Annotated in this window: 55 protein-coding genes, 1 tRNA gene and 1 pseudogene (1 of these 57 only partly in view); 30 read left to right on the forward strand and 27 right to left on the reverse strand. The window is 73.8% G+C overall.

Annotated features, from left to right (window positions below):
* The 4 genes and pseudogenes from E0W78_RS13315 to E0W78_RS13330 form a co-directional block, all read left to right on the forward strand.
* Positions 1-554, forward strand: a pseudogene (locus tag E0W78_RS13315) (DNA polymerase III subunit gamma/tau); the annotation flags it as partial.
* Positions 551-3,217 carry an aminodeoxychorismate synthase component I gene (locus E0W78_RS13320; protein WP_207392765.1) on the forward strand — a complete coding sequence of 889 codons (2,667 nt, stop codon included), beginning with the start codon at positions 551-553 and terminating at the stop codon, positions 3,215-3,217. The pseudogene E0W78_RS13315 and the gene E0W78_RS13320, both read left to right, overlap by 4 nt.
* A 2-nt stretch (positions 3,218-3,219) precedes the next feature.
* Positions 3,220-3,459, forward strand: coding sequence for a hypothetical protein (locus E0W78_RS13325; protein WP_131404441.1), 240 nt, complete (start codon positions 3,220-3,222; stop codon positions 3,457-3,459).
* A 62-nt stretch (positions 3,460-3,521) separates the two neighbouring features.
* Complete coding sequence (locus E0W78_RS13330; protein WP_131404442.1) at positions 3,522-5,321, forward strand: amidohydrolase family protein; 1,800 nt, start codon at positions 3,522-3,524, stop codon at positions 5,319-5,321.
* A gap of 16 nt (positions 5,322-5,337) precedes the next feature.
* On the opposite strand, the gene E0W78_RS13335 is transcribed toward E0W78_RS13330, so the two are convergent.
* A complete protein-coding gene (locus E0W78_RS13335) occupies positions 5,338-6,624 on the reverse strand; it encodes an esterase-like activity of phytase family protein (RefSeq protein ID WP_131404443.1) in 1,287 nt (428 codons plus the stop codon).
* Between the two features lie 159 nt (positions 6,625-6,783).
* Here E0W78_RS13335 and recR point away from each other — a divergent pair, with 159 nt between their 5' ends.
* The 3 genes from recR (at position 6,784) to E0W78_RS13350 (ending at position 9,822) form a co-directional block, all read left to right on the forward strand.
* Positions 6,784-7,404, forward strand: a complete 621-nt coding sequence (gene recR, locus E0W78_RS13340) for a recombination mediator RecR (RefSeq protein WP_131404444.1) — start codon at positions 6,784-6,786, stop codon at positions 7,402-7,404.
* A 106-nt stretch (positions 7,405-7,510) separates the two neighbouring features.
* Positions 7,511-8,782 carry an aspartate kinase gene (locus tag E0W78_RS13345; RefSeq protein ID WP_131404445.1) on the forward strand — a complete coding sequence of 424 codons (1,272 nt, stop codon included), beginning with the start codon at positions 7,511-7,513 and terminating at the stop codon, positions 8,780-8,782.
* Entirely contained in the window at positions 8,779-9,822 is a 1,044-nt protein-coding gene (locus E0W78_RS13350) for an aspartate-semialdehyde dehydrogenase (RefSeq protein ID WP_131404446.1), read from the forward strand. Before E0W78_RS13345 ends, E0W78_RS13350 begins: the two co-directional genes overlap by 4 nt.
* A gap of 1 nt (position 9,823) precedes the next feature.
* Here the strand turns inward: E0W78_RS13350 and E0W78_RS13355 are convergent, their stop codons facing one another.
* From E0W78_RS13355 to E0W78_RS13370, 4 genes are all read right to left on the reverse strand, one after another.
* Complete coding sequence (locus E0W78_RS13355) at positions 9,824-11,788, reverse strand: acetoacetate--CoA ligase (protein WP_131404447.1); 1,965 nt, start codon at positions 11,786-11,788, stop codon at positions 9,824-9,826.
* The gene (locus E0W78_RS13360; protein ID WP_131404448.1) at positions 11,785-12,456 is read right to left on the reverse strand and encodes a hypothetical protein; all 672 of its coding nucleotides are present in this window, start codon (positions 12,454-12,456) and stop codon (positions 11,785-11,787) included. The genes E0W78_RS13355 and E0W78_RS13360 overlap by 4 nt, the downstream gene beginning before the upstream one ends.
* Before the next feature lie 93 nt (positions 12,457-12,549).
* Positions 12,550-12,623, reverse strand: a tRNA-Pro gene (locus E0W78_RS13365).
* Between the two features lie 24 nt (positions 12,624-12,647).
* Positions 12,648-13,550 carry a metallophosphoesterase gene (locus E0W78_RS13370; protein ID WP_131404449.1) on the reverse strand — a complete coding sequence of 301 codons (903 nt, stop codon included), beginning with the start codon at positions 13,548-13,550 and terminating at the stop codon, positions 12,648-12,650.
* Positions 13,551-13,614: 64 nt separating this feature from the next.
* Here E0W78_RS13370 and E0W78_RS13375 point away from each other — a divergent pair, with 64 nt between their 5' ends.
* Positions 13,615-14,076, forward strand: a complete 462-nt coding sequence (locus tag E0W78_RS13375; RefSeq protein ID WP_131404450.1) for a GatB/YqeY domain-containing protein — start codon at positions 13,615-13,617, stop codon at positions 14,074-14,076.
* A 62-nt stretch (positions 14,077-14,138) separates the two neighbouring features.
* Here E0W78_RS13375 and E0W78_RS13380 read toward each other — a convergent pair whose 3' ends face one another.
* Positions 14,139-16,322 (reverse strand): transglycosylase domain-containing protein, encoded by a 2,184-nt coding sequence (locus tag E0W78_RS13380; RefSeq protein ID WP_131404451.1) that lies wholly within the window; start codon positions 16,320-16,322, stop codon positions 14,139-14,141.
* Between the two features lie 214 nt (positions 16,323-16,536).
* Here E0W78_RS13380 and E0W78_RS13385 point away from each other — a divergent pair, with 214 nt between their 5' ends.
* Positions 16,537-16,809, forward strand: coding sequence for a WhiB family transcriptional regulator (locus tag E0W78_RS13385; protein ID WP_131404452.1), 273 nt, complete (start codon positions 16,537-16,539; stop codon positions 16,807-16,809).
* 63 nt (positions 16,810-16,872) lie between these two features.
* On the opposite strand, the gene E0W78_RS13390 is transcribed toward E0W78_RS13385, so the two are convergent.
* Positions 16,873-18,072 carry an ArsA-related P-loop ATPase gene (locus tag E0W78_RS13390; protein WP_131404453.1) on the reverse strand — a complete coding sequence of 400 codons (1,200 nt, stop codon included), beginning with the start codon at positions 18,070-18,072 and terminating at the stop codon, positions 16,873-16,875.
* Positions 18,072-19,034: an ArsA-related P-loop ATPase gene (locus E0W78_RS13395; RefSeq protein ID WP_131404454.1), complete on the reverse strand. Its 963-nt coding sequence runs from the start codon at positions 19,032-19,034 to the stop codon at positions 18,072-18,074. Before E0W78_RS13395 ends, E0W78_RS13390 begins: the two co-directional genes overlap by 1 nt.
* A 78-nt stretch (positions 19,035-19,112) precedes the next feature.
* On the opposite strand from E0W78_RS13395, the gene E0W78_RS13400 reads away from it, so the two are divergent.
* The 4 genes from E0W78_RS13400 to E0W78_RS13415 are packed head-to-tail and all read left to right on the forward strand — an operon-like array spanning position 19,113 to position 21,300.
* The gene (locus tag E0W78_RS13400) at positions 19,113-19,268 is read left to right on the forward strand and encodes a DUF4177 domain-containing protein (protein WP_019144424.1); all 156 of its coding nucleotides are present in this window, start codon (positions 19,113-19,115) and stop codon (positions 19,266-19,268) included.
* Positions 19,268-19,729, forward strand: coding sequence for a RidA family protein (locus E0W78_RS13405; RefSeq protein ID WP_131404455.1), 462 nt, complete (start codon positions 19,268-19,270; stop codon positions 19,727-19,729). Before E0W78_RS13400 ends, E0W78_RS13405 begins: the two co-directional genes overlap by 1 nt.
* Positions 19,730-19,738: 9 nt before the next feature.
* Positions 19,739-20,545, forward strand: a complete 807-nt coding sequence (locus tag E0W78_RS13410; protein ID WP_207392766.1) for an NUDIX hydrolase — start codon at positions 19,739-19,741, stop codon at positions 20,543-20,545.
* Positions 20,542-21,300, forward strand: coding sequence for an MBL fold metallo-hydrolase (locus tag E0W78_RS13415; protein WP_242686352.1), 759 nt, complete (start codon positions 20,542-20,544; stop codon positions 21,298-21,300). Before E0W78_RS13410 ends, E0W78_RS13415 begins: the two co-directional genes overlap by 4 nt.
* Before the next feature lie 57 nt (positions 21,301-21,357).
* Here the strand turns inward: E0W78_RS13415 and E0W78_RS13420 are convergent, their stop codons facing one another.
* A complete protein-coding gene (locus E0W78_RS13420; protein WP_131404456.1) occupies positions 21,358-22,035 on the reverse strand; it encodes a Crp/Fnr family transcriptional regulator in 678 nt (225 codons plus the stop codon).
* A gap of 94 nt (positions 22,036-22,129) precedes the next feature.
* Here E0W78_RS13420 and nth point away from each other — a divergent pair, with 94 nt between their 5' ends.
* The 5 genes from nth to E0W78_RS13445 are packed head-to-tail and all read left to right on the forward strand — an operon-like array spanning position 22,130 to position 26,130.
* Positions 22,130-22,873, forward strand: coding sequence for an endonuclease III (nth, locus tag E0W78_RS13425; RefSeq protein ID WP_131404457.1), 744 nt, complete (start codon positions 22,130-22,132; stop codon positions 22,871-22,873).
* Positions 22,870-23,499, forward strand: a complete 630-nt coding sequence (locus E0W78_RS13430; protein ID WP_131404458.1) for a TlpA disulfide reductase family protein — start codon at positions 22,870-22,872, stop codon at positions 23,497-23,499. Before nth ends, E0W78_RS13430 begins: the two co-directional genes overlap by 4 nt.
* A complete protein-coding gene (locus E0W78_RS13435; RefSeq protein ID WP_131404459.1) occupies positions 23,496-24,131 on the forward strand; it encodes a CoA pyrophosphatase in 636 nt (211 codons plus the stop codon). Before E0W78_RS13430 ends, E0W78_RS13435 begins: the two co-directional genes overlap by 4 nt.
* A complete protein-coding gene (locus E0W78_RS13440) occupies positions 24,128-25,300 on the forward strand; it encodes a MarP family serine protease (protein WP_131404460.1) in 1,173 nt (390 codons plus the stop codon). Before E0W78_RS13435 ends, E0W78_RS13440 begins: the two co-directional genes overlap by 4 nt.
* Positions 25,300-26,130 (forward strand): hypothetical protein, encoded by an 831-nt coding sequence (locus tag E0W78_RS13445; protein WP_131404461.1) that lies wholly within the window; start codon positions 25,300-25,302, stop codon positions 26,128-26,130. The genes E0W78_RS13440 and E0W78_RS13445 overlap by 1 nt, the downstream gene beginning before the upstream one ends.
* A 7-nt stretch (positions 26,131-26,137) precedes the next feature.
* On the opposite strand, the gene E0W78_RS13450 is transcribed toward E0W78_RS13445, so the two are convergent.
* From E0W78_RS13450 to E0W78_RS13480, 7 genes are all read right to left on the reverse strand, one after another.
* Positions 26,138-26,557 (reverse strand): phage holin family protein, encoded by a 420-nt coding sequence (locus tag E0W78_RS13450; RefSeq protein WP_131404462.1) that lies wholly within the window; start codon positions 26,555-26,557, stop codon positions 26,138-26,140.
* A gap of 122 nt (positions 26,558-26,679) precedes the next feature.
* Positions 26,680-28,650, reverse strand: a complete 1,971-nt coding sequence (gene acs / locus E0W78_RS13455) for an acetate--CoA ligase (protein WP_131404463.1) — start codon at positions 28,648-28,650, stop codon at positions 26,680-26,682.
* A gap of 72 nt (positions 28,651-28,722) precedes the next feature.
* Entirely contained in the window at positions 28,723-30,378 is a 1,656-nt protein-coding gene (locus E0W78_RS13460) for a cation acetate symporter (protein WP_131404464.1), read from the reverse strand.
* Positions 30,375-30,713, reverse strand: coding sequence for a DUF485 domain-containing protein (locus tag E0W78_RS13465; RefSeq protein ID WP_131404465.1), 339 nt, complete (start codon positions 30,711-30,713; stop codon positions 30,375-30,377). Before E0W78_RS13465 ends, E0W78_RS13460 begins: the two co-directional genes overlap by 4 nt.
* 160 nt (positions 30,714-30,873) lie before the next feature.
* Positions 30,874-32,355 (reverse strand): cation acetate symporter, encoded by a 1,482-nt coding sequence (locus E0W78_RS13470; RefSeq protein ID WP_131404466.1) that lies wholly within the window; start codon positions 32,353-32,355, stop codon positions 30,874-30,876.
* Positions 32,352-32,726: a hypothetical protein gene (locus E0W78_RS13475; protein ID WP_131404467.1), complete on the reverse strand. Its 375-nt coding sequence runs from the start codon at positions 32,724-32,726 to the stop codon at positions 32,352-32,354. Before E0W78_RS13475 ends, E0W78_RS13470 begins: the two co-directional genes overlap by 4 nt.
* The gene (locus E0W78_RS13480; protein ID WP_131404468.1) at positions 32,723-33,454 is read right to left on the reverse strand and encodes a LytTR family DNA-binding domain-containing protein; all 732 of its coding nucleotides are present in this window, start codon (positions 33,452-33,454) and stop codon (positions 32,723-32,725) included. The genes E0W78_RS13475 and E0W78_RS13480 overlap by 4 nt, the downstream gene beginning before the upstream one ends.
* A gap of 144 nt (positions 33,455-33,598) precedes the next feature.
* On the opposite strand from E0W78_RS13480, the gene E0W78_RS13485 reads away from it, so the two are divergent.
* A complete protein-coding gene (locus tag E0W78_RS13485; RefSeq protein ID WP_131404469.1) occupies positions 33,599-35,818 on the forward strand; it encodes an NADP-dependent isocitrate dehydrogenase in 2,220 nt (739 codons plus the stop codon).
* A 172-nt stretch (positions 35,819-35,990) separates the two neighbouring features.
* On the opposite strand, the gene E0W78_RS13490 is transcribed toward E0W78_RS13485, so the two are convergent.
* The 3 genes from E0W78_RS13490 to E0W78_RS13500 are packed head-to-tail and all read right to left on the reverse strand — an operon-like array spanning position 35,991 to position 37,896.
* Positions 35,991-36,599: an energy-coupling factor transporter transmembrane component T gene (locus E0W78_RS13490; protein WP_131404470.1), complete on the reverse strand. Its 609-nt coding sequence runs from the start codon at positions 36,597-36,599 to the stop codon at positions 35,991-35,993.
* Between the two features lie 9 nt (positions 36,600-36,608).
* Positions 36,609-37,301 (reverse strand): ABC transporter ATP-binding protein, encoded by a 693-nt coding sequence (locus E0W78_RS13495; RefSeq protein ID WP_131404471.1) that lies wholly within the window; start codon positions 37,299-37,301, stop codon positions 36,609-36,611.
* Positions 37,302-37,317: 16 nt separating this feature from the next.
* Positions 37,318-37,896: a biotin transporter BioY gene (locus E0W78_RS13500; protein WP_131404472.1), complete on the reverse strand. Its 579-nt coding sequence runs from the start codon at positions 37,894-37,896 to the stop codon at positions 37,318-37,320.
* A 95-nt stretch (positions 37,897-37,991) separates the two neighbouring features.
* Here E0W78_RS13500 and E0W78_RS13505 point away from each other — a divergent pair, with 95 nt between their 5' ends.
* A complete protein-coding gene (locus E0W78_RS13505; RefSeq protein WP_131404473.1) occupies positions 37,992-38,564 on the forward strand; it encodes a TetR/AcrR family transcriptional regulator C-terminal domain-containing protein in 573 nt (190 codons plus the stop codon).
* Between the two features lie 129 nt (positions 38,565-38,693).
* On the opposite strand, the gene E0W78_RS16640 is transcribed toward E0W78_RS13505, so the two are convergent.
* Genes E0W78_RS16640 through E0W78_RS13520 form a run of 4 tightly spaced genes read right to left on the reverse strand, consistent with a single transcriptional unit; the run spans position 38,694 to position 42,223 of the window.
* On the reverse strand, positions 38,694-38,852 hold the full coding sequence (locus E0W78_RS16640; RefSeq protein ID WP_165570512.1) for a hypothetical protein: 159 nt from the start codon (positions 38,850-38,852) through the stop codon (positions 38,694-38,696).
* Positions 38,853-38,907: 55 nt separating this feature from the next.
* Positions 38,908-40,365 (reverse strand): GuaB1 family IMP dehydrogenase-related protein, encoded by a 1,458-nt coding sequence (locus E0W78_RS13510; RefSeq protein WP_131404474.1) that lies wholly within the window; start codon positions 40,363-40,365, stop codon positions 38,908-38,910.
* Positions 40,366-40,404: 39 nt separating this feature from the next.
* The gene (locus E0W78_RS13515; RefSeq protein ID WP_131404475.1) at positions 40,405-41,541 is read right to left on the reverse strand and encodes a histidine kinase; all 1,137 of its coding nucleotides are present in this window, start codon (positions 41,539-41,541) and stop codon (positions 40,405-40,407) included.
* Positions 41,542-41,545: 4 nt separating this feature from the next.
* Positions 41,546-42,223, reverse strand: a complete 678-nt coding sequence (locus E0W78_RS13520) for a methyltransferase domain-containing protein (RefSeq protein WP_131404476.1) — start codon at positions 42,221-42,223, stop codon at positions 41,546-41,548.
* A gap of 48 nt (positions 42,224-42,271) precedes the next feature.
* Here E0W78_RS13520 and E0W78_RS13525 point away from each other — a divergent pair, with 48 nt between their 5' ends.
* Entirely contained in the window at positions 42,272-43,024 is a 753-nt protein-coding gene (locus tag E0W78_RS13525) for an oxidoreductase (protein ID WP_242686353.1), read from the forward strand.
* Positions 43,025-43,285: 261 nt separating this feature from the next.
* Here E0W78_RS13525 and E0W78_RS13530 read toward each other — a convergent pair whose 3' ends face one another.
* A complete protein-coding gene (locus tag E0W78_RS13530) occupies positions 43,286-44,071 on the reverse strand; it encodes an HAD family hydrolase (RefSeq protein WP_131404477.1) in 786 nt (261 codons plus the stop codon).
* A 124-nt stretch (positions 44,072-44,195) separates the two neighbouring features.
* Here E0W78_RS13530 and ssd point away from each other — a divergent pair, with 124 nt between their 5' ends.
* The 8 genes from ssd to E0W78_RS13570 all read left to right on the forward strand — a co-directional run bounded on the left by ssd (position 44,196) and on the right by E0W78_RS13570 (position 49,190).
* Complete coding sequence (gene ssd / locus E0W78_RS13535) at positions 44,196-45,242, forward strand: septum site-determining protein Ssd (protein ID WP_165570513.1); 1,047 nt, start codon at positions 44,196-44,198, stop codon at positions 45,240-45,242.
* Positions 45,239-46,399, forward strand: coding sequence for a TadA family conjugal transfer-associated ATPase (locus tag E0W78_RS13540; protein WP_131404479.1), 1,161 nt, complete (start codon positions 45,239-45,241; stop codon positions 46,397-46,399). Before ssd ends, E0W78_RS13540 begins: the two co-directional genes overlap by 4 nt.
* Entirely contained in the window at positions 46,390-47,190 is an 801-nt protein-coding gene (locus E0W78_RS13545; RefSeq protein ID WP_131404480.1) for a type II secretion system F family protein, read from the forward strand. Before E0W78_RS13540 ends, E0W78_RS13545 begins: the two co-directional genes overlap by 10 nt.
* Complete coding sequence (locus E0W78_RS13550; RefSeq protein WP_131404481.1) at positions 47,187-47,891, forward strand: type II secretion system F family protein; 705 nt, start codon at positions 47,187-47,189, stop codon at positions 47,889-47,891. Before E0W78_RS13545 ends, E0W78_RS13550 begins: the two co-directional genes overlap by 4 nt.
* Before the next feature lie 116 nt (positions 47,892-48,007).
* Positions 48,008-48,196: a DUF4244 domain-containing protein gene (locus E0W78_RS13555; RefSeq protein WP_019144460.1), complete on the forward strand. Its 189-nt coding sequence runs from the start codon at positions 48,008-48,010 to the stop codon at positions 48,194-48,196.
* Between the two features lie 57 nt (positions 48,197-48,253).
* Positions 48,254-48,475 carry a DUF4244 domain-containing protein gene (locus tag E0W78_RS13560; RefSeq protein ID WP_131404483.1) on the forward strand — a complete coding sequence of 74 codons (222 nt, stop codon included), beginning with the start codon at positions 48,254-48,256 and terminating at the stop codon, positions 48,473-48,475.
* Positions 48,469-48,822 (forward strand): TadE family type IV pilus minor pilin, encoded by a 354-nt coding sequence (locus tag E0W78_RS13565; protein WP_131404484.1) that lies wholly within the window; start codon positions 48,469-48,471, stop codon positions 48,820-48,822. Before E0W78_RS13560 ends, E0W78_RS13565 begins: the two co-directional genes overlap by 7 nt.
* Positions 48,819-49,190 carry an Rv3654c family TadE-like protein gene (locus E0W78_RS13570; RefSeq protein ID WP_131404485.1) on the forward strand — a complete coding sequence of 124 codons (372 nt, stop codon included), beginning with the start codon at positions 48,819-48,821 and terminating at the stop codon, positions 49,188-49,190. Before E0W78_RS13565 ends, E0W78_RS13570 begins: the two co-directional genes overlap by 4 nt.
* Before the next feature lie 4 nt (positions 49,191-49,194).
* Here E0W78_RS13570 and E0W78_RS13575 read toward each other — a convergent pair whose 3' ends face one another.
* From E0W78_RS13575 to E0W78_RS13585, 3 genes are all read right to left on the reverse strand, one after another.
* The gene (locus tag E0W78_RS13575; protein WP_131404486.1) at positions 49,195-50,763 is read right to left on the reverse strand and encodes a glycosyl hydrolase family 18; all 1,569 of its coding nucleotides are present in this window, start codon (positions 50,761-50,763) and stop codon (positions 49,195-49,197) included.
* A complete protein-coding gene (locus E0W78_RS13580) occupies positions 50,760-53,093 on the reverse strand; it encodes a glycosyltransferase family 2 protein (protein ID WP_242686354.1) in 2,334 nt (777 codons plus the stop codon). Before E0W78_RS13580 ends, E0W78_RS13575 begins: the two co-directional genes overlap by 4 nt.
* A gap of 152 nt (positions 53,094-53,245) precedes the next feature.
* Positions 53,246-55,543, reverse strand: a complete 2,298-nt coding sequence (locus E0W78_RS13585) for a DEAD/DEAH box helicase (protein ID WP_207392768.1) — start codon at positions 55,541-55,543, stop codon at positions 53,246-53,248.
* Positions 55,544-55,634: 91 nt separating this feature from the next.
* Here E0W78_RS13585 and E0W78_RS13590 point away from each other — a divergent pair, with 91 nt between their 5' ends.
* On the forward strand, positions 55,635-55,866 hold the 5' portion of the coding sequence (locus E0W78_RS13590) for an STAS domain-containing protein (protein ID WP_019144467.1). The gene runs 113 nt beyond the window's last position; the window shows 232 of its 345 coding nt (coding positions 1-232); its start codon is at positions 55,635-55,637; the stop codon falls past the right edge of the window.

Below are 55,866 nucleotides of genomic sequence, written 5' to 3' on the forward strand. Positions count from 1 at the left end.
CGCCTCCGCCGTCGGCCCCGCCCGCGTCGGGCGCCCCGGCGCTGTCGGACGTGAGGCGCCTGTGGCCCGACGTGCTGGCCAAGGTCGAGCAGCTGCGCCGCTTCACCTGGATCATGCTGAGCCAGAACGCCCAGGTGGTCGGCGTCGACGACGGCACGGTGACGATCGGCCTGGTCAACTCCGGAGCCCGTGACTCCTTCCTCAACAGCAAGTCCGACGAGGTGCTGCAGCGCGCGCTCTCCGACGTCCTGGGCGTCCAGTGGCGCGTCGACGCGGTGATCGACCCGGGCGCCACGCCCGGTGCCGGCGTGCCCGAGCCGGCCGCCGCGGCCCCCGCCGCGCCTCCGGTCGAGCGTCCGCGCGGCGTCACGGCCCCGCCCGAGGTGCACCAGGCGCTGCAGCAGGCGCCGGCCGAGGCCCCGACGGCCGCCGACATCGACGCCTCGGCCTCGCTCAACGACCCCGAGCTGGAGACCGAGAACCTCGATCCCGAGGCCCTGCTCTCGCGCGAGCTGGGAGCCGAGGTCATCGAGGAGATCCCCTCCGACCAGTGAGCGCCGTCCCCGCGGTCCGGGTCGTCCGCCGACGGCTCGACCTGACCGGCGACCCGGTCGACGTCCTGCGCCGCCTGCGCGGCCAGTCGCGGGTCGTCGCGCTGACCGGGGCGTGGGCCGCCGGCGACGTCCTGTCGTTCGACCCGCTGCGCGTGCTCGGGGCCGACGACGACCCGTTCGACCTCTGGTCCCCGGCGCTCGTCGGCGACGGCGGCGGCGACGGCGGCGGCTTCGGCGGGGGCTGGATCGGCCTGTGGGGCTACCAGCTCGGCCGCCGGCTGGAGCGCCTCGGCACGCAGCCACCGCGGCCCGTCCCGCAGCCGGACCACCGGCTCGGGTTCTACGACCGGGTGCTGCGCCACCGCGACGGACGGTGGTGGTTCGAGCAGCTCGCCGGGCTGGTCGGCGACGACGAGCAGGCCCGGCGCGAGACCGCGTTCCTCGGCGTCCTGGCCCGGCCGGCCGAGTCCCGCCCGGTGCACGTCGGGGCGATGACGATGACGCCGTCGCCGGCCGAGCACCGCGCGGGCGTGCAGCGCGTCCGCGACCACGTGGCCGCGGGCGACGTCTTCCAGGTCAACCTCACCGCGCGGCTCGAGGCGCCGTTCGAGGGCGACCCGCTCGACCTGTTCGCCCGCGGCGTCGAGGCCCTCCGGCCGGCCTACGCGGCGTTCGTCGACGCCCCGGAGGGTGCGGCGGTCAGCCTGTCGCCCGAGCTGTTCCTGCGCCGCACCGGCGACCGCGTGCTCACCAGCCCGATCAAGGGCACGGCGCCGCTCTCGGCCGACCCCGACGCGCTCGTCGCCTCGGCCAAGGACCGGGCCGAGAACGTCATGATCGTCGACCTCATGCGCAACGACCTCGGACGTGTCGCGGTGCCCGGCACCGTGCGGGTGCCGTCGCTCGTCCGGGCCGAGCGGCACGCGGTCTGGCACCTGGTCTCCGACGTCGTCGCGACCCTGCCGCGGGGCACGACGGACGGCGACCTGCTGCGCGCCACGTTCCCGCCGGGCTCCGTCACCGGCGCGCCCAAGGTGCGGGCCATGCAGCTGGTCGACGAGCTCGAGCCCACGGCCCGCGAGGCGTACACCGGCGCGATCGGGCACGCCAGCCCGGTCGCCGGGCTCGAGCTCAACGTCGCGATCCGGACGTTCGAGGTCGCCGACGGACGTGTGTGGCTCGGCGTCGGCGGCGGCATCGTGCACGACTCCGACCCGCAGGCCGAGTACGCCGAGTGCCTGGTCAAGGCCCGGCCGCTGGTCGAGGCGGTGGGCGGCACGCTGCCGCTGGACGCGCCCGCCCCCACGGGGCCGGCGCCGGTGCGGGTGGAGCCGCCGCGGCCGTGGCAGCCCGACCTCGGCCGTGGCGTCTTCGAGACGATGCTGGTGGTCGACGGCCGGGTCGCCCACCTCGAGCAGCACCTGGCCCGGCTCGCCGCGAGCGTCCGCGAGGTGCTGGGGTCGCCGGTCGGGTCCGAGGTCGAGGTCGCCGTCCGCACCCGAGCGGACGGCCTGACCGGCCGGCACCGGCTGCGCGTCGACGCCCGGCCGTCCGGCGCCGGGGTCGCCTTCACCGTGTCGTCGCAGCCGCTCGACGAGACGGCACCGGCATGGGTGCTGTCGCCGCGCGTGGTGCCTGGCGGTCTCGGGGCGCACAAGTGGGGCGACCGGTCCGCGCTGTTCGCCCACGGGTCGCCCGAGCGTGACGACCTCGTGCTCGACGCGGACGGCAGCGTCCTGGAGGCCGGGCGTGCCGCGATCGTGCTGGTGATGGACGACGGCGTCCACGTCCCGCCCCTCGACGGACGCCTGCTGCCCAGCACCACCCGGGCCCGGCTGCTCGACCGTCTCCGGCGGACGGGCGTGCCGGTCCACGAGCGGCGCCTGACGCTCGCCGACGTCGCCACCGCCCGCGAGGTGCTGGTGGCCAACGCCCTGCGTGGCGTCGTGCCGGTCGTCCAGGTCGACGGCGTCGGGCGCTGGACGCCCGGACCCCTGGCGGCCGAGCTCGCCCGGCCGGAGCAGGAGCGCCGGCTGGCCGAGGTCGAGGATCCGATCGCCGCCGGGGCGAAGGTGCTCGTCGTCGACAACTACGACTCGTTCGTCTACAACCTCGTGCAGCACGTGCGCGAGCTCGGCGCGGCCACGACCGTCGTCCGGCACGACGCCGAGCGGCTCGACGACCTGGTCGCCGACTGTCTCGCCGGCAGCTACACGCACCTGCTCGTCTCGCCCGGACCCGGTGGCCCAGCCGACGCGGGGGTGAGCGTCGAGCTCGTCCGCCGCGTCGGTCCCCACCTGCCCACCCTCGGGGTGTGCCTGGGGCACCAGGCCGTCGCCGAGGCCTACGGCGCCCGGGTGGTCCGCGCCCCCGACGTCGTGCACGGCAAGGCGTCGCTGGTGCACCACGACGGCCGCGGGGTCCACGCCGGTCTGGCCAGCCCGCTGCTCGTCGGCCGCTACCACTCGCTGGTCGTGGACGAGGCGAGCCTGCCGGCCGAGCTGGAGGTCACCAGCCGCACCGCGTCCGGGGTGGTCATGGGCCTGCGCCACCGCACGCACCCGGTCGAGGGCGTGCAGTGGCACCCGGAGTCGGTGCTGAGCCCGACCGGACGGCACGTGCTCGCCCGCTTCCTGACCGGCGACGCGGCCGGGCGGGCCTAGCGGTGGACCCCGGACGCCGCGCCGTCGAGACCCGCGAGGCCGGGTACGTCCGCGTGGGGGAGCGCCTGGTCGGTGCCGAGGGCGTCCAGCACGTGGTGCTCGAGGTCGTCCGGCACGGCTCCGACGGCGTCACGCTGCTGCTCGGCCGGCTCCACGGCGACGAGGTCCGGGAGCTCCTCCGGCGCGAGCTGGGCCCGGACGAGCCGGTCCGCGTGCGGGTGGACGTCGGTCCCACGACGTAGCCGAGCCGCCCTCCGCGGCCCCGCCCGCGTGCTAGGTTCCGCGGAACTGTGAGGAGCGTCACATGGACCTGGACCTGATCGTCAGCGGCGGCACCGTCTTCGACGGCACCGGGGCACCCGGACGTCGTGCGGACGTCGGCATCAAGGACGGTCGCGTCGTCACCGTCAGCGCCGTCCCGCTCGAGCCGGGCACCGGCACCCGGGTGGTCGACGCCACCGGACGCTGGGTCACCCCCGGCTTCGTCGACGCCCACACCCACTACGACGCCGAGCTCGTCGTCGCGCCCGGTCTGCACGAGTCGGTGCGCCACGGCGTGACCAGCGTGCTCATCGGCAACTGCTCGATCTCCGCGGTCTACTCCAGCCCGGTCGACGTCGCCGACCTGTTCAGCCGGGTCGAGGCGCTGCCGCGTCCGGCGGTGCTCGCCGCGCTCGAGGAGCGCAAGACCTGGTCGACGCCCGCGCAGTGGCGCGCGGCCCTCGAGGCGTCCCCGATGGGACCGCACGTCGCGTCGTTCCTCGGGCACTCCGACGTCCGGGGCAGCGTCATGGGCCTGGGCCGCGCGACCGACCCCGACCAGAAGGCGACCGCGGCCGACATGCGCGAGGTCGAGCGCCGGCTCGAGGAGGCGCTCGACGAGGGCTTCCTCGGCATCTCGACGATGACGAACCCGTGGGACAAGCTCGACGGCGACCGCTACCGCTCCCGGTCGCTGCCCTCGACGTACGCGTCGTGGAAGGAGTTCCGCCGCATCAGCCGCATCCTGCGCCGGCGCGGACGCGTGCTCCAGGGCGTCCCCAACCTGAACAAGAAGTACGACGTCGCGTTCTACCTGGCCACGAGCACCGGCCTCGGCCGCGAGCCGCTCAAGGTCTCGCTGCTGTCGGCCGCCGACACCAAGGCCGAGCCGTGGGTGCGCCGCATCTTCGGCCCGCTCGCGTTCCTGGCCAACCGGGTCGGCCGCGGCCGCTTCGTCTGGCAGCACCTGCCCACGACGTTCAAGGTCTGGGCCGACGGCATCGACCTGGTCGTCTTCGAGGAGTTCGGCTCGGGCCGGGAGGCGCTGCACCTGCGCGACGAGATGCGCAGCGAGCTGCTGCAGGACGAGGCGTACCGGCGCTGGTTCCGCCAGGACTTCGACAAGCGCTTCTCGCCCCGGGTCTGGCACCGCGACTTCGACGACGCCGAGATCACCGAGTGCCCGGACGCGTCCCTGGTCGGCCGCACGATCGGCGACGTCGCGCGCGAGCGGGGCGTCCACGCCGTCGACTGCTACCTGGACCTCGTGGTGGCGTACGGCACCGACCTGCGCTGGACGACCCCGATCGCCAACACCCGCGCGAAGGTGCAGGAGAAGCTGCTCACCACTCCCGGCGTCACGATCGGCTTCTCCGACGCGGGGGCGCACCTGCGCAACATGGCGTTCTACAACTTCGGCATCTGCCTGCTGCGCAAGGTCCACGAGGCCCAGCGCACGCGCAAGCCGTTCCTGAGCGTCGAGCAGGCCGTGCACAAGCTCACCGGCGAGCTCGCCGACTTCTACGGCATCGACGCGGGTCGCCTGGTCGAGGGGGCCCGGGCCGACCTGGTGGTCGTCGACCCGCGCGGCCTGGACGCGTCCGTCGACGGCTACCACGAGGCCGTCTTCGAGGAGCTGGGCGGACTCAGCCGCATGGTCAACCGCAACGACGCCGCCGTCCACGCCACGGTCGTGTCCGGCACGGTCGTGTGGGAGGCCGGCGAGTTCGCCGAGGGCTACGGCCGCGACTTCGCGACGGGCCGCTTCCTGCCCGCCGGCGAGCCCGCCCCGATGCGCAAGCGGCCGGTGGCGTCGCCCGCGCGGGTCGCGGCCGGGGCCTGACCCGCGCGGGCGTCGCTCAGCGGCGTCCGCGCGGGAGCCGGCCGGGCAGCAGTCGCCGGTCGACGTCGAGCGGCTTCGCCAGGTCGATCGTGATGAGCTCGTTGACGTCCGCGACGTCGGCCCCACGACCGCCGGTGGCCGGGAAGTTGTTGTCGTTGAGCACGGCGATCGTGTCGCGGTCGAGCAGCTCGACGTCCTCGATCGTCACGTAGGGCAGCGCGAACGTGCGGCCGTACCCGCCGACGCCGTGCGGGTCGGGCAGGTCGAGCAGGTCGACCAGCTCGCGCTTGTCCACGTAGCCGTCACGGTCGCGGTCGCGCAGGTCGACCAGGAACACCTTCTTGAACCGAGCCGCCGCCCCCGCCAGGTTGTCGCGCTCGACGACGAGCAGCTGGTGCGCGTTCACCGCGATCGCGTCGCCGATGGCGTGCTCGGGCGCCTCGAGCCGGTAGCGGTCGAAGTCCCCGGTGAAGCGGGCCCCGTGACGGCCGAGCCGGACGTCGTAGATGCGCAGGTCGGACGCGCGTCCGGCTGCCTTGTCCTCGGCGGTGCTGCCCTCGAGCATCGGCAGGAGACGTTTGCCGTCGGGCGTGATCGCCATGCCCTCGAAGCCCTTGGAGTCGGGCAGGTTCGGCGTCGCGCCGGCCAGCAGCGGGCTCGACGGGGACGTGACGCCGGGCGTCGCGACGGGCGCCTCGAGCAGGCGTCCACGCGCGTCGGTGTGCAGCAGGAACGGGCCCAGCTCGTCGCCGAACCAGAACGTCCCGTCGCCCGCGACCTGCATGGACTCGACGTCGAAGTCCCAGCCGGTCAGCACGCGGTCGGGCTCGGGGCAGGAGTAGCCGTCCGGCAGGTCGGTGGCCGCGGTGCAGCCGCCGCCGCGCCACAGCGTCCACGGCACGTGCCCGCGCGGGTCCGACAGCGTGAACCCGCCGGGCAGGACGCGCGTGCGGCCGTCGCGGCCGGGCTTCACGCGGTGCACGCGCAGCTGGAAGTCGCGGCTGTTGGCCTTGGTGCCGAAGCCGTTGTCGCTCATGGTCAGGTAGCTGCCGTCGGCCAGCGCGTGCACGCCCGAGAAGCCCTGCACGGGCTGGCCCGGGAACGGTGCGGCGGTGTTGCCGGTGAAGAAGCCGGACGGCTCGCTGCCCGGCACGAAGGTCTCGGCGGCCAGCACGGAGCGGCTGGCCAGGTGCGTGCCCCGGTCGTGGTCGTGGTGACGATCGCCCCCGGCCGAGGCGGCGGCCGGGACGAGGGTGAGCGCGAGCAGCGCGGCGGTGCCGGCTCCCAGCATGGTTCGGTTCATCGTTCCCCCTGGATGCCCGGCGCCCGGGTGGCGCCGGCGACCTCCTGAGCCAAGCGCGCGGGGGTGGCCCGGCCGTGGCCCCGGCATGACGCACCGGTGAACCCTCGACCCGCGCGGCGGCGAGGCCGGACAGACAGCGGCGGACTAGGCTGGAGGCCTATGTACGACGGCGTGATCCAGGACCTCATCGACGAGCTCGGAAGTCTGCCCGGCGTCGGCCCGAAGAGTGCGCAGCGCATCGCGTTCCACCTGCTCGACGCCGATCCCGAGGACGTCCGGCGGTTCGCCGCTGTCCTCGTGCAGGTCAAGGAGAAGGTCCACTTCTGCTCGATCTGCGGCAACGTCACCGAGGACACCGAGTGCCGCATCTGCGCGGACGCCCGCCGTGACCCGACGGTGCTGTGCGTGGTCGAGGAGAGCAAGGACATCCTGGCCATCGAGCGCACCCGTGAGTTCCGCGGCCGCTACCACGTGCTCGGCGGGGCGATCAGCCCGATCGCCGGCATCGGCCCCGACCAGCTGCGCATCCGCGAGCTGCTCCAGCGCCTGGGCGACGGCACCGTCACCGAGGTCATCATCGCCACCGACCCGAACCTCGAGGGCGAGGCCACGGCCACGTACCTGCTCCGCATGCTCGCGCCGCTCGGCGTCCGGGTCAGCAAGCTTGCCAGCGGCCTGCCCGTCGGCGGCGACCTCGAGTACGCCGACGAGGTCACGCTCGGCCGCGCCTTCGAGGGACGTCTCTCGGTCGGCGGCGCGCCGGCCGAGCCGCGTCCCTGACGTCCGCCGTCCGAGCATCCCGGCCGGTCGTCTCGCCCGGCGCGGTAGGCTTGCGGGGGCGCAACGGCGCGCCGCTCCTGACCCTCCTCACCTCTCGAGGTTTTCTGTGGGCATCGTCGTCCAGAAGTACGGTGGCTCGTCCGTCGCGGATGCAGCCAGCATCAAGCGCGTCGCCCAGCGGATCGTGGCGACGAAGAAGGCTGGCAACGACGTCGTCGTCGTGGTCTCGGCCATGGGCGACAGCACCGACGAGCTGATCGACCTGGCCAACCAGGTCTCCCCGCTGCCGCCGGGCCGCGAGCTCGACATGCTGCTCACCGCCGGCGAGCGCATCTCCATGGCGCTGCTGGCCATGGCCATCGGCAACCTCGGCCAGGAGGCCCGCTCCTTCACCGGCTCGCAGGCCGGCGTCATCACCGACGACGTCCACGGCCGCGCCAAGATCATCGACGTCACGCCCAGCCGCCTGCAGGCCGCTCTCGGGGAGGGAGCCGTGGCGATCGTCGCCGGCTTCCAGGGCGTCTCGCAGACCACGAAGGACATCACGACCCTCGGCCGAGGTGGCTCCGACACGACTGCCGTCGCCCTGGCCGCGGCGCTGAAGGCCGACGTCTGCGAGATCTACTCCGACGTCGACGGCATCTTCACCGCCGACCCCCGCATCGTCCCGAACGCCGCGCAGATCCCGCACATCTCCTACGAGGAGACGCTGGAGATGGCGGCCAACGGCGCCAAGATCCTGCACCTGCGGTGCGTCGAGTACGCCCGCCGCAACGACATGCCCATCCACGTCCGCTCCTCCTTCTCGCAGAAGGAGGGCACGTGGGTGGTTCACGCCGACCGAGTGGAGAAGCCCATGGAAGCCGCCATCATCACCGGCGTCGCGCACGACCGCAGCGAGGCCAAGATCACCGTCGTCGGCGTGCCCGACAAGGTGGGCGAGGCCGCGGCCATCTTCACGACGCTGGCCGACGCGCAGATCAACATCGACATGGTCGTGCAGAACGTGTCGGCCGCCGCGACCGGACGCACCGACATCTCCTTCACGCTGCCGCGCGCCGACGGCCAGACCGCCATGTCGGCGCTCGCCCGACTGCAGGGACAGGTCGGCTTCGAGCGTCTGCAGTACGACGACAGCGTCGGCAAGGTCTCGATCATCGGCGCCGGCATGCGCACCGAGCCCGGCATCACCGCCCGGTTCTTCCAGGCGCTCGCGGACGCCGGGGTCAACATCGAGATGATCTCCACGTCGGAGATCCGCATCTCGGTCGTCACGGCCGAGAGCAACGTCGACGAGGCCGTCCGCGCCGCCCACGCCGAGTTCGGGCTGGGCAACGACGAGGTCGAGGCCGTCGTGTACGGCGGGACCGGCCGATGAGCGGCGCGCGGATCGGCATCGTCGGCGCCACCGGACAGGTCGGCGTCGTCATGCGCCGCCTGCTCGAGGAGCGCGACTTCCCGGCCGACGAGGTGCGCTTCTTCGCCTCCTCGCGCTCGGCCGGCACCACGCTGCCCTGGAAGGGTGGCGAGATCGTCGTCGAGGACGCGTCGACGGCCGACCCGTCCGGCCTGGACATCGCCCTGTTCTCGGCCGGTGCCACGACGTCGCGTGCCCAGGCGCCGCGCTTCGCCGAGGCCGGCGTGACCGTCATCGACAACTCCTCGGCCTTCCGCAAGGACCCGGCGATCCCGCTGGTCGTCAGCGAGGTCAACCCGGACGACATCCCGGCCGGCGACGGCCCGGGCGGCCGCGGCATCATCGCGAACCCGAACTGCACGACGATGGCCGCGATGCCCGTGCTCAAGCCGCTGCACGACGAGGCCGGGCTCGTCCGGCTCGTGGTTAGCTCCTACCAGGCGGTGTCGGGCTCCGGCGTCGCCGGCGTCGAGGAGCTGCACGGCCAGGCGAAGGCGGTCGTCGACAAGGCGGACGCCCTCACGCACGACGGCTCGGCGCTCGCGTTCCCCGACCCGGTCAAGTACGTCGCCCCGATCGCGTTCAACGTCCTGCCGCTGGCCGGCTCGATCGTCGACGACGGCTCGTACGAGACCGACGAGGAGCAGAAGCTCCGCAACGAGAGCCGCAAGATCCTCGGTCTGCCCGACCTGCGGGTCGCCGGCACCTGCGTGCGCGTCCCGGTCTTCAGCGGCCACTCGCTGTCGATCAACGCCGAGTTCGAGCGCGACATCACGCCGGAGCAGGCCACCGAGATCCTCGGCTCCGCGCCCGGCGTGCGGCTCGTCGACGTCCCGACGCCGCTCCAGGCGGCCGGCACCGACCCGAGCCTGGTCGGACGCATCCGTCAGGACCAGTCGGCCCCCGGCCACAAGGGCCTCGTGCTGTTCGTGAGCGGCGACAACCTGCGCAAGGGCGCGGCGCTCAACACGATCCAGATCGCCGAGCTGCTCGTCCGCTAGCTCAGGGCTGCGGGTGGGCCTCGCGGTAGCGGACGATCTCGTCCAGCGCCGTGGGGTCCACCAGCGCGCCGCGCGCCGCCGCGTCCTCGACCGGCGTCCCGCGCAGGATCTTCTTGACCGGCACCTCGAGCTTCTTGCCCGACAGCGTCCGGGGCAGCGCGCGCACGGCGGCGACGTCGTCGGGCACGTGCCGGGGCGACAGCCGTGAGCGCAGCGCCGTGGCGATGTCGCGCCGCACGTCGTCGTCGAACGTCGCCCCCTCCGCCATGACGACGAACAGGATCAGCCGTCCGGCCCCGCCCTCGGCGTCCTCGAGGTGCACCACCAGGCTGTCGGCCACCTCGGGCAGCGACTCCACGACGCCGTAGAACTCGGCGGTGCCCAGCCGGACGCCACCGCGGTTGAGCGTCGCGTCGCTGCGCCCGGACACCACGCAGGTGCCGTCCTCGGTGAGCGTGATCCAGTCGCCGTGCCGCCAGACGCCGGGGAAGTCCTCGAAGTAGGCGGCGCGGTAGCGCGAGCCGTCCTCGTCGCCCCAGAAGCCGACCGGCATGGACGGCATCGGCCGCGTCACCACGAGCTCGCCGAGCTCACCCACGACCGGCTCTCCGGCCAGGTCGTACGCCTGGACGGCCGCGCCGAGCGCGCGGCACGAGATCTCGCCGGCGACGACCGGCACGTCCGGGGCGCCGCCCACGAACGCCGAGCACACGTCGGTGCCGCCGGAGATCGAGACGAGCTGCACGTCCTGGCCGGGCGGCACGACCGCGTCGTACACCCAGCGGAAGCCCTCGGCGGGCAGCGGAGCGCCGGTGGAGCCGATCGCCCGCAGCGACGACAGGTCGGCCTCCTCGCGCGGCACGAGACCGGCCTTGCGGCACTGGAGCAGGTACGGGGCGCTGGTGCCGAAGTAGGTGAGCCGCTCCTGCTCGACGATCCGCCACAGCGCGCCGAGGTCGGGGTACGCGGGGTCGCCGTCGAGCATGACGATCGTGGCGCCGACGCCGAGGGCCGAGACGAGGTAGTTCCACATCATCCAGCCGGTGGTGGAGAACCAGAAGAAGCGGTCGCCGGAGCCGACGTCGTTCTGCAGGGCGAAGCACTTGAGGTGCTCCAGCGTGATGCCGCCGTGGCCGTGGACGATCGGCTTGGGCAGGCCCGTCGTGCCCGAGCTGAACAGCACGTAGAGCGGGTGGTCGAACGGCGCGCGGTCGAAGGCGAGGTCGGCGGGCTCGCCCAGCAGCTCGTCCCACGTCGTCGCGCCCTCCGGAGCCGGCGCGTCGGGGTCGAGGTACGGCAGGTGGACGAGCGTGCGGACGCTGGGCAGCGCGGCCCGTACCTGCTCGACCTCGGCCCGCCGGTCGATCGGCTTCTCGCCGTACCGGTAGCCGTCGACGGCCAGCAGCACGACCGGCTCGACCTGGCGCCAGCGGTCGACGACGCTCTGGGTGCCGAACTCCGGCGCGCACGAGGTGAAGACGGCGCCGAGGCTCGCCGCGGCGAGCAGCAGGACGAGCGTCTCGGGCACGTTCGGCGCGTACGCCGCAACCCGGTCGCCGCGCCCGACCCCGGCGCGGACGAGACCGGCCCGGGCCCGCGCCACCTGGTCGCGCAGCTCGGCCGCGGTCAGCCGGACGTCGTCGCGGCTCTGCGAGCGTCCGACCACAACGACGTCGTCGTCGGCGCGGCCGGGGAGGCGCAGCATCGCCTCGGCGTAGCTCAGGCGGACCTCCGGGAACCAGCGCGCCCCGGGCATCGCGTCATCGGCGAGCGCGACCGTCGGCCCGGCGTCCGACGGAATGTCGACAAAGCGCCACACGGCGAGCCAGAAGGCGTCGAGGTCGTCCACCGACCAGCGCCACAGGCTCTCGTAGTCGTCGAAGCGGTGGCCGAGGCAGGCGAGCTCGTCGCGAAAGTCGTCGAGCCGGGTGCGGCGGCCGGACGGCCGCCAGAGGACCTCGCTCACGCCTGGTCCTTGATCCGTCCGAGACTCAGCAGCCAGGCCGCGAGCGCGGTCCCCCCCGCGCCGAGCGCCGGCAGCAGCAGCCAGGCCCACGCGGTGGCCACGGGGTCGAGGAAGAACGCGAGGACGGCCATCAGCACCAGCAGCACGGCGGTCACCACGGTGGCGCGCGGCTGGGGCACGCGCAGCGCACGGAGGGCGAGCTCGCCCAGGGCGACCGCGGCCAGGCAGAGCAGCACGAGCGCCAGGGACCCCCAACGTCCACCACCGGTGGAGACGCCGCGGGTGGCCGAGAACAGCTCCCGCACGCCGGCTCCAGCGGCGGTGACCAGCAGCCCCAGCACGAGCCCCACGACCGCGGCCCAGACGACGTCCGGCCAGGCGGGCAGCCGCCAGCCACGGGCCCGGGACGACCCGGCGGCGAGGGCGCGGCGGGCCAGCGCTCCGGTGCTCCGCCCGGTGGTGGCGGTACGCGACGCGACGCGCTGCCACCGGGACGGGCCCGCCGGCTCGGCCGGCTCGGGAGGAGCCGTCGGCTCGACCGGGGTCAGCGGGGCCGGGGCGACGACGGTGGACGAGGCCCGCTCGCCGGGGGCGTCGTCACCAGGCAGGACGACGGGCTTGCGGACGACCCGTCGGACGACCTTGCGGGTCGGAGGGGTCTCGCTCATGCAGGCGAGTGTGTCACAGCACACGTCACCCCTCACGGTGTGCTCGCGGAACGACGAAGGGCCCCTGCCTCGCGGCAGGAGCCCTTCAGTGGGTCGGGGTGACAGGATTTGAACCTGCGGCCTCGTCGTCCCGAACGACGCGCGCTACCAAGCTGCGCCACACCCCGGTGGTCGATCCCGGTGACCCGTGATCACGACCTCGACGAGTCTACAGCAGTCAGGGTGAGGAGGGTCGCCTCGGGTCGGCATGCGAGCCGGACGGGGGCGTAGGGGGACGTCCCGAGGCCGGCCGAGACGTGGAGCCAGGACGAGTCCGCGCCGTCCACGTGGTGGCGGTGCAGGCCCCGGGCCCGGGCGCGGTCCAGGTCGCAGTTGGTCACCAGCGCGCCGTAGCCGGGCACGCGCAGCTGGCCGCCGTGGGTGTGCCCGGCGATGATCAGCGGGTAGCCCGACGACGTCCAGCGGTCGAGCACGCGCAGGTACGGCGCGTGGACGACACCGACGGCCAGGTCGGCGGTGCGGTCGGCCGGGACGTCGTCCAGCTCGTCGTAGCCCAGGTGCGGGTCGTCGGCGCCGACGAACGACAGCCGGCGTCCGGCCACCTCCAGGTCGGCGCGCCGGTTCGTCAGGTCGGTCCAGCCGCGGGCGGTGAAGGCGTCACGCAGCTCGCGCCACGGCAGGTCCTTCTCGCGCGGACGCGGGCCGCCGGTGCCGCCGCGCAGGTACATGAACGGGTTCGGCGGCACGGGGGAGTAGTAGTCGTTGGAGCCGAACACGAAGACGCCCGGGACGTCCAGCAGGTCGCCGTAGGCGTCCAGCACGGCCGGGACGGCCGCGCGGTGCGACAGGTTGTCACCGGTCGAGACGACGAGGTCGGGCTCGAGCGACGCGAGCCCGCGCAGCCAGTCCTGCTTCACGCGCTGGCCCGGCGTCATGTGGGTGTCGGACAGGTGCAGGACGCGCAGCGGGTCCGAGCCGGCGGGGAGCACGGGCACGTCGGCCCGGCGCAGGACGAACGAGCGCGTCTCGAGCACCGACCAGGCCAGGACGCCGCCGGCCACCGCGAGCGGCCACAGCAGGGGACGAGCAGACATGCGGCCAGCCAACCACAGCGACCGTCGCGACGCCCGTGCGTGGGTGGGGTGGGAGACTGGCGGCATGTCTGCGCTCAAGGACCGGCTCCGCTCCGACCTCACCACCGCCATGAAGGCGCGCGACCAGCTGCGCTCGTCCGTCATCCGCATGGCGCTGGCGGCCGTCACCAACGCCGAGGTCGCCGGCAAGCAGGCCCGCGAGCTCAGCGACGACGACGTGCTCGCCGTGCTGACGTCCGAGGCGAAGAAGCGCAAGGAGTCCGCCCAGGCCTTCGACGAGGGCAATCGCCCCGAGCTGGCCGACAAGGAGCGCGCCGAGGCGGCGATCCTGGCCGACTACCTGCCCGAGCAGCTCAGCGAGGACGAGGTGCGCGCCCTGGTGACCGCCGCGGTCGAGCAGACCGGTGCCGCGGCCGAGGGCATGAAGGCCATGGGCAAGGTCATGGGCGTGCTCACGCCGCAGACCCGCGGCCGGGCCGACGGCGGCTTCGTGGCCGCCGAGGTCAAGCGCCAGCTCGGCGCCTAGCGCCCCACGCACGACGAGGCCCCCGGGACACCGTCCCGGGGGCCTCGTGCGTGGGGCGTGGCTCAGTCGTCGTCGCGGTCACGGCCGCGGTTGCCGCGGTTGCCCCGGTCGTCGTTGCCGCCGTTGTTGTTGCCGCTGCTGGAGCGCTGCGGGGCGGGGTTGGCCGGCTGGCGCTGCGGCGGGCTGTCGAAGCTCTTGCCGTCCAGCTCGTCCTGGATGACCTGCATGGCCTTGGCCCACATCGGACCGGCCAGCGAGGAACCGCCGGCGGCGCTGAAGCTGATCGGCGAGCCCTTGATGGTCTTGCCGACCAGCGAGGCCGGACGGCCCGACTTCGTGACGCCGGAGATCATCGACGCGGTCGCCAGCTCGGGCGTGTAGCCCATGTACCAGACCGACTGCGCGCTGTTGGTCGTACCGGTCTTGGCCGCCGACGGGATGCGCAGGCCGGTGCCGTTGGAGTAGCCGAAGCCGCCGGGCTCCTGGACGCCGCGCAGGATGTCGTTGACCTGGGCCGCGACCTCCTTGCTCATCACCCGCTTGCAGGTGGGCTCGTACTCCTTGACCGTCTTGCCCGTGCGGTCGACGATCTCGGCCACCGGCAGCGGCTCGCAGTACTCGCCACCCGACGCCGCCGACGCGTACGCGGCGGCCAGGTCGGTCGGGCTGATGTAGGTGACGCCCAGCGTGAACGGGCCGACCTCGTCGTTCTCCGGCACGTTGATGCCCATCGAGCGGGCGGTCTTCACGACGTTGCACAGGCCGGCGTCGCGCTCGAGCTGGGAGTAGTAGGTGTTCACCGACTGGCGCAGGCCGCGGTACATGTTGAACGTGCCCGCACCGGTGGAGTTCTTGAGCTTCCACTCACCGACGCCGCCGTCGTTGCAGGCCGTGTAGCTGCCGGCCGGCATCGTCATGGTCTGCGGCGAGCTGTACGTCTTGCCGACGCCGATGCCCTTCTTGAGCGCCGCGACGGTGGTGAAGAACTTGAACGTCGACCCGCCCTGGAAGCCGCCGGAGTCGCCGTACTTCGTCGGCACGGCGAAGTTGATGTAGGACTGGCCCTCCTTGAGGTCCGAGCCCATCGGCCGCGACTGCGCGACGGCGCGGACGTTGCCGGTGCCGGGCTCGATCAGCGCCAGCGCGCCGATGACGCCGTCCTTGGGGTTGATCGTGCTGGAGACCGCCTTGTTGGCCGCCTTCTGCATCGACAGGTCGATCGTCGTCTTGATCGTCAGGCCGCCCTGCTCGAGCCGGGCGCGGCGCTCGTCGACCGTCTTGCCCAGGCTCTCGTCGGCCATGAGGTAGCGGCGCACGAAGTCGCACGAGAAGGACGCGTCGGAGTCGACGCAGCCGTTCGGGAACGAGGTCAGGTTGAGGTTCAGCCCGCCCGCCTGGAAGGCGCGCGCCTGCTCGTCGGGGACGAAGCCGTAGCGGGCCATGACCGCCAGCACCGTGTTGCGGCGCTGCAGCGCGCGCTCGGGGTAGGTGCGCGGGTTGTACTGGTTCGGGTTCTTCACCAGGCCGGCGAGCGTGGCCGCCTGCGCCGGGTTGAGGTCCTTGGGCGCCACCGAGAAGTAGTGGCGGGCCGCGGCCGAGACGCCGTAGGCGCCGTCGCCGAAGTAGGCGATGTTGAGGTAGCGCTCGAGGATCTCGTCCTTCGTGTACTTCTCCTCGTACGCGATCGCGTGCTTGAGCTCGCGGATCTTGCGGCTGGCCGACTTCTCGGTGGCCGCCTTGCGCTCCTCGGCCGTCGTGGCGTTCTGCACCTGGATCAGCTTCACCAGCTGCTGGGTGATCGTGGAGCCGCCCTGGGTGTTGCCGTCGGAGGCGTTGTTGACGAGCGCGCGCAGGGTGCCCTTGAGGTCGAGCGCGCCGTGCTCGTAGAAACGGACGTCCTCGATCGCGAGGATCGCGTTCTTCATGTTGTCGTTGATCTGGTCGAGCGGGACGTCGCTGCGGTTCTGCTCGTAGAAGTACGCGATCAGCTTGCCGTCGGTGTCGACGACCTTCGTGGTCTGCGGGTTCGGGTTCTCCTCGAGCGCCAGCGGCAGCTCGAGCGCGCGCTGCGCGACGTCGTTGCCGGTGATGGCCACGAACGTGGTCGCGGGGATGAGCAGCGCCGCCACGAGGATGCCCGCGAGGACGCTGAGCCGGGCCATCGCACCGGCGACGCTCCGCTTGGAGCGCTTCTCCTGCGGCTGGAGGGCGGACGACATCAGGTCGCGCATGGAGTCCCAGGGCATGGGGTCAGGGTACGTGGTCCGGCACAGGCTCCGAGGGACGCCGCCGGGCAGGTCGGGGGCCCGTCCCGGACCAGAACGTCCAGAAATGGCCCGAAAGGACTATGCAAGATCATCCGCCGGGGGCTCACCGAAACAATGAGAAGTTTCTTAACGTTTTCTCACTAGCAGGAACGGCCCTGGCACCCAGGGCTTCTCGGGGAAAGGCAAGACCTGTATGTGGAACGAGAACTGGGCGGCGCAAGCCGCGTGCCGCGGCGGATCGGACGCTCTGTTCGTCCGTGGCGCCGAGCAGAACCGCGCCAAGATGATCTGTGGAGCCTGCGAGGTCAAGGCCGAGTGCCTGGCCGAGGCCCTGGACAACCGCATCGAGTGGGGCGTGTGGGGTGGCATGACCGAGCGTGAGCGCCGGGCGCTGCTCCGTCGCCGTCCCGACGTCGCCACCTGGCGCACGGTGCTCGAGAGCAGCACCGCCACCACCTCGGCCTGACGCGCTAGGCGCGGCCGGCCAGCAGGTCGCCGACGATCCGCAGTCCGTCGAGGTCGTGCAACGCTAGGCACGGCCGGCGAGCAGGTCGCCGACGATCCGCAGTCCGTCGAGGTCGTGCACGTCCGTGGCCAGCGCCGCGACCCGTGCCGACGGCACCGTCGGGTGCGAGGCTCGGAACCGGCGCACCAGCCGCTCCTCCCGCTCGCGCACCTGGGCCCGCTCCGCGTGCACGCACAGCAGCTCGGCGGCCAGGGTGCTCGTCGCGTCGCCGCCGGCCAGCCGGCGGGACGCGGCGGCGGCCTCGTCGGCGCCCAGGTCGTCGACCGCGGTGCGGCTGACCCGGTTCACCACGAGCCCGGCCAGCGGCATCCGCTCGGCGGCGAGCCGCTCCACGAAGTAGGACGCCTCGCGCATCGCCGAGGCCTCGGGGGCGGCGACGACGAGGAACGCCGTCCGCGGGTCCTGCAGCAGTGCGTACGTCTGCTCCGACCGCTGGCGGAAGCCGCCGAACAGCGTGTCGAACGCGGCGACGAACGTCTGCACGTCGGTCAGCACCTGGGCGCCGAGCAGCTTGTTCATCATCGAGGTGATCACGCCGAACCCGGCGCCGAACAGGCGGGCCGGACCCTTCGCCGGGGCGAGCATCAGCCGGATGAAGCGGCCGTCCAGCAGCGACGACAGCCGCTCGGGCGCGTCCAGGAAGTCCAGGGCGGAGCGCGACGGCGGGGTGTCGACGACGATGAGGTCCCAGCCGTCCTCGTGCTCGGCGGCCTCGCCGTGCAGCTGGCCGAGCTTCTCCATGGCCATGTACTCCTGCGTGCCCGCGAACGAGCTCGACAGCGCCTGGTAGAAGGGGTTCGCCAGGATCTGGCGGGCCTTGTCCGCGCTGGCGTGCGCCTCGACGACCTCGTCGAAGGTGCGCTTCATGTCGAGCATCATCGCGTCGAGCCGGCCGGGTCCCTCGACGCCGGCGACCGGGCGCGGGACGTTGTCCAGCTCGGTGAGCCCCATGGACTGCGCGAGCCGGCGGGCCGGGTCGATGGTCAGCACGCACACGCGCCGGCCCTGCTCGGCGGCCCGCAGCGCGAGCGCGGCCGAGGTGGTCGTCTTGCCGACGCCGCCGGAGCCGCAGCACACCACGATCTGCGTGCCGGGATCGGCGAGCAGCGCGTCGACGTCCAGGGCGTCGGCGCTCGGGCCCGTGGCGCCGCGGTAGTGCGGCGTCGTGGTGCGGGTGGGGGTGGTGCGGGGCCGGCCGGGCATCAGACGACCTTCCCGTCGCGCAGGGTCTGGGCGAGCTCGAACAGGGCGCCGAGGTCGACGCCCTCGCTCAACCACGGCAGGTCGTGCACCGGGACGTCCGCGTCGTCGAGCAGGACGTGCTGGGCGTCCTGCAGGTGCTGGCGCGCGACGTGCGCATGGCCCTCCTCGACGAGCGCGGGGGCGTGGCCGGCGTCGACGCCGGACGGCTCGAGGGCGTCCGCCACGGCCTGCTCGACGCCGTCGGTGCCCAGCAGCTGCTGAGACGCCTCGGACAGCAACGCCGGACGCACGAGGTTGACGAGCACGTGGCCGACCGGGAGGCCGGCGAGGCGCAGCTCGGTGACGCCGTCGAGGGTCTCCTGCACGGGCATCTCCTCCAGCACGGTCACCAGGTGCACCCGGCTGGTGTCGGAGTGGAGCATGTCCATGATCGCGTCGGCCTGCTTGCGCACCGGCCCGACCTTGGCGAGGCCGGCGACCTCGGCGTTGACGTTGAGGAAGCGCGTGATGCGTCCGGTCGGCGGCGCGTCCATGACGACGGCGTCGTAGACGAACCGCCCGTCCTCCTTGCGCCGGGCCGCCTCGTACGCCTTGCCGGTCAGCAGCACGTCGCGGACGCCCGGGGCGATCGTGGTGGCGAAGTCGACGACGCCGAAGCGGTCGAGCAGCTTCCCGGCCCGGCCCAGGTGGTAGTACATGTCGAGGTACTCCAGCAGCGCCGCCTCGGGATCGATGGCCAGCGCGTGCACCTGCCCACCGCCGAGCCCGGACGCGATGCGCCGCTCCTCGTAGGGCAGCGGCGGGACGTCGAAGAGCTGGGCGATGCCCTGGCGCCCCTCGACCTCGCACAGCAGGACCCGCTGTCCCTGGTCGGCCAACGCGATCGCGAGCGCGGCGGCCACCGTCGTCTTGCCGGTGCCGCCCTTGCCCGTCACCACGTGCAGCTGCGTCGTCGCGCCCACGCCGCCACCCTACTGACGCCCGCGCGAGGCGCATGCCGACGCGGGACCGGGTCGCGTGATGCCCGATACAGTCGGTCCATGACTCAGTGGGAGTACCTGACCGCACCCGTCCTCGTGCACGCGACCAAGCAGATCCTCGACAACTTCGGCCGCGACGGCTGGGAGCTGGTGCAGATCGTGCCGGGCATGAACCCGGAGAACCTCGTCGCCTACTTCAAGCGCCCGGTCGCCTGATGTCCGCGGTCGAGGAGCGCCTGGCCGCGGCCGGGCTCGAGGTGCCCGAGGTGGCCAAGCCGGTCGCTGCGTACGTCCCGGCGCTGAGCACCGGCTCGTACGTGCACACGTCCGGCCAGCTGCCGCTGGAGTCCGGTGAGCTGCTGGCCACCGGCAAGGTGGGCGCCGGTGTCGACGTCGAGACCGCCACCGCCTGCGCGCGCCAGTGCGCGCTCAACGCCATCGCCGCCGTGAAGGCGCAGGTGGGCGACCTCGACCGCGTCACCCAGGTCGTCAAGGCCGTCGTCTTCGTGGCCAGCGACCCGTCGTTCACCGGCCAGCCGCAGGTCGCCAACGGCGCCAGCGAGCTGCTCGGCCTGGCCTTCGCCGAGGCCGGCGTGCACGCCCGCAGCGCCGTCGGCGTGGCCGTGCTGCCGCTCGACGCCCCGGTCGAGGTCGAGATCGTGGTCGAGGTGGCCTAGGTGGTCCGCGTGCGTGTCCCCGACACGCTGCGCTCCGTCGTCGACCCGACGGACCCGGTGACGCCCCGCGACGCCGCCAGCGTCGTCGTGGTGCGCGACGGGGCCGACGGGCTCGAGGCGTACCTCATGCGCCGGCAGGCGTCCATGGCCTTCGCCGCGGGACAGTACGTGTTCCCCGGCGGCGGCCTGGACGCCTCCGACGCCGAGCCGGACGTGCCGTGGGCCGGGCCGCCGGCGTCCCGCTTCGCCGAGCAGCTCGGCACCACCGAGGCGCACGCCCGTGCGCTCGTCGTCGCCGCGGTGCGCGAGACGTTCGAGGAGTCCGGCGTCCTGCTCGCCGGGCCCGACGAGACGTCCGTCGTGGACGACGTGAGCGGTCCGGACTGGCTGGCCGCCCGCCGGGCGCTGGAGAAGCACGAGACGAGCCTCGGCGCCTGGCTGCGCGAGCGCGGCCTCGTGCTGCGCGCCGACCTGCTGGGCGCCTGGTCGCGCTGGATCACGCCGGCGCACTCGCACCAGCGCTACGACACGCGGTTCTTCGTCGCCCGCATGCCCGTCGGCCAGGAGGTCGGCGACCTGCCCGGCGAGGCCGACCGCTGCGTGTGGGTGCCCGTCGGCACGCTGCTCTCGCCCGAGCAGGCCGACGCCGCGGGGCTCATGCCGCCGCAGCACCAGACCCTGCGCCAGCTGGCGCGCCACGACGCCGACGAGCTGCTCGAGGTCGCCCACGGGCGGCCGGTGCTGCTCGCCGAGCCGCGCCTGGTCGCCGACGACGACGGCGTCTGGCTCGAGACCGACCTGGGGGAGTACGAGTGACCACCGTCAGCGACCGCGCCACCGTCGTCCTGGCGCCGAACCCGGGCATCATGACGCTCGACGGCACCAACACCTACGTGCTGCGCGAGCCGGGCGCGGCCCGCAGCGTCGTCGTCGACCCGGGACCGCTCGACGAGGCCCACCTCGCCCGCGTCCTGGAGCTGGCCGGCGAGGTGGCGCTCGTGCTCGTCACGCACCACCACGGTGACCACACCGAGGCCGTGCCCCGCTTCGCCGAGCTCACCGGGGCCCCGACGCGCGCCGTCTCGCCCGAGCACTGCGTCGGCGCCGAGCCCCTGGCCGACGGGGAGGTCATCGAGGTCGACGGGCTGACCGTGCAGGTGCTGCACACGCCCGGTCACACCGCCGACTCGGCCTGCTTCCTGCTGCCGGCCGAGGACGTCCTGCTGAGCGGCGACACCATCCTGGGCCGCGGCACGACGATCGTCGCCCATCCCGACGGACGGCTCGGCCCCTACCTGGACTCGTTGCGTGCCCTGCAGGAGCTGGTCGTCACCGGCCACGTCCAGCGGATCCTGCCCGCCCACGGCCCGGTCGTCGACGACCCGGCCGCGGTCGTCGACTTCTACCTGACCCACCGTGAGCAGCGCCTCGAGCAGGTGCGCCGGGCCGTCGCGGCCGGCGACACCACGGCTCAGCAGGTCGTCGAGCGGGTCTACGCCGACGTCGACCGCAGCCTGTGGCCGGCCGCCGAGCGCTCGGTCGCCGCCCAGCTCGAGCACCTCGGGCACTGACCCCGGACGCACGAGGGCCCCGCACCGGTCGGTGCGGGGCCCTCGTCGTGCCGGACGTCAGCGAGCGCGACGCTGCAGGCGCTCGAGGTCGAGGATGACGACGCTGCGCGGCTCCAGGCGCACCCAGCTGCGGGCGGCGAAGTCGGCGAGCGCCTTGTTGACCGTCTCGCGGGAAGCGCCGACCAGCTGGGCCAGCTCCTCCTGCGTGAGGTCGTGGTGCACGTGGACGCCGTCGTCGGCGCGGCGGCCGAAGCGGCTCGACAGGTCGAGCAGGGCCTTGGCCACGCGGCCGGGGACGTCGGAGAACACCAGGTCGCCGACGACCTCGTTGGTGCGGCGCAGGCGCGCGGCCAGCTGGTGCAGCAGGGCACGGGCGACGTCGGGGTGCTCGGTGAGGATCGGCAGCAGCGACTCGTGGCCGAGGCTGCGCACCGTGGTGTCGGTGACCGCGGTGGCGGTGGCCGAGCGGGGTCCGGGGTCGAACAGCGACAGCTCGCCGAACATCTGGCCCGGACCCAGGATCGCCAGCAGGTTCTCGCGGCCGTCCGGGGACGTGCGGCCGAGCTTCACCTTGCCGGACGTCACCACGAACAGGTCGCTGCCCTCGTCGCCCTCGTTGAACAGGGCCTCGCCGCGACGGATCGCGGTCTCGGGCATCGAGGTGACCAGGGAGTTCGAGGCGTCCTCGTCGAGGCCGGCGAACAGCGGGGCCTGACGCAACACGTCGTCGCTCACGTACGTTCCTTCTCTCGCTCGGGTTCCCGGGAGGCCGGGGACGTGACGATTCTCCCACATCCCCGTGCATGCGCCCGCCCCGTAGGCTGAGCGCGTGTCCCGCACCGTCGCCCCGCCACCCGTGCAGCCGGGCGAGCGGCCCACCACGTCGCTCGTGCGTCGTGCACGCCGCGTGGACCGGGTGCTGGCCGACACCTATCCCGACGCCCACGCCGAGCTCGACTTCACGAACCCGTACGAGCTGCTGGTCGCCACGGTGCTGTCGGCGCAGACCACCGACCGGCGGGTCAACCAGGTGACGGCGGTGCTGTTCGCGCGCTACCCGGACGCCACGGCGCTCGCGGCGGCCGACCGCACCGAGCTGGAGGAGATCATCCGCTCCACCGGCTTCTTCCGGGCGAAGGCCGAGAGCCTGCTGGGCCTGTCCGCCGCGCTCGTGGAGCGGTTCGACGGCGAGGTGCCGGGCCGGCTGAAGGACCTCGTGACCCTGCCGGGCGTCGGGCGGAAGACCGCGAACGTCGTGCTCGGCAACGCGTTCGGCGTCCCGGGCATCACCGTCGACACCCACTTCCAGCGGCTGGTCGTTCGCCTTGGCTGGGTCGAGGCCACGACGGCCAAGGACCCGGTCAAGACCGAGCACGCCGTCGGGTCGCTGTTCGAGCGGCGCGACTGGACCGACCTGAGCCACCACCTCATCTGGCACGGACGCCGTCGCTGCCACGCCCGCAAGCCCGCCTGCGGCGCGTGCCCGGTGGCCCGCTGGTGCCCGTCGTACGGGCTCGGCCCGACCGACCCGGTCGAGGCCGAGAAGCTCGTGACTACCCAGGGCCGCGCATGAGGTGGTTCCTCGTGGCGCTGCTCGGCGGCGCCCTGGTGCTGTCGGGCTGCTCGGGGGACGACGACGAGCCGTCGACCGCCCCGTCCTTCCAGGGCGGACGCCCCGCGGCCGCGAGCGACGTCGACACCCCCGAGCTGGCCGCCGCGCGCGATGCGGCCGGCATCGAGCCCTGCCCCGAGACGACCGGCGACGCTCCCGTGGAGGACGGCCTCCCCGACGTGACGCTGGCCTGCCTCGGCGGCGGCACGGACGTGCGCCTGGCCGGGCTGCGCGGACGTCCGCACGTGGTCAACCTGTGGGCCAGCTGGTGCGCGCCGTGCCGCGAGGAGCTGCCCGTGCTGCAGGCCGCGCACTCGACGCTGGGCGACCGGGTCGGGTTCGTCGGCGTCGACTACTCCGACCCCGACCCGGCCGCGGCGCTCGAGCTCGCCGACCGCTCGGGCGTCACCTACCCGCTCGTCGCGGACCCGGACGAGGACGTCCGCAAGGCTCTGGGCGTCATCGGCCTGCCGCAGACGGTCTTCGTCGACGCCGATGGCCGGGTGGTCGCCACCGAGCGCACCGCGTACGACTCCGAGCAGGACCTGCTCGCCGCGGTCGAGCAGCACCTGGGGGTCAGCCGGTGAGCGAGCTTCCCACCTGGCTGAAGCCGATCGCCGACGCGGCCGCCGACGTCTCGGCCGGCACGCTGGCACCGAGCCTGCCCGCCCCGCCGCCGGACGCACGTCCCTCGGCGGTGCTCATGCTGTTCGCCGAGCACGAGGGCGAGCCGTCGGTGCTGCTCACCGAGCGCGCCGCCACGCTGCGCCAGCACGCCGGCCAGATCTCCTTCCCCGGCGGCGCCCAGGACCCCGAGGACGACGGTCCGACCGCCACCGCGCTGCGCGAGGCCCACGAGGAGGTCGGCCTCGAGCCGGACGGCGTGAGCGTCCTGGGCCGGCTGCCGACCCTGTGGCTGTCGTACAGCAACTTCGCGGTGACGCCGGTGCTGGCGACCCGCGACCACCTCGACGGGTTGCGCGTGGTGGACGAGGCGGAGGTCGCCCAGGTGCTGCGGGTCCCGCTCGACCGCCTGCTCGACCCGGAGCACCGGTTCAGCGTCGTGCGCGGCGGCTGGCGCGGCCCGGCCTTCGACGTCGGCACGCCGGTGCCGCTGTGGGGCTTCACGGCCGGCGTCCTGGCCCGGCTGCTGCGCGTGGCCGGCCTCGAACGTCCCTGGGACGAGTCCCGCACCCGACCCCTGCCGGAGCCGCGATGAGCGGCCTCGACGTCGTCCTGCTGCTGGTCGTGGTGGCGTACGCCATCTCCGGGTTCGTGCAGGGCTTCGTGACGAACGCCGTCTCCACCGTGGGTCTGTTGTCCGGCGGCCTGCTGGGCATCGTGATCGTCCCGGTCGTGCTGGGCGGACGCAGCCCGAGCGTGGCCACGTCCGTGCTCGCCCTGGTCGTCGTGCTGGTCTGCGCCGTGCTCGGCCAGGCGGCCGGCTCCTACGTCGGCGGCTCGGTGCGCGACGCGGTCACCTGGCGGCCGCTGCGGTCCTTGGACTCGCTCGGCGGCTCGCTGCTGGCGATGGCGGCGGTGCTCGTCGTCGCGTGGGGCCTGGGCTACGCGGTCAGCGGCTCGCAGATCCCGGTGCTGTCGAAGGCGGTGCGCGACTCCAGCGTGCTGCGCGCGGTGGACCGGGTGATGCCCGACCGGGCGCAGGAGGTGCTGCGCTCCTTCGACGAGGTCATCGACACCAACCTCTTCCCGCGCTACATCGAGCCGTTCCAGCCCGAGCGCATCGCCGACGTCGAGCCGCCGGACGCCGCCACGCTGGAGTCGGCCGGCGTCGTCGCGGCCCGCGAGTCGGTCGTGAAGGTCGTCGGCGAGGCGGTGTGCGAGCGTGGCATCGAGGGCTCGGGCTTCGCCTACGGACGCGACCGCGTGATGACCAACGCCCACGTCGTCGCCGGCGTCCAGAACCCCACCGTCGTGGTGGACGAGCGACGCCTGCGCGCCGACGTCGTCCTGTTCGACCCGTCGCTCGACGTGGCCGTGCTCGCCGTCGACGGGCTCGGCGTGCGTCCGCTCGCGTTCGACCGGAGCGGGGAGGCCGGGGACGAGGCGGCCGTGCTCGGCTACCCCGAGAACGGCCCGTTCGACGCCCGCGCCGCGCGCATCCGCAGCAAGCAGGACCTGCGCAGCCCCGACATCTACGGCAGCGGGCAGGCGGTGCGCGAGGCGTTCGCCATCCGCAGCCTCGTCCGCTCGGGCAACTCCGGCGGTCCGCTGGTGTCGGCCGACGGCGACGTCTACGGCGTGGTGTTCGCGGCCTCGGTGTCGGACTCGTCGACGGGCTACGTCGTCACCGCCGAGCAGGTCGCCGCCGACGCGACGCTCGGCCTGCGCTCGTCCCAGCCGGTCGGCACGGGAGGATGTACCTGATGAGTCGATTCGTGGGAGCCCTCGCGGGCCTGGTCGCCCTGCTCGTGCTGCTCGTGGCCGTGCCGGCCCAGTGGGTGGCCACGCACGTCAGCGACGCCGACGGCTTCGCCGACCTCGCCGGCCCGCTCGTGGCCGAGCCGGAGGTGAGGACCGAGCTCTCCCAGGTCATCTCCGAGCAGGTCACGGCCCGGCTGGCCCTCTCGCCCACCCTCGGCCCGGTCGTCGCGGACGTCCTGGCCCGCGCGGCCACCACCGTCGTCGACGACCCGGCGTTCCGGACGGCGTGGGAGGACACCCTGCGTCGCTCGCACGAGGCGACCCTCGGCGGCGCGGACGCCGCGCCCGACCAGGGCCAGTCGCTGCGGCTCGCGGTCGACCTGGCTCCGCTGGCGCGGTACGTCGTCGACAAGGCGTCCGGCCAGCTGCCTGTGACGGTGCGCGCGCCGGAGACGGTCGTCGTGCCGATCACCAGCGAGCAGGTCGGCGAGCAGATCGACCTGCTGCGCTCGGCGCCGGACTACGCCCGGGTGGCGTGGATCGTGCTCGTCGCCGCCGTCGTGGTGCGCCTCGCCCTGGCGCGGCGCCGGGGCGCGGCGCTGGCCCGGCTCGGCGTCGGAGCGCTCGTGGCGGCCGGCGTGCTGTGGCTCGCCGTGCGCGCGGCCGGCCGGCTGCTGCAGGAGCGGGGCGACGCGGCGGAGCCGCTCGCCCGGGCCGTGCAGGACGCCCTGGTGGCGCGCTCGACGGCGTCGTTCGACGACTGGCTGCTCGTGGTGGCCGGCGCGGGCCTGGCCGCCGTGGTGGTCGGCGTCGTGCTGCGCCGGAAGGTCTAGCCGCCGGCTAGCGGGTCGGGCGGGTCTGGCCCTTGAGCGCGGCCGGGATCTCCTTGGCCGTCGCGATGGTCTTCTCCGGCGCCTTGATCTTCTTGAGCTTGCGGATGCCGATGAACACCAGCAGCAGCATCAGCACCAGGTAGAAGCCGGTGACGATGAGGAAGCACCACGCCGGGTGCAGGCCGGTCATCGTCAGGAAGTAGGCCGCGGCGATCGAGCCGAGGACGATGATGAGCAGGCCGAGGAACGCGCTCGCGGCCAGCAGACCGGTGCCCAGGCCCGCGGCCTTCGCGCTGACCCGCAGCTCGCTCTTGGCCAGCTGGATCTCGGCCTGGACCAGGCTCGAGATGTCGCGGCTGGCGTCGGCGACGAGACGACCGATGGTGGGCTCGTCCGTGGGCTGCGGCTGCTGCTCGGTCACGCTCATGGCGGCGAGCCTACACAGCGGACGCCGACCCCGCAGTGCGTCCGGACGCGGCCGGGGGCGGGCCCGAGCCGGGCGGCGTGACACCGCTGGCCGGACCCGCCCCCGGTCGGGACGGACGAGGGTCAGTCGTCGCTCTTGGCCGACTTCATCCCCTCGCTGATCATCGACATCACCGAGCTGTCGGCCAGCGTCGTGGCGTCGCCGACCTCGCGGTTCTCGGCCACGTCGCGCAGCAGGCGGCGCATGATCTTGCCCGAGCGCGTCTTGGGCAGCTCGGCCACGACCAGGATCTGCCGCGGCTTGGCGATCGGGCCGATCTCCTTGGCCACGTGGTTGCGCAGCTCGGTGATGACGCTGTCGTCGGCCTCCTGGCCGTCGACGAGCGCCGACTCGCGCAGGATGACGAACGCGACGACGGCCTGGCCGGTCGTGTCGTCGGCCGCGCCCACGACGGCCGCCTCGGCGACCTTCGGGTGCGACACCAGCGCGGACTCGATCTCGGTCGTCGACAGGCGGTGCCCCGAGACGTTCATGACGTCGTCCACCCGGCCGAGCAGCCAGATGTCGCCGTCCTCGTCCTTCTTGGCGCCGTCGCCGGCGAAGTAGGAGCCCGGGAAGCGCGACCAGTAGGTGTCCTGGAAGCGCTGGTCGTCGCCCCAGATCGTGCGCAGCATCGACGGCCACGGCTCGGTGAGCACGAGGTAGCCGCCCTCGCCGTTGCCGACCGGGTTGCCGGCGTCGTCGACGACCTCGGCGCTGATGCCCGGGATGGCGCGCATGGCCGAGCCGGGCTTGGCGGCGGTGACGCCGGGCAGCGGCGTGATCATGTGCGCCCCGGTCTCGGTCTGCCACCAGGTGTCGACGATCGGGGTGCGCCCGCCGCCGATGTTCTCGCGGTACCAGACGTACGCCTCGGGGTTGATCGACTCACCGACCGAGCCGAGGATGCGCAGGCTCGACAGGTCGAACTCGGCCGGGATCTGCTCGCCCCACTTCATGCACGTCCGGATGGCGGTCGGCGCGGTGTAGAACTTCGTGACGCCGTACTGCTGGATGACCTCCCACCAGCGGCCCTTGTGCGGGGTGTCGGGCGTGCCCTCGTACATGACCTGCGTGGCGCCGCAGGCGAGCGGGCCGTAGACGATGTAGGAGTGCCCGGTGACCCAGCCGATGTCGGCGGTGCACCAGTAGACGTCGTCGTCCTTGAGGTCGAAGACGCCCCAGAACGAGTACGCCGACTGCACCAGGTAGCCCGCGGTCGTGTGCAGGATGCCCTTCGGCTTGCCCGTGGTGCCGGACGTGTACATGACGTAGAGCGGGTGCTCGCTGTCGAACGCCTCCGGCGTGTGCTCCGGCGACGCCGACCCGACGGCCTCGTGCCACCACACGTCGCGGCCCTCGGACCAGTCGACGTCCTGCCCCGTGCGGCGCACGACCAGCACGTGCTCGACGACGGACGTGCGCGAGACCGCCTCGTCCACCGCCGGCTTGAGCGCGCTCGGCGCGCCACGGCGGTAGCCGCCGTCGGCGGTGACGACGACCTTGGCCTGGCAGTCGTCGATGCGGCTCGCCAGCGCGTCGGCGGAGAAGCCGCCGAACACGACGGTGTGCGGGGCGCCGAGGCGGGCGCAGGCGAGCATCGCCACGACGGCCTCGGGGATCATCGGCATGTAGATCGCGACGCGGTCGCCGGCGCCGACGCCGAGGTCGGTCAGCGCGTTCGCGGCCCGGCTGACCTCGTCCTTGAGGTCGCTGTAGGTGATGGTGCGGGTGTCGTCGGCCGGCTCGCCGACCCAGTGGATGGCGACCTTGTCGCCGTTCCCGGCCTCGACGTGCCGGTCGACGCAGTTGTAGGCGGCGTTGAGGCGTCCGCCGACGAACCACTTCGCGAACGGCGGGTTCGACCAGTCCAGGACCTCCTCGAAGGGGGTCTCCCAGTCCAGCCGCTGCGCCTGCTCGGCCCAGAAGCCGAGCCGGTCCTCGGCGGCGCGGTCGTACGCCTCGGCGGTCAGGTTGGCGTGCTGCGCCAGCTCGGCCGGGGGCTCGAAGCGGCGGTTCTCGTGCAGGAGGTTGCTGAGGCCTTCAGCGCTCATGGGGTCTCCTCAAGAAAGGGGTGTGTGGTGCGCCACCCATTGTGGCGCACCACACACCCGGGACGGACGGGACTACTTCTCGGCGCCGGCGCCGGTCAGCGAGCGGACCTCGAGCTCGGGGAAGCGCTCCTCCGAGACGCGGCTCTTGGTCGTGACCGTGCCCAGCCAGCCCAGGAAGAAGCCCAGCGGGATCGAGACGATGCCCGGGTTCTCCAGCGGGAACCAGCTGATGTCGACGCTCTCGGGCAGCAGCGACAGGTTCTTGCCGTTGGCGTCCAGGCCCTTGCCCGAGACGACCGGCGAGAAGATCACCAGGCCGACGGCCGAGATGAGGCCGCCGTAGATGCTCCACACCGCGCCGCGGGTGTTGAACCGCTTCCAGAACAGGTTGTAGAGCAGGGCCGGCAGGTTCGCCGACGCCGCGACCGCGAAGGCCAGGGCGACGAGGAAGGCCACGTTCAGGCTCTGGCCGGGGATGGCCAGCGCGATCGCGACGCCACCGATGACGAAGGCGGCGATGCGCGCGACGCGCACCTCGTCCTTGCCGGTGACCTCGCCCTTCTTCCAGACGTTGGCGTACAGGTCGTGCGCCACCGAGGACGCCGACGTCAGCGTCAGGCCCGCGACCACGGCGAGGATCGTCGCGAACGCGACCGCCGAGATGAGGGCCAGCAGGATGGCGCCGCCGGTCGTGCCGGCACCGCCGCCCACGGCCTCGGCCAGCAGCGGCGAGGCCAGGTTGCCGCCGGACTCGACGATGCGGTCCTTCGCGTCGCCCTTCACCAGCGCCGCGGCGCCGAAGCCCAGCACCAGGGTGAGCAGGTAGAAGGTGCCGATGATGCCGATCGCCCAGAGCACGGACTGGCGCGCCTGCTTGGCGGTCGGGACCGTGTAGAAGCGCACCAGGATGTGCGGCAGGCCGGCGGTGCCCAGGACGAGCGCGATGCCGAGCGAGACGAAGTCGATCTTGCTCGTCGTGGTGGCGCCGTACTTGAGGCCGGGCTCCAGGAACGCCTTGCCCTGGCCGCTGTTGTCGGCGGCGGTGCCGAGCAGGTCCGAGAGGTTGAAGCCGAACTTGGCCAGCACCAGGATCGAGATGAGCAGCGTGCCGAACATGAGCAGGACGGCCTTGACGATCTGCACCCAGGTCGTGCCCTTCATGCCGCCGAAGACGACGTAGAAGATCATGAGGATGCCCACCGCGACGATGGTCAGGTTCTTGGCCGCATCGCTGTCGATGCCGAGCAGCAGGGACACGAGGGCGCCCGCGCCGACCATCTGCGCGAGCAGGTAGAAGATCGAGACGACGATCGTGGACGTCGCCGCCGCGGTGCGGACCGGACGCTGCTCCATGCGGTACGCGAGCTGGTCGGCCATGGTGAAGCGGCCGGAGTTGCGCAGGAGCTCGGCGACCAGCAGCAGGGCGACGAGCCAGGCCACCAGGAAGCCGATCGAGTACAGGAAGCCGTCGTAGCCGGACAGTGCGATCGCGCCGGAGATGCCCAGGAACGAGGCGGCCGACATGTAGTCGCCGCCGATGGCGAAGCCGTTCTGCACGCCGCTGAACGAGCGTCCGCCGGCGTAGTAGTCGGCCGCGGTCTTGGTGTTGCGGCTGGCCCAGAAGGTGATGCCGACGGTGAGCAGCACGACCAGGACGAACAGGGTCGCGGTCAGCGCCTGGTGGTCGCCGCTCTCGCTCGCGGCGAGCAGGACGTCACGGGTGCTCATCGCTCCACCTCACGCTCGAACTGCCCGCGGAGGTCGTCCGCGATCGGGTCCATGTTCTTGGCGGAGTAGGTCGCGTACGCGTAGGCGATGCCGAACGTCGTCACGAACTGCAGCAGGCCCCAGACCAGGGCCACGTTGATGTTGCCGACGATCTTGGTGCCCATGAGGTCGGGGGCCCAGTTCGAGGCCAGGACGTAGGCCAGGTACCAGATCATGAAGGCGACGGTGGTCGGCACGACGAAGCGCCGGTAGGCGGACCGCAGCCGGTGGAAGTCGGCCGAGGCATGGATGCGTTCGTACTCGGCGTGGACCGCTGGCGAGATCTTCTCGGCCACAGCGCACCCCTTTCGGGTCGTTGGGACGGTGCTGAGCCGACGGTAGGGACGCGTGAGGATGTGTGCCAGGTCACACGACAGGTGGTGCGGTCAAGCCCGGCGACGGGTCGCCGGGCGGTCGCGGCGCTGCGACGAACGGTCGTCCTGGCGCGACGAGCGGTCAGCGCCGCTGCAGGTCCTCGGGGGTGTGGAGCCGGGCCATGGTGCGCGCGACGGTGGCGGGCACGCGGCGGGGCGTGGCCAGCGAGACGCCGACCATGAGCGCGAAGCCGAGCGGCACCGCCCAGGCGGCGGGCTGGGCGAGCAACGTCCCGGTCCAGCCGTCCGGACGCCACACGATGGTGAGCAGCACGGCCACGCCGGCGGCCAGCCCGCCGCCGACCAGGCCCGCGACGGCGCCGGCGGCGGTGAGCCCGCGCCACCAGATGCCGAGCACGAGCAGCGGGCAGAACGTCGCCGCCGCCAGCCCGAAGGCGAACGTCACCGAGCTGGCCACGGCGATCTCGCCGGTGAGGAACGACAGCGCCAACGGCACGAGCACGCAGACGACGGCGGCGACCCGCAGCGCGGCGATGGACGAGAGCCGGGTGGTCGCGGCCAGGCTCTGGCCGACCACGCCGGCGACCGACATCGTCAGTCCGGACGACGTGGACAGGAAGGCCGCGAACGCCCCCGCGGTGACCAGGGCCCCGAGCAGGTCGCCGGCCGTGCCGCCGAGCACGCGTCCGGGCAGCTCGAGCACGACGCTGTCGGCGTGGCCGGACGCGACGAGGTCGCCGGCGTACACGCGTCCGAGCAGCCCGTAGACCGGCGGCAGCAGGTAGAACGCGCCGAGCAGCACCAGGACCACGAGCGTCGTGCGGCGCGCCGCCCGGCCGTCGCGGTTGGTGTAGAAGCGCACCACGACGTGGGGCAGGCCCATCGTGCCCAGGAACGTCGCGGCCATGACGGCGTAGGTGCTGTAGAGCCCCTGGGCGCCGTCGCCGAGCGGCCCGACCCAGTCGCCGGCGTCGACGGGCGCGGGGGCGCCGTCGCCGCGCCAGGCCGCGACGAGGAAGAGGAGCGGGACGAGCAGCGCGGTGAGCTTGAGCCAGTACTGGAAGGCCTGCACGAAGGTGATCGAGCGCATGCCGCCGGAGACGACGTTGACCACGACGATCGCGGCCACGAGCACGCTGCCCAGCCAGCCGGGGGAGTCGGCGACGGTGCGCAGGGTCAGGCCGGCGCCCTGGAACTGCGGCATGAGGTAGAGCCACCCGACCCCGACGACGAGCACCGTGGCGACCCGGCGCACCGCGACCGACTGCAGCCGCACCTGGGCGAAGTCGGGGATCGTGTACGCGCCCGAGCGGCGCAGTGGGGCGGCCACCAGCACGAGCAGCAGCAGGTAGCCCGCGGTCCAGCCGATCGGGTACCAGAGCATGTCGGCGCCGTAGGCCAGCACGAGGCCGGCGACGCCGAGGAAGGACGCCGCCGAGAGGTACTCGCCGCCGATCGCCGAGCTGTTCCACCACGGGCTGACCGACCGCGACGCGACGTAGAAGTCGCTCGTCGTCCGGCTGATGCGCAGCCCGAACGCGCCGATGCCGATGGTCGCCAGCGAGACCAGGGTGACCGCGACGGCGGCGTAGGTCGGGTTCACGGCGGCTCGACGAGGGCGGCGAAGTCGCGCTCGAGCCGGTCGGTCTGGCGCACGTACAGCCAGCCGAGCACGAACAGCCACGGGTACACGCCGACGCCGAGGGCCAGCCAGGCCAGCGGCAGGCCCAGCACCTCACCGTCGACGACGCCCTCGGCCACCCGCAGGACGATCGGCAGGGAGCCGAGCGTGAGCACCAGCGCGAGCACCACGACTCCGGTGAGCCGCAGCTGCGAGCGCACCAGCGCGCGGACGTAGGCGTCGCCGACGCCGGACAGCTCGTCGAGCTCCTCGCGGACGGGACGGCGCACGTGCGGCGCCGCCACGGTCAGCGGGTTGGTGACGCGCACCCGCTCCCGCGCCTCGTCGCTCACCGTCCGGGTCCCGCCACGAGCTCGCGCAGCGCCCGGGTGTGGCGCCGGGCCACGCCGATCTCGGTCGTCCGGGCGCCGGTGTCGACGACCACGGACGTGCGTCCGTCGCGCTGGCGCAGCTCGGCCACGTGGCGCAGCGCCACCAGGTGGCTGCGGTGCACGCGCACGAACCCGGCCTCGGCCCACTGCTCGGCCAGCGCCGTCAGCGGGACGCGCACGAGGTGGTCGGCGCCGTCGGTCGTGTGCAGCCGGACGTAGTCGCCGTGCGCCTCGACGTAGGCGACGCTCGAGCGGCGGACGAACCGCGTGACGCCGGCCAGCTCGACCGCGATCGTCGGGTCGTCCTCGTCGGTCGCGGCGGCGGACTCGGTGGCCCGCCGGACGCTCTCGGCCAGCCGCTCCTCGCGGACCGGCTTGAGCAGGTAGTCCACGACGCCCAGCTCGAAGGCGTCCACGGCGTGCTCCTCGTGGGCGGTGACGAAGACGATGCGCGGCCGCTCGGCGAAGCGGCCGAGCAGGCGCGCGAGCTCCAGGCCGCTCAGCCCGGGCATCGCGATGTCGAGGAAGACCAGGTCGACGCCGCCGGGCTCGAGGAGGCGCAGCGCGTCCACCCCGGACTGGACGGCGCGGATCTCGCCGATGCGCGGGTCGCGCTCGAGCAGCCACACGAGCTCGTCCAGCACCGGCCGCTCGTCGTCGACGACGAGGGTGCGCAGTCCGTCGGCCATGGCGCGATCCTAGGTGATCGCCGTCACGTCCCGGGGGTGTCGGCGCCGCGCGGCCGGGGTAGCGTCGGTCGCGACGTCGAGCGCGTGAGATTATCTTGACGTCAAACAATCTTGTGGTCCTGCACCCGACGAAACGGAGCACCCGTGACCGACTCGACGATCATCTACACGCACACCGACGAGGCGCCTGCGCTCGCGACGTACTCCTTCCTGCCGATCATCAAGGCGTACGCCTCGCAGGCCGGTGTGGACGTCGAGACCCGCGACATCTCGCTGGCCGGCCGCATCCTCTCGCAGTTCCCCGAGCGCCTGACCGCCGAGCAGCGGGTCGACGACGCGCTGGCCGAGCTGGGCGAGCTGGCCAAGCGTCCCGAGGCCAACATCATCAAGCTGCCGAACATCTCGGCATCCGTGCCCCAGCTCAAGGCGGCCGTCGCCGAGCTGCAGGCGCAGGGCTACGACCTGCCGGACTACCCCGAGGACCCGCAGACCGACGAGGAGCGCGACGTCCGCGCCCGCTACGACAAGGTCAAGGGCTCGGCCGTGAACCCGGTCCTGCGCGAGGGCAACTCCGACCGCCGCGCGCCCGCGTCGGTGAAGAGCTACGCGCGCAAGCACCCGCACTCGATGGGCGCGTGGAGCGCCGACAGCAAGACCCGTGTCGCCACGATGGGCCACGACGACTTCGCCAGCAACGAGCAGTCGGTCGTCCTGCCCGCCGACGACACCCTGCGCATCGAGCACGTCGCCGCCGACGGCACCACCACGGTGCTCAAGGACGGCCTGACGGTGCTCGAGGGCGAGGTCGTCGACGCCACCCGCATGGACGCCGCCGCGCTCAACGCCTTCCTGGCCGAGCAGGTCACGGCGGCCCAGGAGGCCGGCGTCCTGCTCTCGGTCCACCTCAAGGCCACGATGATGAAGGTCTCGGACCCGATCATCTTCGGCCACGCCGTCCGCGCGTACTTCCCGCAGGTGTTCGAGGCCTACGGCGACGACCTCAAGGCCGCGGGCCTCAGCCCCAACGACGGCCTCGGCGGCATCCTCAAGGGCCTGGACGCGCTGCCGAACGGCGCCGAGGTCAAGGCCGCCTTCGAGCGCGGCCTGAGCGAGGGCCCGGCGCTGGCCATGGTCGACTCCGACAAGGGCATCACCAACCTGCACGTCCCCAGCGACGTCATCGTCGACGCCTCGATGCCGGCCATGATCCGCACCTCGGGCCAGATGTGGAACGCCCAGGGCGAGCAGCAGGACACCCTGGCGGTCATCCCGGACAGCTCGTACGCCGGCGTCTACCAGGCCGTCATCGACGACTGCAAGGCGCACGGCGCGTACGACCCGTCCACCATGGGCACCGTCCCGAACGTGGGCCTCATGGCGCAGAAGGCCGAGGAGTACGGCTCGCACGACAAGACGTTCGAGATCGAGACCGACGGCGTCGTCCGCATCGTCGACGGCGCGGGCGAGACGCTCACCGAGCACGACGTGAAGCGCGGGGACATCTGGCGCGCCTGCCAGACCAAGGACGTCCCGATCCGCGACTGGGTCAAGCTGGCCGTCACCCGGGGTCGCGCCACCGGCGACCCGGTCGTGTTCTGGCTCGACGAGAACCGCGCCCACGACGCGAACCTCATCGCCAAGGTGAACGCCTACCTGCCCGAGCACGACACGGAGGGCCTGGACATCCGCGTCCTCAGCCCGGTCGAGGCCACCAAGCTCAGCATCGAGCGCATCCGCCGCGGCGAGAACACCATCTCGGTCACCGGCAACGTGCTGCGCGACTACCTGACCGACCTGTTCCCGATCCTCGAGCTCGGCACGTCGGCCAAGATGCTGTCGGTCGTCCCGCTGATCAACGGCGGCGGCCTGTTCGAGACCGGCGCCGGCGGCTCGGCGCCCAAGCACGTCCAGCAGCTGGTGAAGGAGAACTACCTGCGCTGGGACAGCCTGGGCGAGTTCCTGGCCCTCGCGGTCAGCTTCGAGCACCTGGCCACGACGACCGGCAACGACCGCGCGCAGGTGCTCGCGGACACGCTGGACGCCGCGACCGGCCGCTTCCTGGACGAGAACAAGTCGCCGGGCCGCAAGCTGGGCACGATCGACAACCGCGGCAGCCACTTCTACCTGGCGCTGTACTGGGCCCAGGAGCTGGCGCAGCAGAGCAAGGACGCCGAGCTCGCCTCGACGTTCGGCCCGTTGGCCCAGAAGCTCGCCGACGCCGAGGAGACGATCGTCTCCGAGCTCGTCGGCGTCCAGGGCAGCCCGGCCGAGATCGGCGGCTACTTCCAGCCCGACCCGGCCAAGGCCGACGCCGTCATGCGTCCGTCCGCGACGCTGAACGAGGCGCTGGCCTCGCTGGCCTGACGCCCGCCCGCACGCCGCAGGGCCCCGCTCGGATCCGTCCGGGCGGGGCCCTCGTGCGTCCGGGCCCGGACGCCGGGTCGGGTTTACCTGGGGCCCCAGGTAGACCCGACGTCCCCAGGTCTGCCGGCCTGGGGCGGTCGAGGAGTCCTGGGGCGGTGGCCGTCCGTCGGGCTCAGTCGTCGCCGAGGCCGCGGGCCGCGAGGGCGTCACCGGTCTCGTAGGCCCGTCCGACGGTGCGGACGGCCAGGGGGACGAGCAGGGCGCGCGGGCTCCGTTCCAGGCCGCGAGCCTTCGCGGCGGCGCGGGTCTCGCGGGCCGTCTCCAGGATGCCGGGGATCGCGCGCAGGACGAGCGAGAACGCCAGCGCGACCCGCTCGGGGCGCACGCCGAGCCGCCGGAACGGCCGCAGGCCCCGCTCGACCGCGGTGAGGACGTCGTCCACCGGGGTCGTCGCGGTGAAGACGAGCGCGGCGAGCACGAGCGCGAGCAGGTCGCCGACCACGTGCACCGCGACCGGCCAGCCGCGCTGCCAGGTCTGGAACGCGGCGACGACCACGGCGAGCACCAGCAGGCCGCGCACCTGGCGCAGCGTCCGGCGCACGGGCATGCCGGCCACGAGCGTCAGCGCGAGTGACACCACGAGCAGCACGACGGCGCTCGCCGGGCCGTGCAGCGCGACGGCGATCGCGCCGTACGTGGCGAGCAGGCCGAGCTTCGGCCCCGCCGGGATCCGGTGCAGCACCGACCGCCCCGGTCGGTACGCCCCGAGCAGGTCAGTCACGGGCGATCCTCACGGTGCTGCGACCAGCGCGCGGTAGTGGGCGACCGCCTCGGCCGGGTCGCCGTCGAAGACGACGCGGGCGGCGTCGACGACGAGCGCACGGTCGCAGCGCACGGCCAGGTCCAGGTCGTGGGTCACCAGCACGAGCTGCTGGCGCAGTGACAGGAGGCGGTCGGCGACGAGCCTGGTGTTGCGCAGGTCGAGCAGCGTGGTCGGCTCGTCGGCGACGAGCACGTCGGGGTCCGTGGCGAGCACGCCGGCCAGCGCGAGCATCTGCTTCTGGCCGCCGGACAGGGCGTGGACACTCGTGTCCGCCTTCGCCTCGAGCCCGACGGACGCCAGCACCTCCAGGGCGCGGGCGCGGCGGGCGGCCTTGTCGCGGACCGTCCGGCGCAGCGACAGGGCGACGTCCTCCAGGCAGGTGGGCATGACCAGCTGGGCGTCGGGGTTGGTGAACACGAACCCGACCCGGCGGCGCACGGCCGGACCCTCGTCCACGGTGTCGAGCCCGCCGACGCGCACGTGGCCGGACGTCGGCTCGACCAGCCCGTTCAGCAGGCGCGCGAGCGTGGACTTGCCCGAGCCGTTGGCGCCGACGACCGCGACCCGCGGCTCGTCCAGCGTGAGGGTGGTCGGCTCGAGGACGACGAGCGGACCGTCGGTCGTCTCGACGGTGACGGCGGCCTGGTCGAGCTCGATCACGTCCGTACGGTACGCGTCAGCGCCGGGCGAGCTGCGGGAAGGCGCGCAGCACCGAGGCCGCCACGACGGCCGCGAGGACGCCCTTGACGACGTCCGCGACGAAGAACGGCGTCGCGAAGCCCCACGCGACCGAGGCCGAGACGTCCAGTGCGCGCATCATGCCGAGGGTGCCGAGGGTGCCGACCACCGCGACGGTGGCGACGGCCGCGGCCAGCGAGACGGCGCCGACGAACACCGCCGGCGACCGCCGGGCCACGCGCGTCGCGACGAAGCCCACCAGCGCCGCCGCGAGCGGGAACGCCAGCAGGTACCCGCCGGTGGCGCCGGCCCACACCGCCGGTCCGGCGCTGCCCTGGGTGAAGACGGGCAGACCCGCGGTGCCGACTACGAGATAGAGCACGACGGCCAGGAAGCCGCGGCGGGCGCCGAGCACCGAGCCCGCCAGGAACACGCCGAACATCTGCAGCGTGAACGGCACGTTGGCCACGCCGTTGATCGCCGGCAGGATCGCGCAGACCGCGATGAGCGCGGCGAAGGTCGCGACCAGGGCCAGGTCGGTCGTGCTGCTGGTGCGGCGCGCGGACACGGTGCTCATGCTGCTCCTCGGCGGGGACACGCACCTGAACGGCGTTCAGGTGAACGGCGTTCAGGTTAGGCTGGGACCCGTCGCCTGTCAACGAAGGAGCTCGGATGCGCCACCACCGCACGGACGTCGTCGACGCCGCCCTGCGCGTGCTGGACGAGCACGGGCTCGGCGACCTGTCGATGCGCCGGCTCGCCGCCGAGCTGGACGTGCGGCCGAGCGCGCTCTACCACCACGTAGCCAGCAAGCAGGAGCTCCTGGCCGCGGTCGCGGACGAGATCGTCGGCCGGGGAGGCCGGCCCGAGCCGGCCGAGGGTGAGGCGGCCGTACGGGCCGAGTGCCGGGCCCTGCGCGACGCGATGCTCGCGTGGCGCGACGGCGCGGAGGTCGTCGCGACGGTGCACGCCTACGGGTTGGGGCCGCACGAGCCGGGGGAGCGGCTGACGTCCGCCCTGCGTGGTGCGGGCCTGGACGACCGGTTCGCCCGGGCCGCCGCCCGCACGATGCTGCACTTCGTCTTCGGCCACGTGCTCGACGAGCAGACCCACCTGCAGGCGGCCAGCGCGGGCGCCATCGGCGACAAGCCGGACGGCGGGGACGCGGCCGACGGCGCGAGCTTCGAGCAGGGGCTGGACCTGCTGCTGGCCGGGGTGCGCGCCCACGCGACGTCCGCTCCCTGAGCGGAACCCCGCGCCCTGAGCGGAACCCCGCTCCCTGAGCTTGTCGAAGGGAGGCTTCGACAGGCTCAGCCAGCGGACGCCAGGCTCAACCAGCGGGGAGGCTTCGACAGGCTCAGCCAGCGGGAACGATCAGGCGCTGAGCGCCTCGACCTCGGCGTAGGGCAGGTCGACCCACGCGGCCACGCCGCACGCGGTGCACGTGACGGTGCCGCTCAGCTCGTCGGGGAGCTCGACGTCGAAGCCGCAGTCCTCGCAGACCAGGACCAGGCCGATGCGGATGTCGTTCATGTCTCCACCGTAGGAACGACCACCGACAGAACCGGGAGGCCGGCCCGGCGTGTCGTCACCAGGACACGTGCAGCGGACGGCCCTCGTCGTAGCCGGCGCTGCTCTGCAGCCCGACGACGGCGCGGTCGTGGAACTCCGCGATGCTGCGCGACCCGGCGTAGGTGAAGCTCGAGCGGACGCCGGCGGTGATGCCGTCGAGCAGGTCCTCGACGCCGGGACGCTCGGGGTCCAGGAACATCCGCGAGGAGCTGATGCCCTCCTCGAACAGCGCCATGCGGGCGCGGTCGAAGCCGGCGGCGTCCTTGGTGCGGTTGGAGACGGCGCGGGCCGAGGCCATGCCGAACGACTCCTTGTAGGCGCGGCCGTCGGCACCGACGAGCAGGTCACCGGGGCTCTCGTAGGTGCCGGCGAACCAGGAGCCGATCATCACGCTGGCCGCGCCCGCGGCGAGCGCGAGGGCGACGTCGCGCGGGAACCGCACGCCGCCGTCGGCCCACACGTGGGCGCCCAGCTCGCGGGCGGCCGCGGCGCACTCCAGGACGGCGGAGAACTGCGGACGTCCGACGCCGGTCATCATGCGCGTGGTGCACATGGCGCCGGGGCCGACGCCGACCTTGACGATGTCCGCGCCGGCCTCGACGAGGTCGCGTGCGCCGGCGGCCGAGACCACGTTGCCCGCCGCCACGGGGATGCGACGGCCGGTGGACGCCTCGTGGGCGTCGCGCGCGGCCACGACGACCGGGAGCGCCTCGAGCATCTTGGCCTGGTGGCCGTGGGCGGTGTCGACCACGAGCACGTCGACCTCCATGGCCAGCAGGGCCTCGGCCTTGGCCCGGACGTCGCCGTTGATGCCGACCGCGGCACCCACGACGAGGCGGCCCTGCGGGTCGACCGCGGGGGTGTAGATGGTGGAGCGCAGCGCGCCCTTGCGGGTCACGACGCCGGCCAGCACGCCGCCGTCGATGACCGGGGCCAGCTCGAGGTGGCGGCTGGTCAGGTCGGCGAAGTAGTCGCGCGCCTCGCGGCCGGCCTCGAAGGTCGGGACGTCGGTGCTCATGACCTCGTGCACCTGGGTGAAGCGGTCGACCTCGGCGCCGTCGCGCTCGGTGACGACGCCCAGCACCTTGCCGTCCTCGACGACCACGGCGGCACCGTGTGCTCGCTTCGGGATCAGGCTCATCGCCTCGCCGACCGTGGTGGACGGCGCGAGCGTCACCGGGGTCTCGTAGACGGGGTGGGACGCCTTGACCCGCTCGACCGTCGACTGGACGACGTCCAGCGGGATGTCCTGGGGGATGATCGCGATGCCGCCGCGCCGGGCGACCGTCTCGGCCATGCGGCGGCCCGAGATCGCGGTCATGTTGGCCACGACCAGGGGCAGGCTGGTGCCCGTGCCGTCGCTGGTGGCCAGGTCGACGTCGAAGCGGCTGGTGACGTCGGAGCGCGCCGGCACCATGAAGACGTCGTTGTACGTCAGGTCGTGGGACGGCTGCAGGTCGTTGAGGAACTTCACCGCGCAAGGATACGCGGCGCCACCCAGCCGCCGGACGCCTCAGGCCCCGGGCTCGACCGCCGGCGAGAACTTGGGCACGCGCATCGTCACCTTCGTGCCGAGACCCGGCGCGGTCTCCACGACGATGCCGTACTCGTTGCCGTAGACCGTGCGCATCCGCTCGTCCACGTTGCCCAGGCCGACCGAGTCGGTGGCGGTCTGACCGCTCAGCGCGCGGCGGACGGTCTCGGCCTCCACGCCGACCCCGTCGTCCTCGATCGTGATGACGCACTCGGCGCCCTCGTCCAGCGCCTCGACGGTGACCGTGCCGGTGCCGGGCTTGGCGGCCAGCCCGTGCCGGACGGCGTTCTCGACCAGCGGCTGGACGCACAGGAACGGCAGCGTCACGTTCAGCACCTCGGGCGCGACCCGGGTGACGACGCGCAGCCGGTCGCCGAACCGGGCCTTCTCCAGGACGAGGTACTGCTCGATCGAGCGCAGCTCCTCGGCCAGCGTCGTGAAGTCGCCGTGCCGGCGGAAGGAGTAGCGGGTGAAGTCGGCGAACTCGAGCAGCAGCGAGCGGGCCCGCTCGGGGTCGGTGCGGACGAACGAGGCGATCGCGGCGAGCGAGTTGTAGACGAAGTGCGGCGAGATCTGGGCCCGCAGCGCCCGCAGCTCGGCGGCCATGAGGGCGGTGCGCTGCTGGTCGAGCTCGGCCAGCTCGAGCTGCCCGCTCATCCAGCGGGCCAGCTCGGTGGTGGCGCGCAGCACGCCGGCGCGCTCCTCGCCGGCTGCGACGAGCGCGCCGACCACGCGGTCGTCCACCGACAGCGGGGCGACCACCGCGCCCGAGCCGGCCTGCGTGCTGCCGGTCGCGAGCGCCTCGTCGACGAGCGACTGGACGGCCTCCGGGGTCGCGGGACCCACCCAGGCCAGCGGTCCGTCGGGCCCGGCCAGGCCGACCGTCGGGGTGCCCAGCAGGGCGCGGAGGTGGGGCAGGGCGGTGCGGGCGCTGTCGCGCGTCAGGCCCGAGCGCAGGGCGGGCGCGGTGAGCGAGACGCGGTGCAGCGTCAGGTACGTCGCCCGGTCGGCGGGGGAGCCGAGCGCCTGGCCACGCACGGCGAGCCGGCGGCGCACGAGCAGCAGCGCGAGCACGAGGACGAGCGCCACGCCGAGCGCGAGCAGCACCTCGGTCATGGGCTCAGCGGAAGTCGAGCAGCAGGGTGTCCGGCGGCGGGGCCTGCTCGGGCAGGGCGGCCTTGTCGACGCGGGCGCGCACGGCCGTCGTGGAGTGGCGCAGCCGCAGGAAGCCGGTGTGCTCGGCGTAGGTGCGGAACAGCGTGTGCACCTCGGCCAGGGCCGCCTCGCCCCGGCTGCGGTCCATCGTCTCGCGGGCGAACGCGATGAGGCCGGCCAGGTCGAGCTTCTCCCAGGCCGCGAACGTCTCGGTCTCGGCGTCGTGGAACAGGCCGGACGCCGCGAGGGTGTCGGCGGTCGGCACCGGGCTGGGGGCGACGCCGACGATCTCGCGCAGGCGGCGCAGCCACGGGATCGAGTCGTCGTAGGCGTGCGAGACGGTGGAGACGACGCCGGACGGACGCAGGACGCGGGCGTACTCGGCCAGCGCCACCGGGGCGTCGTGCAGGTCGGGGACGACGACGGCGTCGAACGCGTCGTGGACGAAGGGCAGCCGCTCGCCGCCGGCGCGGACGTAGCCGATCAGCTCGTGCTGCACGTGGCGCGCGTCGGGCGAGCAGATGGTGACCTCGTGCCCGAGGTCGGCCAGGCGGTAGGCCAGCGAGCTGTCACCCAGGTGCAGCACGCAGGCCAGCTGGTCGCCGACCAGCCAGTTCGCCACGCGTCCGCCCGAGCTGCTCACCCTGCGAGGGTACCGGCCGGCGGGACGTGCCCAGGTACGCTGCGGGGCGTGTCAAGCCCCTCCTCGTCCGCCTTCGCCGTCGCAGCCGCCCTCGAGGGCGTCCCGTCCGCCTTCGTGGCGACGCGCGACGGCATCGACACCCTGCTGCGCGACCGAGGACTGCGCCGCAGCACGCCCGAGGACACCGCCGAGTCGCTGCTGCGCGGGGCCGTGGCCACGGCCCGGCTCGAGGGGGCCGAGGGCGACGACGAGACGCTGCGCGCCGGTGGTGGCGACGCCACGGCTCGCGGCGCGGTGCTGCTGTCGACCGAGCTGCTCGGGCTCGCGGCCCCGTGGCGCACCGCTCCGCTGCAGGCCGTCGCCCGCATGCACGCCCTGGCCGCCACCGGCACGCTGCCCGACGCCGAGCGCGGACGTCCGGCCACGCCCGAGGGCGCGCGCCGGCTGACCTGGCTCGCCCAGGCGGTGCAGGCGTCCGGCGAGGTCCCGGGCCTCGTGGTGGCCGCGCTCGTGCACGCCGAGATCGCGACCGCCGGTGCGTTCGGCTCGCACAACCGCGTCGTGGCGCGGGCCGCCGAGCGGCTGGTGCTGGTCGTGCGCGGGGTCGACCCGGCCTCGCTCGTGGTGCCCGAGGCCGGCCACGCGGCCGAGCCCGAGGGGTACGCGGGCGCCCTGGCGGCGTACGAGCGCGACGCCGCCTCGCTCCACGCGGGCGACCCGGGACCGGGCGTGCACCAGTGGCTCCTCTACGCGAGCCAGGCGTTCGCGCGGGGCGCGGAGGCGAGCCCGGTCGCTCGCTGACCCGGACGTTGGACGGCGCCGCCTCCGCGTAGGTGGCGACGCCGTCGTTAACGCAGCAGCTGGACCATGCGTGCACTTCGTCGTCGTACGTCGCCACGGGGCCGGCTCGGCGAAAGGGAGGCCGGGTGTCCCGCAGTCGACAGCCCTATAGGACGGGAGATCGCCGCGGTGGTTCGCAGGGTGCTGCGTCGCTGTGGAGTTGTTGCTGACTCCGTTCTACGCCTGTGACCGGCGTCACACAAGGCCTACCGGGTCGTAGGTTCAGCGATCGCGACGACGCAGCACGAGCGAGGCGGCGACGCCCACCAGCGCGCTGGCGACGACTCCCGCGGCGGCCAGGCGGGCGCGTCGCGACAGGCCGATCCGGCGGCGCAGCGCGACGGGCCGGGCGAAGGTCAGCACCGGCCACCCGTGGGTCTCGGCCGCCCTGCGCAGGGCACGGTCGGGGTTGACCGCGAACGGGTGACCGACGGTCTCCAGCATCGGGACGTCGGTCTCGGAGTCGGAGTAGGCGTAGCACTCGTCCAGGTCGTACCCGCGCTGCTCGGCGAGCTCACGCATCGCGACTGCCTTGTTCGCGGCGTACGCGTAGAACTCGATCTCGCCGGTGTAGCGGCCGTCCTGCTCGACGAGCGTGGTGGCGATGACGTGGTCGGCGCCGAGCATCGCGCCGATCGGCTCGACGACCTCCGACCCGGACGCCGAGACGATCACGACGTCGCGCCCGGCGGCCCGGTGGTGCTCGACGAGCTCCACCGCCTCCTCGTAGACGAGCGGGTCGATGATCTCGTGCAGCGTCTCGGCGACGGCCTGGCGGACGACGTCCACGTCCCAGCCGGTGACCAGCTGGGTGAGGTAGCCGCGCATCTTCTCGAGCTGGTCGTGGTCGGCGCCGCTGACGGCGAACACGAACTGCGCGTAGGCGCTGCGCAGCACGGCGCGGCGGTTCAGCAGGCCGCCGTCGAAGAACGGGCGGCTGAAGGCGAGGGTGCTCGACTTGGCGATGATCGTCTTGTCGAGGTCGAAGAACGCGGCGGACCGGGTCACGCGGCCAGCCTAGGGGGTCGCGTCCCGCGCCGGTGCGTCCACACGTCCGGGGGTCGTCCTCGACCGTCCACAGGCGCGGCGGCCGGGCATGGTGGCGGTCGGTGCGCAGCGCGACGGTCGAGCCATGGACGACCTCGCCCGCCCGCTCGTGGTGACCGCCGACGACCGCCTGCTCGACCAGGTGCTGCGGCTGTGCGCGGCCGTCGGGGTGACGCCGACCGTCGCGTCCGACGCGCGCTCCGCGGCGAGGGCCTGGCGCACGGCGGGCTTCGTCGTGGCCGGTGGTGACGCGCTCGGCGACCTCGCCCGCGCGGGGCTGGGCCGGCGGGCCTCGGTGTTCGTGGCCACGACCGGCGACGCGTCCTACGCGGAGGCCTTCGCGCTGGGGGCCGAGCTCCTGCTGACGCTGCCGGCGGACGAGGACCGCGCGGTCGAGGCCTTCGGCGCCGCGACCGAGGGACGCGGCGAGGCGTGCGTCGTCTCGGTGGCGGGGGCGTGCGGCGGTGTCGGGGCGTCCACCCTGGCCGGGGTGCTCGCCCTGACCGCAGGACGCCGCGGGCTCCGCACGCTGCTGCTCGACGCCGACGAGCTCGGCGGCGGCCTCGACCTGCTGCTCGGGCGCGAGGACCACGAGGGCCTGCGCTGGGGCGACGTCGACGCGACCCCCGGGCGGCTCAGCGGCGAGTCCCTGCGCCGGGTGCTGCCGTCCCACGACGACGTCTGGGTGCTGTCCTGGGGCCGTGACGGCACGGGGTCCGCCGACCCCGCGGCGATGGCCGCCGTGCTCTCCGCCGCGGCCCGTTCGTTCGACCTCGTGGTGGTCGACCTGCCCCGTCGGCTCGACGCCTGGTCGTCCGCCGCGCTCGCGCGCAGCACGCTCGCGGCGGTCGTCGTGCCGGGCGAGGTGCGTGGGCTGGCCGGAGCCGCCCGCCTCCTGGCCGGCGTCCGCACGACGGCTCCGGCCACGGGGGTGCTGGTGCGCACCCGTCCTCGCGGGCTGGACGTGGCCGCCGTCGCGGAGGCGGTGCAGGTGCCGGTGCTCGGCCGGCTGCGCGACGACCGCCGGCTCGCGGCGTCGGTCGACCTGGGTGACGGACCCGGCCGCTCGCGCACCCACCGGCGGTGCGCGCACGCCCTGCTCGAGGCGGTCGGGCTGAGGAGCGAGCGGTGACCGGCGGGCTGCCGGCCGCGGTCGTCGACCGGGTCCGCGAGCGGCTGGCGGCGCGGGCGCTCGAGCCGACGGCCGAGTCGGTGGCCGAGGTCCTGCGCGACGAGCGCCGGCTGGTCGGCGACGGAACCGTGCTGGCCCTGGCCGATCAGCTGCGGCAGGAGTCGCTCGGTGCCGGTCCGTTGGAGCCGCTGCTGCGGCGACGCGGGGTCACGGACGTCCTGGTGAACCAGCCCGGCGAGGCGTACGTGGACGCCGGGTCCGGGCTGGAGCGGGTGCCGGTGGCCCTGCCCGACGAGCCGGCGGTGCGTCGGCTCGCCCAGCGTCTCGCCGCGCTCGGTGGCCGGCGGCTCGACGACGCCAGCCCGTACGTCGACTGCCGCCTTCCCGACGGCACCCGGTTCCACGCCGTGCTCGCCCCGGTCGCGCGGCCGGGCACCACCCTGTCCCTGCGCGTCCCGGCACGCACGGCGTTCACGATCGACGACCTGCGTGCCGGCGGCAGCCTGACCGAGCCGGGCGAGCGGGTCGTCCGGGCACTGGTCGAGCAGCGCCTGGCCTTCCTCGTCAGCGGCGGCACGGGATCGGGCAAGACGACGCTGCTGGCCACGCTGCTCGGGCTCGTCCCGCCGTCGGAGCGGCTGGTGCTGGTCGAGGACGCCACCGAGCTGCGGCCGGCGCACCCGCACGTGGTCGGGCTGGAGGCGCGGCCGGCCAACGTCGAGGGCGCCGGCGAGGTCGCCGTGCGCGACCTGGTGCGCCAGGCGCTGCGCATGCGTCCGGACCGCCTGGTCGTGGGCGAGGTCCGGGGTGCCGAGGTCGTCGACCTGCTGGCGGCACTGAACACCGGGCACGAGGGCGGTGCCGGGACGCTGCACGCCAACGCATCCGCCGACGTGCCCGCCCGGCTCGAGGCGCTCGCGCTCGCGGCCGGGCTGCCGCGCGAGGCCCTGCACGCGCAGCTGGCCTCGGCCGTCGACGCGGTGCTCCACGTCGGCCGCGACCCCGACGGCCGGCGCCGGCTGCAGGAGGTCGCGGTGCTGCGCCGTGACCGCGACGGGCTCGTGCAGGCCTGTCCGGCCCTGTCCTTCGGGCCCGGCGGCGAGCCCGAGCACGGTCCCGGGTGGCCGTGGCTGGAGGAACGGCTGCGATGGCTCTGACGTCCGGCCTGCTCCTCGCTCTGGCGCTCTGCCTGGCCCGACCGCCGGCGCGCGTGGTCCTGCTCGCCCGCTCACCGGCGCGGGAGGGGCGTGCCCTCCCGGCCTGGCGCCCGCGGACGCCGCCGCTACCGGCGCTCCTCGTCGTCCCGGTCACGGCGTGGCTGGCCGGGGTGGCGCTGCCGCACGTGCTCGTCGCGGTGACGGTCACCGCGACCGCCGCCGTCGTGGTCCGGCTCCACCGCGCCGGACGGCGCCGGAGCCGGGCGGCGTCGACCCGCCGCGAGGTCGCCGAGGCGATGGACGTGCTCGCCGCCCAGGTCCGTGCCGGGCTGGGGCCGGCCCGCGCCGTGGGGGCCGCGTCCGAGGACCTCCCGTGGCTCGCCCCCGTGGCCGGGGTGGCCGCGGTGGGCGGCGACGTCCCCGCCGCCTTGCGCACGTCCGCGGCTCGCCCGGGGGCTGGAGCGCTCGGGTCCCTCGCCGCCGCCTGGGCGGTCGCCGAGCGTTCGGGCGCGCCCCTGGCGGACGTGCTGGAGCGACTCGGTGACGGGGTGCGGGCCGACCTGGAGGTCCACCGCGAGGTCGAGGCCGCCGTCGCGCCCGCTCGCGCCACGTCCCGCCTGCTCGCCGGCCTGCCGGTGCTGGGGCTCGGCCTCGGTGGCTCCCTGGGCTCCGACCCGGTCCACGTCCTGCTCCACACCGTGCCGGGCTCGCTCTGCCTGGTCCTCGGCGTCGGCCTGTCGCTGCTCGGCCTGCTGTGGGTAGACCGGCTGGTCGAGGGGGCGCAGCCGTGATCCCCGCGCTGCTGCTCGGTCTCGCCGCCGCGCTCTCCTGGCCCCCGACCGCGCGGCGCCGATGGGCCCGTCTGGCCAGGCCGGACGATCTTGGGTGGCGGGCCTCGGTGGACCCCGTGCTGGTCGCCCGGCTGCTCGCCGCCGTGGGGGCGCTCGTCCTCCTCGGCACGCCGTGGGGACTGCTTGCCGCACCCGTCGCGGCGCTGGTCGCGGGGCGGATGGTCCACCGGCTCGAGCCGGCGGCAGTGCGACGGCGGGCCGAGGCCGTGCGCCGCACGCTGCCGGACGCGCTCGACCTGCTGGCCGCCGCCATGCGGGCCGGGCACCCGGCCGAGGTCGCCCTCGCCTCGGTCGCGGCGTCCGTGGGCCCGCCGCTGGCCGACGAGCTGGGTGTGGCCTCGTCCCGGCTCGCGGTCGGGGTCGAGCCGTCCGCCGTGTGGCAACGGCTGCGGCAGGAGCCGGGCCTCGACGGTCTGGGCCGGGCGTTCGCGCTGGCCGAGCGTTCGGGCATGCCGGTGGCGCGGCTGCTGGAGCGGGCCGCCGACGACGCCCGGCGCGAGCGCTCCGCCGCGGCGGCCGGCGTGGCCCGGGCCGTCGGCGTGCGCACGGCGGCGCCCCTGGGGCTGTGCTTCCTGCCCGCGTTCTTCCTGGTGGGCGTGGCGCCGACCGTCATCGGCGCGCTGTCCGGGCTCCTGCCCTGACGTCCACAGCGCCCGCCGTCCGCCGAGCACGTCCACAGCGGCGGCGGCCGGTCGCAGATCACGGGCCCGCGCCGCCCATGTTCTCCACGAAAGCTCCACCACTTCCAGGAGGAACCATGAAGAACACCCTGCACCGCCTGCGTCAGCGTCGCGACGAGCTCGGCATGACCACCGCCGAGTACACCGTCGGCACGCTGGGCGCCTGCACCGTCGGTGGCGTGCTCGTGAAGATCGGCCAGAGCGAGTGGTTCGGCGACCTCGTCAAGGACGTCATCGGCAAGATCCCCGACCTGCTGCCGTTCTGACCCGTCCGGGCCGGGCGGCCGCGCGGCCGCCCGGCCCCTCCTTCGTGAGGAGCGCCCATGTCCCACCGCCTGCACCACTCGCGCCGCCGCGACGAGCTCGGCATGACGACCGCCGAGTACGCCGTGGGCACGCTCGGAGCCGCCACCGTCGGGGTGTGCGGCTTCAAGGTGATCGTGCCCTCGATCGAGCGCCTGCTCCGTGACCCGCCGCCCGGGGTCGTCCGCGACCTCATCGGGCTGTTCGGCTGGCTCGACCTCACCCGGCTGTTCCCGTGGTGAGCCGCGAGCGCGGCATGGTGACCGCCGAGACGGCGGTCCTCGCGCCGTTCGCCCTCGTGGTCGGCCTGCTCCTCGTCTGGGTCGTGTCGCTCGGAGTCACCCAGGTGCGGCTGGTCGACGCGGCGCGGGAAGGAGCCCGTGTGGCCGCTCGCGGCGAGGACCCGGACGCGGCACGGTCGGCGGCCGAGCGGGTCGGTCCCGACCACGCGTCCGTCGAGCTCGACGAGAGCGACGGGGTCGTGACGGTCACGGTGAGCGCCGAGTCCGGGCCGCCGGTGCCCTTCCTGCGCCGGATGGGCCGGCACGAGCTGGAGGCCACCGCCGTGGCCGCGGTGGAGGACCCGTGAGCCGTCGTCACGCGGGGGAGCGCGGCTCGGCGACGGTGCACGCCCTGGGAGCCGGTGCGGTGCTGAGCCTGGTCGCGCTGCTGGCGCTGCAGGTCGCGCTGCTGATCGGCACCCGGCACGCCGCCGCGTCCGCGGCCGACCTCGCCGCCCTGGCCGGCACCCAGGCCGCCGCGGCCGGGCAGGAGCCGTGCCCCGCCGCGGAGGCGGTGGCCGAGCGCAACGGAGCCCGGCTGCTGCAGTGCGAGGCCGACGTCGAGGTCGTGACCGTGCGCGTCCGCCGGGTCACCCGCACCGGATGGGGGCAACGCGTCGGGTTCGAGTCCGACGCCCGGGCGGCTCCGGTCGACTACGTCGTGCCGGGCGGCTGAGCGCTCAGTCCAGGACCTTGCGGATCTCCTCGGCGGTGAGCGGCACCCACGGGGACGCGTCGGGGTTCGACTCCGACACCTCCGGGTGGTCGGCCTCGGTCCACCACTTGGCGCGGTACGGCACGCCGTCGACCAGGACGCGGGCGCCCTGGCGGTAGACGCCGGTGCGCGACCACTCGGGGTAGGTGCCCGCCGGCAGCGTCTGCTTCGGCGCCGGACGGTCACCGGGCAGCACGGGTCCGAGCAGCTGCCACGGCGTCTGCTCGGCCGTGGCCACCGGGTCGTCGGGCAGGTCGCCGCTGGTCCACCACTTGGCCTCGTAGACCTGGCGGTGCCAGACGACCTTGGTGCCCTCGGGGTAGGCCGCCTCCTCGTTCCAGATGCGGTACGGGCTGGTCTCGGGATCGTCGACGAGTTCGTCGTCGCTCGGCGCCTTCGTGGTGGCGGTCGGCTCCGGCGTGGGCTCGGTCGTGGCCGGGGCGCGGTCGTCGCCGGACCCGGCGCCCGCGGCCAGCACCTCGGCGAAGGTCTCGCCGTCCTGGGCGACGCCGCTGCAGGCGTCGGAGACGACGTGCGTGTCGGGGTAGTTGACGCCGCAGGCGCGGTCGCGGTTCAGCGACCACAGCGAGACCCGGCCGACGCCGAGGTCGTCGGCGAGCGTCGCCAGCTCGCGGGCGTCGTCGAGCGTCACCACGTCGGAGCGCACGTCGTTCTGCCCGGCCATGGGGGTCATGCCGACGTGCTTCCATACGCCGCCGACCGGCTTCACGCCGGCCGCGTCGAAGGCGTCGCCGAGCTGGTCGTGCACGGCGTCGAGGGTGCGCTCGGTCGCCTCCGGCATCGTCTCGCCGCTCTCGCGGCTCCCGCCGTAGTTCATCGTCATGGCGTTGACGCCCGTCAGGTCGACACCGGCGGCGAGCGTGTCCCGGACGACGGTCAGCCCGTCCTCGGTCAGGCCGGCCGTCGCGGCGGGCAGGGTCAGCCACACGTCCAGCGGACGGTCCGCCTTCGCGCGCTCGGCCTGCAGCGCGGCCAGGGCGGTCGAGCGACGCGCGCTGGCCTCGTGGTCGGCGAGGTCGTCGTCCTCGACGTCCAGGTCGACCGTGTCGAGGTCGTAGCGCTCGACGACCGCCCGGTAGGCGGCGAGCAGCTTCGCCGGGTCCTTGCACGACGTGGCCAGCTCGTCGTTCACCAGACCGCCGAACGAGACGGTCGCGTCGCCGCCGCGCTCGCGCAGCAGCGCCACGCGCCGGTCGAGGTCGAGCTCGGCCGCCGCCTCGTCGAGGTCGTGGAACCCGCCCCAGGTCGGCGTGCACGGCTCCTCGGGGTCGGCCACCACGAACGACAGCACGACGTCCTTGGTGGCGTCGGACTCCGGGCTCTCGAACGCGTACGTCGGGGTCGCGGTGACGTCGACGTAGCCCGAGAAGGTCGAGCTCACGTCGTCACCGCGCAGGGCGGTCAGCTCGGCGCGCCAACGGTCGGCCCCGAGCACCGCGACGACCAGCACGCCGACCACGCCGAGCGCCACGAGCACGCGGACCCAGGAGAGCCGGTGTCCGTCGGGGATCATGCGTGCACCTCGTCGCGGTCGGTGTCCCGGTCGCCGTCGCGGTCCGGGTCGGTGGGGGTCTCGGTGTCGACGTCGGCGGCGGCGTGACGCGGCCGCGGCGGACGGCGTCGCTCGCTCGAGCCGTGGTACAGCGCCGAGCGCCAGTCCAGGCCGTCGTCGCCGTCGGAGCCGGACGTCTCGGCCTTGCGCGGCACGAAGAACCAGTGCAGCAGCGCGGTGAGGACGTCCACGACGGCCGGCCCGACGCCGATGAGCGTGACGATCGCGTAGACGGTCAGCACGCAGTTCAGCGCCAGGAAGAACGCGGTGAGCCAGTTCTGGTGCTCGACCTCGCGCCACAGCAGGAAGCCCCACAGCAGCGCCACGAGGATCGGCATGACGATCGACCACGCGGGCGCCGCGGTGCGGTTGCGCACCTTGGGCGTGCGGGCGAACGGGATCTTCTGGCCGCTGAGCGCCTGGCTCAGCGACTTCAGCACGCCGGACAGGTTGACCGACAGCAGCACCAGGTTGAAGCCGTAGATGCGCAGCACGTCCGTGCGCTTGTAGCCGCAGGTGTGCAGGTCCGAGGCCATCGCCAGGAAGTACGGCACGCCCATCAGCACGACGAGCGGGCTGAGCAGCCGCTGGTCGTAGGGGAACAGCAGCAGGAACAGCAGGCCGACGGTCGCCCAGGTGATGGACGCCATGTAGTTCACCCGCAGCGCCAGCTCCATGAACGTCATGGGCAGGCCGCTGGACTTGCGGATCTTCGCCTGGCGCCAGAGCTTGGGCAGGATCAGCAGGCCGCCGTTGGCCCAGCGACGGCGCTGGACGACCAGCGAGCCCCAGTCCGGCGGGGTGGCGCTGTAGCTGAGCCGCTCGGGGTAGTTCACCAGGCGCCAGCCGTGCATCGCGATGTCGATGCTGGACTCGGTGTCCTCGATGACCGTGCGGTCCTGGATGTAGCGGTGCACGCGCCGGCCCTGCTCGACCGTGCTGACCTGGATGTCCTCCAGCGCCGCGCGGCGGATGAGCGCGTTGGCGCCGACCCAGAACGTCGCGTCGTACGCGGTGAAGCCCTGGTGCTGGATGTGCTGCAGGTCGGTGGTGGCACCGGACAGCCGCTCGAGCCGGGTGGGGGCGCCGCGGTAGGCCGAGTACGGCGTCTGGATGACGGCGACCCGCTCGTTGCCCGGCTGCTCCATCTCGTGCAGCAGCCGCAGGCAGTACTCGGGCAGCAGGATCGAGTCGGCGTCCAGGGTCAGGACGTACGGGGTCATCGGGACGCTGAGCGTGTGCGGCCCCGGGCCGCTGGCCGGGTAGAGCATGACGCCCTCGGGCGTGTTCTCGGCGTCGTAGGAGCCGCCCATGAGGCCGAGGTACGCGTTGAGGTTCATCGCCTTGTTCGACTCGTGCGACAGCGACGCGTACTTCTTGCGCTCGAAGACGTCCATGTCGGCCGAGAAGATCCAGACCAGGCGGCGGTACAGGTCGAGCGTGCGGTGGGGTCCGGGCGGCTCGCCGGCCGCGATCGCCGCCTCGACGGCGTCGGCGGTCAGGGCGAGGTCGTCGGCGAGCGAGAGCAGCACCTGCTCGACGAAGAAGTCCGACACGTGGTCGGGACGCTCCTCGGCCTCGGCCATGTCGGTGAGCCAGGAGACGGCCCAGCGGTAGTGCTCGAGCATCTCGACGTGGTCGCGGGGCTCGACGGCGACGGTCTGGTCGAACTCGGCGGTGCGGCGGAACAGGGCCGCCTCGAACCGGGTGCGGGGCACCGACAGCGCCGCCTCGATCTGCGAGGGCAGCAGGCGGGTGGCGGCCAGGCGCTCGCGCGCGACCGGGTCGGACGGGTTCGGCGGGTCGTCCAGCAGCAGGACGACGCGCAGCGACGGCACCTCCTGCAGGGCAGCCGACCACAGGGTCAGGCGGATGACGTCCGGCTCCTCGGCGTACGACGGGACGAGCGTCGTCACCGCCTGGTGGCCGGACGCGAAGTGCCGCTCGAGCGCGGCCCGCGGCACCCGCTCGTGGTCGCGGAAGCGGCGCAGCGCCCCGCGACGGGCGACGAGGTACATCACCGAGGAGAAGCCCAGCGAGCTCAGCACGGCGACGAACAGGATCGTCTCCATCGTGTAGCTGAAGCCGCCGAACCCGTGGTCGAGGCGGTTGCGCAGCACCGTCAGGACGAAGTAGGCCAGACCGGCCAGGATCGTGGCCACGACGGCGGCGCCGGCCAGGAGCAGGGACAGGTCGGAGGGTCGCGGGTGCTGCCGCGGACGCGGGCGGGACGACTTCTCGGCGCCCCACTGGCGGCGACGGACGGGCTGCTGCGCGGGCGCGTCGGGCACGGGGGTTCTCCTGACCGGCCCGGATCTCGGGCCTTCGTCAGTCAACGGCCGGAACCGGGCCGGGACAACCGTTTTCGCTCGATCGTGGAGTGATTGTGGCCTCGTTGTGGAGAGGTCGGGACCTACGTCCCGGTGCCGCCCACCCGGACGAGTCACGCGGACGTGGCCGGGACGGGTGCCTCGGCGAGGAAGAGGTCCAGCAGGCGGACGGCCGCCGCCTTGTCGAGCGGGTCGTTGCCGTTGCCGCACTTGGGCGAGTAGACGCACGACGGGCACCCGTCGGCGCACTCGCAGGCGAGCACCGCGTCGCGGGTCACGCTCAGCCACTGCCGGGCGACCTCGAAGCCGCGCTCGGCGAACCCGGCGCCGCCGGGGTGGCCGTCGTAGACGAACACGGTCAGCGTGCCCGTGTCCGGGTGGTGCGCGGTGGACAGCCCGCCGATGTCCCAGCGGTCGCACGTGGCGAGCAGCGGGAGCAGCCCGATCGCCGCGTGCTCGGCGGCGTGGGCCGCCCCGGGCACGTCCGTGGCGTCCAGGTGCGCGGCGACGGTGGCCGGGTCGAGCGTCCACCACACCGCCTTGGTCGGCAGCGTGTGCGCGGGCAGGTCGAGCGGCTCCTCGCCGAGGATCTCGCCCGACCCCGTGCGTCGGCGCAGGAACGAGACCACCTGGTTGGTGACCTCGACGTCGCCGACGCTGATGCGCGCGGCGCCCCAGTCGTGCGTGCGGTCCTCGCGGACGACGCGCACCTCCGTGGTGCTGCGGGCGGTGGTCGAGTACGGCGGGTCCTCGCGGTGCACGGCGGCGACGCCGAGCTCGAGGTCGTAGTCGTCGACGACCCAGGTCTCGCCCTGGTGGACGTAGACGGCGCCGGTGTGGACGGTCGTGTCGGCCGAGCCGGCGTCGACGGTGCCGACGAGTCGTCCGGTGGCGCCGTCGACGATCTGCACGGGGCTGCCCCCGCTGCCGCGCAGGTCGGCCAGGTCGGCAGCCCGGTCGCGTCGGGTCCAGTACCAGGCGTCCTGGCGCCGGCGCAGCCAGCCGGCCTCGGTCATCGCGGCGACGCCCTCGGCCGCCCGCGGGCCGAACAGCGCGAGGTCGGGCTCGGTCAGCGGCACCTCCTGGGCCGCGGCGGCCAGGTGCGGGCCCAGGACGTACGGGTTGTCGGGGTCGAAGACGCTCGCCTCGACCGGGGCGCCGAGCAGCGCCTCGGGGTGGTGGACGAGGAACGTGTCGAGCGGCTCGTCGCGGGCGATCATGACCCCGAGCGCGGGACGTCCGGCGCGTCCGGCGCGGCCCAGCTGCTGCCACAGCGCGGCGCGGGTGCCGGGATAGCCGACGGTGACGACGGCGTCCAGGCCCGAGACGTCGATGCCGAGCTCGAGCGCGTTCGTGCTGGCCAGGGCCATGAGCTCGCCGCTGCGCAGCTGGCGCTCGAGGGCGCGACGGTCCTCGGGCAGGTAGCCGCCGCGGTAGGTGGCGACGCGGGTGGCCAGGTCGGGGTCGACGTCGGCCAGGCGCTGCTGCGTGCCCAGCGCGACGGACTCGGCCCCGCGCCGCGACCGGACGAACGCCAGCGAGCGCGTGCCGCCGACCACGAGGTCGGTGAGCAGGTCGGCCGCCTCGGCACCGGCCCCGCGGCGCGACGGCGGGGTGCCGTCGTCGCCCCCGATCAACGGCGGCTCCCACAGCGCGACCGTCGTCTCGGGGTGCGGCGAGCCGTCGTCGGTCACCGCGGTCACGTCCAGCCCGGTGAGCCGCGAGGCGAATCCGTCGGGGTCGGCGATCGTGGCCGATGCCAGGACGAACGTCGGGCTCGCGCCGTGGTGCGCCGCGACCCGCCGCAGCCGGCGCAGGACGTGAGCCACGTGCGCGCCGAAGACGCCCCGGTAGTGGTGGCACTCGTCCACGACGACGTACTGCAGCCCGCGCAGGAAGCGCGACCACCGCTGGTTGCCCGGCAGCAGCACCCGGTGCAGCGTGTCGGGGTTGGTGAGCACGTAGTCGGCGTGGTCGCGCGCCCAGGTGCGCTCCTCGCGGGTGTTGTCGCCGTCGACGGTGGCGGCCTTCACCAGGTGCCGCATCGCCCCGAGCCCGAGCAGCTGGTCGGCCGCCAGCGCCTTGGTGGGGGAGAGGTAGAGGACGGTCGGGCGGCGCCGGGCGAGCGGGTCGTCGCCGGTGCGTCCGGCGGCCAGGGCGCTCAGCGCGGGCAGCTGGTAGGCCAACGACTTGCCCGACGCGGTGCCCGTGGCCACGACCACCGAACGCCCGGCGCGGGCCAGGTCGGCCGCCTCGGCCTGGTGCGCCCACAGGTGGGTCAGGCCGCACTCGGCGTAGGCGGCGCGGACGTCGGGGTGGACCCACTCGGGCCAGGCCGCGTACACGGCGTCGCGGGCCGGCAGCACCCGCCGATGGGTGACCCGGTCGGCGTAGCGCTGCAACGGATCCACCGCACCATTCTCCCAGACCGGACCAGCGCGGGACGCTCGACGGGCCGCCGTCGCGGGGGCGTGGTTGAATGCCACCTGACGAGGAGGTGCGATGGAGCTGTCGCTGACGTCCCGGGCCGAAGGACCGTTCGAGGTTCTCGCCGTGGGTGGAGAGATCGATGTGTACACGGCGCCGAAGCTGCGCGAGGCGATCGTGGCTGCGGTCGACGCCGGGCGGACCCGCCTGATCATCGACGTGGAGCAGGTCGACTTCCTCGACTCCACGGGCCTGGGCGTGCTGGTCGGTGCGCTGAAGCGGGTCCGTGGCGAGGGTGGCTCGCTCG

Source organism: Aeromicrobium sp. IC_218, assembly GCF_004336805.1.
Taxonomy (GTDB): Bacteria; Actinomycetota; Actinomycetes; order Propionibacteriales; family Nocardioidaceae; genus Aeromicrobium.

Bases quoted from the DNA above. Each gene is read 5' to 3' on its own strand.
- acs (WP_131404463.1), bottom strand. From the start codon at position 28,650: ATGAGCGCTGAAGGCCTCAGCAACCTCCTGCACGAGAACCGCCGCTTC.
- E0W78_RS13400 (WP_019144424.1), top strand. From the start codon at position 19,113: ATGACTCAGTGGGAGTACCTGACCGCACCCGTCCTCGTGCACGCGACC.
- E0W78_RS13385 (WP_131404452.1), top strand. From the start codon at position 16,537: ATGTGGAACGAGAACTGGGCGGCGCAAGCCGCGTGCCGCGGCGGATCG.
- E0W78_RS13350 (WP_131404446.1), top strand. From the start codon at position 8,779: ATGAGCGGCGCGCGGATCGGCATCGTCGGCGCCACCGGACAGGTCGGC.
- E0W78_RS13335 (WP_131404443.1), bottom strand. From the start codon at position 6,624: ATGAACCGAACCATGCTGGGAGCCGGCACCGCCGCGCTGCTCGCGCTC.
- E0W78_RS13505 (WP_131404473.1), top strand. From the start codon at position 37,992: ATGCGCCACCACCGCACGGACGTCGTCGACGCCGCCCTGCGCGTGCTG.
- E0W78_RS13480 (WP_131404468.1), bottom strand. From the start codon at position 33,454: ATGGCCGACGGACTGCGCACCCTCGTCGTCGACGACGAGCGGCCGGTG.
- E0W78_RS13515 (WP_131404475.1), bottom strand. From the start codon at position 41,541: ATGACCGAGGTGCTGCTCGCGCTCGGCGTGGCGCTCGTCCTCGTGCTC.
- E0W78_RS13575 (WP_131404486.1), bottom strand. From the start codon at position 50,763: ATGATCCCCGACGGACACCGGCTCTCCTGGGTCCGCGTGCTCGTGGCG.
- E0W78_RS13450 (WP_131404462.1), bottom strand. From the start codon at position 26,557: ATGAGCGTGACCGAGCAGCAGCCGCAGCCCACGGACGAGCCCACCATC.
- E0W78_RS13375 (WP_131404450.1), top strand. From the start codon at position 13,615: ATGTCTGCGCTCAAGGACCGGCTCCGCTCCGACCTCACCACCGCCATG.
- E0W78_RS13330 (WP_131404442.1), top strand. From the start codon at position 3,522: ATGGACCTGGACCTGATCGTCAGCGGCGGCACCGTCTTCGACGGCACC.
- E0W78_RS13500 (WP_131404472.1), bottom strand. From the start codon at position 37,896: ATGAGCACCGTGTCCGCGCGCCGCACCAGCAGCACGACCGACCTGGCC.
- E0W78_RS13440 (WP_131404460.1), top strand. From the start codon at position 24,128: ATGAGCGGCCTCGACGTCGTCCTGCTGCTGGTCGTGGTGGCGTACGCC.
- E0W78_RS13360 (WP_131404448.1), bottom strand. From the start codon at position 12,456: ATGAGCGAGACCCCTCCGACCCGCAAGGTCGTCCGACGGGTCGTCCGC.
- E0W78_RS13370 (WP_131404449.1), bottom strand. From the start codon at position 13,550: ATGTCTGCTCGTCCCCTGCTGTGGCCGCTCGCGGTGGCCGGCGGCGTC.
- E0W78_RS13380 (WP_131404451.1), bottom strand. From the start codon at position 16,322: ATGCCCTGGGACTCCATGCGCGACCTGATGTCGTCCGCCCTCCAGCCG.
- E0W78_RS13545 (WP_131404480.1), top strand. From the start codon at position 46,390: ATGGCTCTGACGTCCGGCCTGCTCCTCGCTCTGGCGCTCTGCCTGGCC.
- E0W78_RS13560 (WP_131404483.1), top strand. From the start codon at position 48,254: ATGTCCCACCGCCTGCACCACTCGCGCCGCCGCGACGAGCTCGGCATG.
- recR (WP_131404444.1), top strand. From the start codon at position 6,784: ATGTACGACGGCGTGATCCAGGACCTCATCGACGAGCTCGGAAGTCTG.
- E0W78_RS16640 (WP_165570512.1), bottom strand. From the start codon at position 38,852: ATGAACGACATCCGCATCGGCCTGGTCCTGGTCTGCGAGGACTGCGGC.
- ssd (WP_165570513.1), top strand. From the start codon at position 44,196: ATGGACGACCTCGCCCGCCCGCTCGTGGTGACCGCCGACGACCGCCTG.
- E0W78_RS13390 (WP_131404453.1), bottom strand. From the start codon at position 18,072: ATGCCCGGCCGGCCCCGCACCACCCCCACCCGCACCACGACGCCGCAC.
- E0W78_RS13445 (WP_131404461.1), top strand. From the start codon at position 25,300: ATGAGTCGATTCGTGGGAGCCCTCGCGGGCCTGGTCGCCCTGCTCGTG.
- E0W78_RS13460 (WP_131404464.1), bottom strand. From the start codon at position 30,378: ATGAGCACCCGTGACGTCCTGCTCGCCGCGAGCGAGAGCGGCGACCAC.
- E0W78_RS13405 (WP_131404455.1), top strand. From the start codon at position 19,268: ATGTCCGCGGTCGAGGAGCGCCTGGCCGCGGCCGGGCTCGAGGTGCCC.
- E0W78_RS13430 (WP_131404458.1), top strand. From the start codon at position 22,870: ATGAGGTGGTTCCTCGTGGCGCTGCTCGGCGGCGCCCTGGTGCTGTCG.
- E0W78_RS13555 (WP_019144460.1), top strand. From the start codon at position 48,008: ATGAAGAACACCCTGCACCGCCTGCGTCAGCGTCGCGACGAGCTCGGC.